Here is a 57,671-nt window from a genome sequence, read left to right as displayed (position 1 = left end):
CCAACTTTATTCGATGGAAAGACAGCAACGATTAAATCGTTAACAAACTCTAAATATGCTATCGTTGAAAATAATGTAACTTTCCCTGATGTGACTAGCAAAGAGTGGGCTAAATCATACATTGAAACTTTAGCTTCTAAATACATCGTTAAAGGTCATGACACTGGCAAGTTCGCTCCGAATGGAACAACTACTCGTGCAGAATTCGCCGTGTTATTAGTTCGTGCACTGGGCTTACCAGGTGAGAAGTATGACAACCGTTTCTCTGATGTGAAGGGAACTGAATGGTTCAACCAAAACGGTGAATTAGCTGCAGCTGTAAAACACGGTATTATTGAAGGATATGATACTGGTAAATTTAATCCTAATGGTAAAGTTTCTCGTGCTGAAGCAGCAGCGATGATTGCTCGTGCGATTGAATTAGACTTCTTAAACTTTGACAAGTCAAAATTTGATTCTTCTAAGCAATTAACGAAGTTCAAGGATGCTAACAAAGTACCAGCTTGGGCAAAAGAAGAGTTAACTGCTGTTTTACAAGCAGGAATCATGTCTGGTCATGAGAACAATACAATTGATGCAAATGGTTCTACTACAAGAAACCAAATTGCAAAAATTGTGGCTGAACTCTTAATTAAGTCTAACTTAATGAATGACACAATCAATAAATAAGTAATAACTAGGGAAACCGGCGCCTTTTCGGAGGAATGCCGGTTTTTCTATTTGAAAAAGGCAGCTCCGATCTGCACCCCACACCCACAAAAAAAAGGAACCGAAGTCGGTTCCCCCATAGAATCTAGGATTAGAATGTCATCTGGATTTGCTCCATTGATGAATTCAAAGGATTGAATATTTTCAGCACCGCGAATTTCTTTCACATGGCTACCATCTATAATCACTTTATTAACATTGATCCCGCTAAAGTCGATAACAGCATCAGGCTCGTTTGGTTGCAGGGTCACTTTTGTCTTTGCAAATCCTACACCATTAAATTCTGCATATTTTCCTGTGAAAAAGATCCCCTCTGCAATGCTCGATTGTTCATCAAGCTGAACGGCTACACTCGGTTGGGTAATTGTGAGTCGTTTGGCCTTAAATTTCTTCAAATCGTATTTTTTGTCTACTTTGCTCGGTGGCTCTTCTTTAGTCCTCAAGTCGATTTGTACCATAACAGGATCGTGATCGCTCGCACGGCCTGCCATGTCGGTAAAGTCCGCGTTAATGTGAAGTACATCGACCTTTGTTTGCTTGGCCAAATGATTGGAGACAAGGATATGGTCAAGTACCTGTGAATTACCTTGGTATAGGTATGTGTACCGATCATGGGATTCTAGCTTGTTAATCATGTTGGTCATGAGTTCTCCCTCATGTATTTTGAGAGCCCTTGAAAATGGATAATCATTGAAATCTCCAAGGGAGACAACATTTGCCTTCGGATTCTCTTCCTTAATTTCCTTTACAAACTTGTAGACAATTTTGGCAATCTCTTGGCGCTGGGCTTCACTTTCATAGACTGGTGGCTGCTTAGAACCGAACAAGGGGGTATCACCAGTTTTTGAATTCCAATGGTTTGCGATGACAATCAGGCTTTCTCCTTGGAACTCAAATTGCGCCGCCAATGGTTTACGACTGCTGTTAAATGCATTATTTGTAGGGTCGATTCGACCTGGATTAAGAGTAAGCTTACCGTTTTGATATTTCACTGCTGTCGTAGCGTCTCCATGAGGAATTCCTTCTGTCAGGCTTACTCGTGCTGGATTATATAGGAATCCAACGCGAATATTTGCATTCGGTTGACCGCCATCCTGATTATTAACAGGATCAATATTTACGTATTTATATTCGACTCCGCCAGCTGTTTTGATGGCCTGGATTAATCGCTCATAGCTTTGGTTTGCTCGGGAATCGCCTGCATCGGGACCGTTGTTATCCTGAACTTCCGTTACACCAATAATATCTGGATTTTGCATGTCCTGGACAAATGCCCTCGCTAGTTTACGTGCTTTATCATTCGTCGTTGACGTAGAATTGTTGGAGAAATTTTCAAGATTGTATGACGCAATCGTTAATTTGTCCTCAGCTTTCACAATATTCGTTTTTTCTGGAGTAGCATTTCCTTTGACATGTTTGGCTTTCATCTCATTTAAAGAGGTATAAATTTTGTAATTTTGATAGGAATACCCAACAACACCCTCAATCGGCCCTTCAAAAGAATCTCCCGTGGCCACCTCAAATTCTCGGGCAGGTCCATTTGGTTCTAATCGGAATTGGATCCGATCAGGGTTTGGATTATTCTCTTCAAAAAGAACGCCACCATGTAAGGTATTGGTTTCTCTGTTCTCAAGAACTGTAATTAAATCACCATGTTCCTGTGGGGCTACAGCTTTAACATGGCCAACCTCGACACGCATTCCCTCAAGGCTTTCCCAGAAATCAATGGCGTCGACATCTGGATTAAAGACTTCCAGATGATCACTATCAATATGTTCCCTTGGTAAATTCTTTTCGTCAATTTTGATTGCTTTTGGGAGCTCTACATTACGTTGAACGACCTCTACCTTGCCACCTTGATCATCGCGAACATTAATTTGTGTTACCTTCATATCCGTTTGTTGACGATCATCATATCCATCAATTGCATATTCACTTACTTTTCCTGCTACAGAGACGAGATCACCGACCTGAATCGGCCATCCATTTCTCCCACTGTATAGAACAATGCCTTCAGATGTCTTTGGATCTTCATCGATTCGATTATCGGGAGTCTGAATATGGTAATACTTTGAGCCGCTTAATTCAAAGATATAAGTGACAATCCCCTCGATACCATCTACAGTTTGGCCATCATAAGGAGAGGTATGGGAGGCACCCTGTAAATCGTGAATTTCGAGTTTATCCGTAATAACATAAGTGAAAGTGGTAACAGGACTAAGTCCGAGCTCGGCTGATTTTGTGACGGCCTTTATCGTTGTATCCTTATCTATGATAATTGGAGCCACGTATTTCGTGCTTTTGTCAGATGGATCGGTTCCATCTAATGTATAAAAAATTTCCGCATTGGCCGTTTTCGTTGATAATTGAACAGTTGTACTTCCGATAAAAGTTCCACTTCCTGGATTCGCTACAGGAGGATGCAAAATGGAGCTATCCTCGATGATGTCTAGTGTGGAGCGGGGGATAATTTGATAGGCTGTGTCAAATTGTTGAACAATTCCAATAATTGATTCATATGTGGTTCCAACCTGTAAACCTAAGGAATTGTTCTCGTCACGAATGATAAATTCTGCCTCTCCATCGGTAGCCCTGTAGTTATTATTTGCATCTACACTTAGTAGAGTTACTGAATTCGCCTGAACTAAAAAGGATTCGTGTTCCTCGTTCACTTCCGCTCCAGTGACGACTTTCGGTGTGACAACTTTTCCACTTTCCTTTTTCTCGACGACGGTTGTTCCATCAAGTTGCATGAGGCCACGAAACTCAGCCAATTTCCCCGTTAAAACTACTTCATCGCCTACCTTGATCGGGAGGGAAGTGGGGCGAACGGCTAGACCCGCTGTCTCATCCTGAACGGAAATTGAATTCTTAAGATTAGCAGCAACCATTCCCTTTATTGTGACGGTTGCCCCGTTCCCCTTTTTGCGTGCCTCAGCTATTGGGATAACTTCTGGATCTTCAGGCTCCTCAGGTTCAGAGCCAGAATCTACGAAATTGTATTCTTTAACACTTTTTAAACCAGGAACAGAGAAGTAGCCCTCAAGATTTCCTGTTAACTGTACTTTTTTTCCTAAGTTTTCTGGATGATCGACCAGGTTCAATGCATTGCGTACATTGCCAGTAGGGAGCTGTACAGGTAATATTTTGCTAACATTTGTTTCACTAGCTGAATCGGCAATGGCAATATTTGTATTAACGGTAAAAGGTCCTTGATGTTGATATTTCGGACCATTATTGGTAATGCCGACAATGTACCCCTCAACTGTGGCAGCCCCACTATTATTGGCAATCGCCTCGGTAACTGTGATTGTGCCTGCAGCGCTAGCAGGGGCGATAGGGGATAGGAGGCTAAGTAATAGAACAAGGATTATCCCAAGGTTTATTTTTTTCCTTTGTTTCCAAATCGTAGTCAATGGCGTTCGCTCCATTCTTATTTTTCATTAATACCGGAAAGGCCTTCTCTTCTTATAGCTTAAAAAATGCTTTCCCCATCTACTTGGATGTCCTCAAAGTCAAACTCCGTCCCAAGAAGCTGAGATAAATCTAGATTGCCTTTGACAGTGATTTTTCGGAATGCAGCATCCTTTTCTAATTGGCCCTTTAACATTAAATTTCCAAGAACTGTCACATGCTCGAAAACGGATGTGCCAGTCACATTGACGATGACGTTGCCGTTATATACCTTCGGAGCTGCTGCTGTTCCGGAGAATTCTGCTCCATCCATTTCTAGGGTTGTCCTGCCTGCAACATCAATGATTCGGCCTTCCATTTGTGGATTAACTGTAGTAAGGGTTCTCAGGTGTTCAGCGAAATTTTCCCAATCGGAAAGACCAAGATCGATTACGCGTCCTTCCTCATAGATCTTCTTGAACACGTCAAAGCCATCTCCGCCCTTTGCCGTAAAAGCATTGGTTGCGATCGTATAGGTCTCTTCATCCTGTATGTCGACAAATGAGTCTCCGTCGTGATATTTGATGGATACAATCCGCTCACCTACGGGCTTAGATGAATCAAACTCCACCTTAGAGCCAGAAACATGTAAGAATCCACCATTTTCAAGTGGGTAATTACTGACGCTTTTTTCAAAGGCTTGCTTTAACTCAGCACCAGTTAATTCCATTAATGCTAAGGTGTTGCCGAATGGGAGAACCTCTATGACTTCCCCGACTGTAATCGGCCCTTTATCAATCGCTGCTCGAATACCGCCTCCATTTTGAAGCGCCATAATAACATTGGCATTATGTTGTCTAGCCCTTGCAAGCATGCCATCGGTAATCACATTTCCAAGTGGTGTTTCATTTTTACGGACACTTGGCTTTGTATTATCTCCACCAGTACGTGGATTTTCTAATGCTATTTCAGCTGTTGCTCCCGTTGGTGTTGTTTTGATTTCGGCTATACGCTCAGAATACTTCTTCAATAAGTCCTTCGCTTCTGGGTCATCAGCAAGGTCACCAATCTTAATTAGTTGACCATTATGCTTTGTCACGACTCCATTTTTGTCAAAGGTAACATCGAGTGTACCGAGGTAATCTGCATATTGGTATGCTTGTACAATAATCGTTGATGACGTCTTTTTATCAATCACAACAGGCTCTTTTAACTCGGTGTGGCTATGTCCGCCAACGATGACATCGATTCCTTCGACGGCCTTGGCAAGTTCCAAATCATTATCAACGGCAGGGTTATCATCAAAGCCAATATGAGTAATAGCAACAATTTTGTTAATACCCATCTTTTCAAATTCAGCAACCATTTTCTTTGCATCTTCAATATAGTTAGAGAAGGTGATTTCCCCAGGAGATGAAATATCCTTTGTATCGGCTGTTGTTAAACCGAAAATACCAATTTTTTCACCCTTTACCTCTTTCACAATGCCTGTATAGATATTGCCCTTCTCAGGTTTTGTCGATATTTTTGTATTAAAGAGGCCTGTAAATTTTTCATCCTTGGAAAAATCAACATTGGCTGATACAAACGGGAAGTTGGCTCCTCTAATAAAATCAACTAATGCTTGATGGCCCTCTGGTGTTGAACCGAGGTCAAACTCATGGTTTCCAAAAGTCATTGCATCAACCTTCATGAGATTCATAAATTCAAGATCAGCTTGTCCTTGAAACTCATTGAAGTAAAGTGTCCCCGAAAAAACATCTCCGGCATCAAGTAGGAGGGCATCGGGCTTTTTCGCACGAACTTCCTTAACGGCAGTTACTCTTTTTGCCGCATTGTCCAAGTGGGCATGGGTGTCATTGAAATGCATAATATTAAGCTCAAATTCTTTTGGTGTTTCTCCACCTGATGAAGGGGGCTGGACTGGTGGTGTTTCTGGTTTCTTTTCGACTGCTACTTCGGTTCGAACGACAAAAGAAGCAATTTGTCCTCTTGTGACAGAATCGGAAGGTGAGAAGGTCGTTGCTGAGGTCCCTTTTGTAATACCATGCTTAAATAATGTGTTGATATAACTAGCAAAGGCATCAGTACTTTTGACATCCTGGAACGGGTGATCTTTTGAGGTGGATTCTTGAAGCTTGTACCCTAAGGTAAGTATTTTTGCCATTTCGGCGCGAGTTAATTTGTCGTTTGGCCTGAACGTTTTATCCGGAAAACCATTTAGAATTCCAGCTTCTGCTAGGGCCGCAATGGAACCGTAAAATTCGTTGTCCGTAGTGAGATCAGAAAAGCCAGGGTTTTTAACTGATTTAGTATCAAGTTTAAGTGAGGCTGCTAGAATTTTTGCAGCTTGTCCTCGTGTAACAAAGGATTCTGGCTTGTATGTGCCATCTGGAAATCCGTTAATAATTCCACGGGCTGCGAGCTGTAAGACAGCATCATAATAATCCTTTTTTGGATCTAAATCTGAGAAGGCCTGCCCTTTTGTGGATGCTCCCACTGGAGAAGCAGTCGCCACAATGGTTCCAGTAATCATGGATGCACTGATGACGGCCTTGAACATGCTTTGATACGATTTACTAGATTTAAACATTTCCATTCCCCCGTAATATTTTTTTGCTTTTTCGCAAAGAAAAAAATGAATGACGCCAGCAACACCCCTTTTTGAGCTAGATTTAAGCATAGCAAGGTCTTAATGATGGTTTCGCTTAAATAATAGCAATCTACTATATGTTTATTGTTGAGCCAGCGTAAATATTCTATTAATTAGGAGGGAAGTGGGAACGACGAGTATGGAAGGACAAAAAAAGACAAAGTCCATTCGGTTTAGGCAAACCGTCATAAGAGAAGACTTTGTCTTTGTTTTGCAGATGGAGTTATTTTAGTTTGTAATTTTTGATGTGAACATTACCCCTGCACAACCTCCACCGACCAGCGCGTTAAATCTGGCTCCTTCTTCTGCACTAAGCTTGCAGGGAAGTGGAACGTCCATGGTTTTGTTGTGTTGGCTTTGACTTCGAAATTCTCAAGGGCAAAGCCTCCTGTAGCCACAATTTCTCCTGTTGCATCTTTTACGGCTAGAGGCAGCTTTTCAAAGCGAATATCTTTGTTTGAACCATTTCGGATGAATACGGAAACAGACAAATCTCCCTTATCATTCAGAGAGGTTTGGAAGCCCATAAAGTTGACTTCGCCTTCTTTAGGAGGAGTAATTTTATCAAAAAGTTCTTGCAGCATCATTTTTTGTTCCTCTGGTAAGGCTTGCTCCCAGCTTTCATGCAGGTCTAGCTTATGCTTCGCCTTCAGTTCAAAAGCAAGTGTCCAGCCTTCGCGTGAGAAGCTGTCCTGGTGAAAAGAGCTACTTGGGAATGCAAAGGCCCATGGACGGCTGCTCTTGGCAGGAATTTCACCAAGTTCACCAAGGTCAAATGGGTGCCTAGCAAGAATTTGCTTATCTTGATCAAGCAAAAGGAGTGTTACCTCGCCAATTTTTATTCCTTTGTCTAAGCTGTTTCTGACAAAGGCTGTTACTTCAACCCCATCAGAAAGATTGTTGATTTCAATTCCTGAAAGGGATATTTGATTTGGTTTAAGAGGTGCTAGTTCGTTATTTAGGAACCTTAATACATATTGCTGCTCGGTTGTTAAATTCCAAGATGGATGGACCGATAAGGTGGTCTCTACCTCAGTCTGATCGGTGGTTTCTCCAGTCTCGTTAAGTAATTCCTCAGAGGAAATATGAGATTCCTTCCCGCTTTTTTTTACTTTTTGGTCTTTCTTTCTATTAAAAATGGATAGCATTCGTCAAATTCCTTCTTTCTACTGATTCGATAAATTTTATCAATAGGGGAGGCTCATTCCGAAATCGGAAGAATCCCCTGTAAATATCTTGCTGTTGCAATAGAAATTTCCTTTTCAATCTTGTAGTAAGAATTCGTGAAGAGTTCGAGTGCATCCTGTTGATATAAACGCATCGGATCCTCCTGCTGATAAGAGCGGAGGCCGACCCCTTCTTTTAAACGATTCATTAGTTCAATATGGTGTATCCAATTTCCATCTAAAATGGATAGCATTACATTTTTGATTATCTCTTGAGCTTCCGGATTACCTGACTCTTTGAGTGCTTCAATCTCGCCGAGGTACTTGTCTAGTGTTGGTTGTATGGTTTCTTGAAGAAGCCTTTTATCCTCGAGGGATTCGGTAAGATCAAACTCTTGGTTCGGGAACAAGGCCTGCAGGAATCCCTGAAGGTGTGAACTTCCTTTACGTACTACTCCCTCGTCCTCGATAAATAAAGCTGAAATTTCATGTTCCACACTGGATGTTAACATGGATTGAAGAAGGCCAAATAAATCCTTTTCCTCTAATATAGTGTTTCTTAATTGGTATATAATATTTCGTTGCTCGTTAATAATGTCGTCAAGCTTCAGATTGTATTCCCGCATGGAGAAGTTGGCGCCTTCTACAATGCGCTGGATGCGGTCAACAAATTCAGGGATTTTCTTGTTCTCAATCAGTCCATTTTCTCCGACAACAAGGCTTTTGTTGAATTTTTCGAGATCGTCCTTTGCGAAACGAACAAACATATCATCCTCAAGGGAGATAAAAAATTGAGATGAGCCTGGGTCGCCTTGTCGACCAGAACGTCCTCTTAATTGATTATCAATACGGCGGCTCTCATGCTTTTCGGTACCAAGTACGTGGAGACCACCTAATTGATCGACCCCTTCGCCTAAAAGAATATCTGTGCCACGACCTGCCATGTTCGTGGCAATCGTGATATGTCCTCTTTGACCAGCATCCGAAATCATGCGAACCTCCTGCTCAACGCTTTTTGCATTCAGGATTTCATAAGGAAGCCCTTCCTTGTCAAAGTACTTTGCTATGGCCTCTGATTGTAAAATGGAGGTCGTTCCCACAAGAACTGGCTGCCCCTTAGCATGTCGTTCGGCGACTTCCTTCGTGACGGCTGTGTATTTTTGTTCAATTGTTTGATACACACGGTCAGGCATGTCCTCACGAATTTTTGGACGGTTTGTAGGGATTTGAACAACTTGCATGCCATAGACCTGTTCAAATTCTTTCTCCTCCGTTTTTGCTGTTCCGGTCATACCAGAAAGGAGTGGGTACATTCTGAAATAGTTCTGAATCGTAATGGATGCCTGAGTCTTATTTTCTTCCGTAATTTCAAGATTTTCTTTTGCCTCGATGGCCTGATGCAGCCCGTCACTTAGTGTTCTTCCCTCCATAATTCTTCCGGTGAACATATCAACGAGCATAATTTTTCCATCCTGGACAATGTAATCGACATCACGCTTGAACATGACGTGAGCCCGAACGGATTGAATGACATAATGGTATAAAGTTTGATGCTCTAAATCATATAGGTTATCCACATCAAATGCCTTTTCAACCGCTTCAATTCCTTCATCTGTTAAGCTGGTTGCTTTTGTTTCATCATCAAAGGTGTAGTGTGTATCCTTCACAAATCGTTTGGCGAGGCGAGAGGCGATATAGTGAAGCTCGTCACTTGACTTCATTTTTCCTGCGATAATCAGTGGTGTCTTTGCTTCATCAATTAGGACACTGTCTACCTCGTCTATAATTGCAAAATGATAGGGACGCTGAACCTTTTCCTCGATGCTTGTGACCATATTATCTCTCAAAAAGTCAAAGCCAAACTCCGTGCCGACCCCGTAAGTAATATCAGCCTGATAGGCAAGCTTTTTTTCCTCAGGGGACATCATCGGTAAGTTAAGGCCAACGGTTAATCCAAGAAATTCATGGATGTGTCCGATATTGTCTCTATCGCGCTTTGCAAGATAATCATTGACGGTTATCACGTGAACGCCTTTTCCTTCTAAAGCTCGCAGGTAGCTTGGAAGGGAGGCGACAAGCGTTTTACCCTCACCAGTGGCCATTTCGGCAATATTTGCTTCGGTTAGAACTAAGCCTCCAATCAGCTGGACGTCAAAATGGCGCATGTTAAGAACCCGCTTCGAGGCTTCTCGTACGGTTGCAAAGGCTTCTACCTTAATATCATCAATGGTTTTTCCAGATTGAAGAAGGCTTTTGAATTTGTCCGTTTGCGCTTTGAGCTGTTCATCTGAATATTTGGAAAGTGTATCTTCAAGTTGATTTATTTGCTCGACTATTTTATAGTAGCGTTTTAGTCGTTTTTCATTTGAATTTCCTAACGTATTTTTAAGAAACGTTATCATCAAAGGGTACGCTCCTTCTAGCATGGTTTATACTTATCATTTAATAATCTTATCAAATACCTAAAAAAATTACTACAAAGATAAGAAACTAGTAAAAATATGCAACTTTAATGTGGAACTTACGTCAAATAGAGTGTATTCTGTGAAAGCTTGTTGTCCCTCTGAAAAATTGCATTCCCTTCTATTGATATAGATGATATAATCATAGAAGTGTTTGATGTCCATCTAGTTAAGGTTAGCTAACACAAGATGATCTTAAAATTGACATGTTATTTCAATTATGTATTGGTTAAGCTACGTATAAGGAGGTATTCCATGGTTTATGTAACCTTATTCCTTTGCTTCATTGCTTCCGTTTTGATTACACCTTTGGTAAAAAAACTGGCGATTGCGATTGGAGCGACTGATAAACCAAATGCGCGAAAAGTTCACCAGAAAATTATGCCCCGACTTGGTGGGTTAGCAATATATATCAGTTTTATCATTGGTTTTCTCATTTTGAGACCTACGGATGATTCCATTTCTGCCGTCCCAATTATTATTGGCAGTTTTATCATTATTATCACAGGTGTTCTGGATGATCGATTTGAATTATCTGCAAAAGTGAAGTTAATTGGTCAATTATTAGCAGCTGGGGTTGTTGTATTAGGCGGAATTCAGTTGGAGTTCATCAACATGCCATTTGGTGGCGAGCTCCAATTTGGTATTTTTAGTATTCCATTGACCATTCTTTGGATTGTAGGGATTACGAATGCCATAAACCTCATTGACGGTCTCGATGGATTAGCGGCCGGGGTGTCATCGATTGCCCTAATAACCATTTCTGGAATGGCGATTCTTATGGGCGATATGTTTGTTATGAGTGTAGGATTGATTTTATTAGGAAGCACCCTAGGGTTTCTTGTTTATAACTTCCACCCAGCCAAGATTTTTATGGGAGACACGGGTGCATTGTTCTTAGGGTTTATGATCTCTGTTTTGGCCCTTTTAGGGTTCAAAAATATTACGATTTTTTCATTAATCGTCCCGATTATTATTCTTGGTGTTCCCATTTCTGATACATTTTTTGCGATCATTAGACGATTTGTAAATAAGCAGCCGTTATCGGCACCAGATAAATCACATTTGCACCATTGTTTGTTACGCTTGGGCTATTCCCATAGACAAACGGTCCTTATTATTTACGGAATTGCAGCCATGTTTGGATTAGCAGCTGTTATTTTCTCACAGGCTACATTATGGGGTGCATTACTTGTTATGGGTGTTCTTCTCATCGCCATTGAAGTATTTGTTGAAAAAATTGGCCTTATTGGCAAAGACTACAAACCATTGCTTAAATTTTTGAGCCAAAGAAAATTTGGATAATACATCAAGCTGCTTTCCGTTTGGAGGGCAGTTTTTTTTCTTCTTGGAATTTTGGGGGAGAGAGATGAATATGTTAATGGTACTTGGGTATTTTAATTATAAAGAAAAAACGCCTTTCCGGTTGGAAAAGCGTTTTTAGTATTTATGAATTTGCATCATCCGCATATTGTTTCTCTGATGTCGTTAAGGTGCCGAGATGAGACTTTAATACCCGTTTTGTGAGGTCTAGTCCATCTTCATCTAGCTGGTAGTAGTAAACCCCACCGATATAAGAATCGTCACCCTTAAGTGTTAAGGTTTCAATTTGAAGTGAAGTTCCTGCGGTCGCATAATCAAAAAGAGATTTCATATCATTGAAGGTTAGGTCTGTTGTAAGGTTATCGCCAACTGCTTCAATGACGTCTGCATATTTTGTAAATCCTTTTGCTGAAATGGCTTTGTTAATAATGGCTTTCAATATTTCCTGCTGTCTTTTTCCACGTTCAATATCACTGTCTTTTTTACGCGTTCTTGCCAGTGCCAAAGCCTCTTCTCCATCCAGCTCCTGTAGCCCCTTTTTAAGGTTGATGGCATGTGCTCTATCTTTTGAATCCATTTCACTTAAGTTATACGGGACATCCACTTCAATGCCGCCTAAAGCATCCACCACATCAATGAAGGCATTGAAATTCATCTTTACATAATAATCGACTGGAATGTCGAAAAGTTCTTCCACCGTTTCAATTGTTGCAGCCGGTCCCCCATAAGCATGGGCATGGGTGATTTTATCCTCTTTCCTAATTTCAGGGATATACACATAAGCATCACGTGGAATACTTAATAGTTTAATAGATTTGGCTTTCTCATTGAATGTAGCCAACATGAGAGCGTCTGAGCGGGATCCGCTTTTAAAATCTCGTGTATCACTGTCATCTACCCCGATAAAAAGGATAGAGGTGTTATCGACTTTTGGATCGGCCTTCGCTACGTTTTTCGCTTTCTCTCTTTCGATAGGGTGGTATGAATCGTTTATAACTGAATGTGCCTTATTGTATAAGAATGCACCATACGTAGTAGCACCCAATATAAGAACAAGAAAGGGGGTCAAAATCCAAAGCGTTATTTTCTTACGACGTTTTTTTCTTTTAGTAGCTTTATATTTTTGTCTATTAATAGACATAGATTTTCTCCTTTTTATTAGCGTTTTTAAGATATTATTGAAATGCAACTAAATGACTATTATTTCCACATTTCATTCTACAATCTTTTTCCCCATTCGTAAATTGAAATTTAGATGACATCCTCTTCCAAATACAATTTTTGCCCTTCACGGACCTCGCATTGCCCGTTCGTTAGCTCGATCATCCAATTCGTAAAAGCTTCCGTTTGACCTTTTTCGACAAAGACTTCAATTTCGACATTTTCGAGGTAGTGGATTTCTTTGACTTTGTAGATGGAGGAGCGCAGTTCATTCTCGAGCTTGCCAAGCCAGGTGTAATCGACTTTCGTATGCATGATAGTCATCAGTTTTCTTTCGACAATCCCAGTTGCGTTAAGTCCCTCAGAGGTTGCTTTCCCGTATGCGCGAATGAGTCCGCCTGCGCCTAGCTTGATGCCGCCAAAGTACCGGGTCACAACGACAACGGTATCCTTTACATGTCGTTTCTTGAGCACTTCGAGGATTGGGACCCCGGCCGTTCCGCTCGGTTCTCCGTCATCATTGGCTTTTTGAATTTGGTCGTTTTCGCCGATGAGGTAGGCGGAGCAGTTATGAGTGGCATTCCAATGCTGCTTTTTAATCAATTGAATAAACTCCTGGGCTTCCTCTTCTGTCTCAGCCCTTGTCACATGAGCAATAAAGCGTGATTTTTCAATGACAATTTCATTTTCGCCGTAGCCCTTTACCGTATGATAGTATGGGAGCACATGATCACTCCTTAGATTTTTTAGACACAATGTTCAATAGTTCGAAAAATGTCGGGTTTCGTCTATTCTATTATAATTCGACAAGACTATCAGTTCAAATTAACATGCGCTTGTAATATAACTTTAACATGACTGTCTTTTTGTCATGGTATACTTATGGAAGTGATATAGTAAAATAGTTTTTAATAGGAATTTAGACTTGGGTTTATAGGTTAAATGGCATGGATGAGAAAAAATAGTCTCGTTCTTTTTGATGATTTTTAGTGTGAATACTATTATTTCCAAGTTAGAAAGATAGTATATTTTGTAAATTCAAGGTAAAATATTTCTGAGAGGAAAAGGTTTTTTGATTCCCTTGGAGGAATAAGTATATGATAAAAAAATTCGATACGAAAACTCTTGATGTGATCTTGGATAAAATGGTTGAGACCGTAGGAAATAGTAAGGATGAAATCTTTCGCATTGGTGAACAGTGCCGACAGGATTATGAAGGCCTGACCGCTGAGTTGAAGGAAGTCCGAGCAATGGTTTCTCAAATCATTCAAGAGGGGGATAAGCTTGACAATCGATCCCGCTTGGCAAGGAAGCGGCTATCAGAGGTCAGTATGCACTTCAAGAAATACACTGAGGCTGAGGTCCGGGAGGCATATGAAAGAGCTCATCAATTTCAAATGGAACTGACGATGAATCGCCAGATGGAAAAGCAGCTACGTCAACGAAGAGATGATATTGAGCGGCGACTTCTGGGGCTTTCTGAAACGATTGAGAAAGCCGAGCACCTTGTTTCACAGATTTCGGTCGTCATGAATTACTTGACGAGTGATTTGAAGCAGGTGGGAGAGGTTCTTGAGGATGCGAAGCTGAAGCAGGATTTCGGGCTGAAAATCATTGAGGCACAGGAGGAAGAACGGAAACGTCTTTCTCGTGAAATTCACGACGGGCCTGCGCAAATGATGGCAAATGTTATGATGAGGTCGGACTTAATTGAAAAGGTCTACAAAGAATACGGTGCCAATGAGGCTTTGTGTGAGGTTAAAAATCTGAAAAAGATGGTTCGCAATGCCTTGTATGAGGTTCGGCGCATTATTTATGACCTGCGTCCGATGGCACTTGATGATTTAGGATTAGCCCCGACCCTCAGAAAATACCTACAAACGATCGAAGAATATCATAGTAAGACTAGAATTAGCTATAGGAATATTGGTGAGGAAAAAAGACTTCCGTCGAAGTATGAGGTGGCATTGTTCCGGCTTGTACAGGAATCGGTTCAGAATGCCCTCAAGCATGCGAATGCAAAAGAAATAAGTGTTAAATTAGAGATGACAAGAGAATATGTTACTGTTTTGATTAAGGATGATGGACAAGGCTTTGATATAAATGAGAAAAAAGCTGAGTCTTTTGGGATTATTGGCATGAAAGAAAGAGTGGATCTCCTCGATGGAGAGATGTCCATAGATTCCAAAATTGGAGAAGGGACGATTGTGCTCATTCGGGTCCCATTGGATAGTTAGATAGACGAAAGTCTGATTGTTAAGTGAAATGGATTTTTTTATGATGAAAAAATTTTAGAGAAGGCATAGGGAGGCGAAATTATGACTACCAAGATTATCATAATAGATGACCATCAATTGTTCCGTGAAGGGGTTAAGAGAATATTAGACTTCGAAAAGTCCTTTGAGGTGGTGGCCGAGGGGGATGATGGTAGTGAAGCAGTCGCATTAGTGGAAAAGTTCCATCCAGATGTTGTGATTATGGATATTAATATGCCAACTGTCAACGGTGTGGAAGCGACTCGCCAGCTAGTAGAAAAATTTCCGCAGACGCAGGTTATTATTTTATCGATCCATGATGATGAGAACTATGTGCAGCATGCCCTTAAGACTGGAGCAGCTGGATATTTATTGAAGGAAATGGATGCGGATGCATTGATCGAGGCTGTGAAGGTTGTAGCCGATGGAGGTGCGTACTTGCATCCAAAGGTTACTCATAATCTCGTGAAGGAATATCGTCGTCTAGCACTGGAGGAAGTAAATGTTAGCGGTGGCTATGTGCAGCAGGTTGAAATTCGCCGCCCACTCCATTTGCTCACTCGTCGGGAATGTGAGGTTCTCCAGTTGCTAGCAGATGGAAAGAGCAACCGTGGCATTGGCGAAGCACTATTTATCAGTGAAAAAACCGTCAAAAACCACGTCAGCAATATCCTCCAAAAAATGAATGTAAATGACCGGACTCAAGCAGTTGTCGTCGCAATTAAAAACGGCTGGGTCGAGGTAAGATAACCGAAACGCTGCATGGGTGAATCGTGCTCCGATTGTTTAATAACATCTAACAATCGGAGTTCCGTTCAACCTATCAGCGTTTTTTTTTTGCCTTTTTGACAGAGCGGATGGTGGCTGGCAGGTATTGAGTGTCCACCTCAGAAAGACAATTTTGGGAAAATGTCCATGGATGGTACCAGGTACCGCCAGCCGGGCGGTACCTGGTACCTACTAATCGGATATTAATGATGGAAAGTGGAGAGTCTATGGATTAAAATCATAGAGGGAGAGGTTAAGAATGTTTCCTACAATCTATCAATGAATGGGGGGCATTTTGCATTGAACGCTATTTTTAGGAGTGAAATTATGTTTCAGCTTTTGAAGGAATATGTCCGGTACGGAGTTTTTACATTACTGTGGTTTTTTAAACTATACTATTTTGCTAAGACACTTGGGCTTAAATTTGTAACGCTGCCGTTCTATATGGTGAGTGGGGGAAGCATATTATTGCTTAGTTTTTGGATTCTTTTATTAAAAAAGAAGAAAAAAGGTCTGATTATCCTAGATATTATTCTTACGATTATTATTTTAGGGGATATCGTGTATTTCCGCTATTTTGGGGATTTTCTAAGCCTGTCCCTTATTCAGCAGGCTGGACAAATGGGAGATATCAAGGATAGTATTGCGGCCTTATTTAGATGGAGTGACCTGTGGCTGTTTGGAACTTTTCTACTTTATTTTATCCCGTTTAAAGAAGCCGAATTTGATTGGAAATGGAGAACAGGCTTTTCAATTGGAACATTATTGATTGGACTTTTTATGTTTTTGCAGCCTGTCAATCAATACATTAACACGAACGGTAAAGCTCTTTTTCTCAATAACTGGTGGAATGTCAGCATCTATAACATTGTGGGACTTCCAGGCTTTCATGGTTATGACGCCTATCAAACGATTCAGGAATGGATGAACAGGAGAGAGCTTACGAGTGAAGAAATTGATGAACTGAACCAGTATTTAGATAAAAAACAAAAGGAACCCGCCTTGGAATTCGGCAAGTACAAAGGGAAAAATGTGATTGTATTGCAGCTCGAAGCGATACAAAGTTTTCTGATAGGGAAGTCCATTAACGGACAAGAAATTACTCCGAACATGAATCAGTTTATCAACGAAATGTATTACTTCCCAAATGCTTATCATCAAGCCTTCCAAGGTCGTACGAGTGATGCTGAATTTGTGACAAATACTTCATTATATCCAGTTACGAAGGGTGTCGTTTATAAGAGATATGGAACCCACAAATATCCTTCGATTGCTAGTTCTTTGAAAAAGAAAGACTATCATACCTTCGCTTTTCATGCTTGGGAAAAGAGCTTCTGGAATCGGGCTCAAGTCTATAAAAATTATCCTTTTGACACGTTCTATGGGATAGAGGATTTCAAAAGCAAGGAACAGGTCGGTTGGAGTGTCGGGGATGAGCCGATGCTAGTTGAAATGGTAGATGTTCTGAAAGAGTCACAGCCTTTTTATGGCTTTGGAATTACGCTTTCAAGCCACCATCCTTATACCATTGATGGAAAATACTATGAGTTGAATGTAGAGGGTATTGAGGATAATTTGTTAAGGCATTATATCCACGCGGCTCATTATGTAGACAGGGCCCTTGGAACCTTTAAGAAAAAAATGGAGGCAGAAGGTCTTTGGGATAACACAATTGTGTTTATATACGGTGATCATGATGCCGGTATTACCTTAACTGATCATGATAGAAGTGTGTTGGATATGGGAAATAATAACTTTACCGATTGGAATATGAAAAAGGGTATTGTTTATTTTGCCCATGCACCTGGTCAAAAAGAGGGCATGACCATTGAACATCCTGTTGGCCAAGCAGACACTGCTCCAACTATTCTTTCTTGGCTTGGAATTGAGAAACCTAGAGGAATGCTAGGACAACATATTTTAGAAGACGAGAAAAATGTCTTTTTCCGCGATGGTTCATTTGTAACGAATACAAACATCTATCAGGCCTCAATTGACGGCATCTTTGAAAAAGGCATTTGCATTGATTTGGCTTCCCACCAAGATGTTGATGTGAACAGCTGTAAGAAGCCATATTCTAAAGGACTGGAAGCTTTAAAGTTTTCCGATCGAATCGTAGAGTATAACTTCTTCGGGAAAAAATAAGAGCGGTATTAGAAGTATAAATCAAAAATTATAATAAAAAATCTGTCCAAGCTCTCATTTAGATTAGATTTCCTAAATGAGAGCTTCTTTTTAGTGTAAGTGTCCACCCCAGAAAGACAAAATACAGAAAATGTCCACGGATGGTACCAGGTACCGCCTGGGGCGGCGGTACCTGGTACCAATAAAATGTGATTTGTGTCACAAAAATGTCAAGGGAATTTGAAATTATAGTGACAATGGAGTGGAAGGTATTTACAAATTATGTCGAAAAAGGTATTAATGTGATATAAGATACAGGCCTAAAGGAGGAGATTAAGATAACTTCTTTAATATCCCTATCCGATACCCAACTGGTTGATGTTTTCAGTAGAGCCATAGAGTGTGGCTTAGAAGAAGAGTTTATCCAGATACTAGACGAGGAATTGAAAAGGCGGGGTCTTGAGATTAAAAGAATAAGCTAGTAAAGAACCAACTAGATAGAAGGAAGGTAACAAACATAAGAGGTGCTGTGATTTTTTCATGGCGCCTTTTTTCAGGATTTTCTAAAAAATAAGGGGGTCAGTCCTTGATTTATCTGATAATCTTATTCGTGATGGCTGCTTGCGTTGTTCAGCTGCCGGTCTTTAAGGAGTATGCCAAGGGAGGAAGAGTCCGCCATTTTCTGAAGACGTTAAATTCAGATGAAAATTATATTGTTCTTCATGATCTCATCCTTGCGACTCCTAACGGGAAAATGACTCATATCGACCATCTTGTTCTCTCAATCTACGGCGTATTTGTCATTGAAACGAATAATTATAAGGGACGAATAGGTGGAGAGGAAAAGAAAAAGTATTGGACACAGAGCCTTTTTGGGAGAGAGAAGAAATTTTACAGCCCGATTTTCCAAACCTACATACATATTCATACATTGGAACAATTAATAGGCTGCAAGCCATACGTTTCGATCATTACCTTTCGTCCCCGGGTGACCATAGACCAAATTCATGTGACACAAGACTGGCTGTACATCACTCATGATAAACAGATTCTCAAGATAATCAAGCAATACAAGGAACGGCTTATTTCTCAGGATGAATTAATAAGGATGGAAAATGTGATTTTAAAGAACCTGGTGATTGACAAGAATGCCATAAATAAAAAGAACCTTGTTGAACATAGTGAAAAGAGTGTATTCGCAAAAGCAAGGTCCTGTCCAAAGTGTGGAGGAAAGCTGGTTGTAGGGAAGGGAAGATACAATGCTGTTTCCAGCTGTTCCAATTTTCCAGCCTGCCGGTTTGTCGACAAATCGGGATGATACGTGACATATATTTGAAACTTTCTTCCGCATGAATAATGCATTTTCGAGTGTTTTCATATAAAATGGATACTAAACATATAGTATAAGGAAAATTTAAGAAAAAAGTGTCTGTATTCGTTTGGTGAATGGTGCGGGAATGAGATTCTTTGCTTTTATCACTATTATCGTATATTGATTAATACACCGTACGGTAGCCATGAATTGGATGGGCATGCAGAAAAAAATAAGGATGGTAAACCATTTATGAAAACAGCTGTTGTCACGGATAGTACAGCGTACATCCCGAAAGAAGTGCGAGATAAGTTAAATATTCATATGATTCCTCTAAGTGTTATTTTTGGAAATGAGACGTATAAAGAAGAAATCGAAATTCAAGCAGAAGAATTTTATGAAGAGGTCAAAACGAAGGAATTACCAACTACGTCACAACCCTCTACAGGGGAGTTCGTTACTCTCTTTGAAAATCTAGCAAAAGACTATGATGCGGTGATCAGCATTCATTTATCAAGTGGAATTAGTGGTACATATCAGGGGGCTGTCACAGCTGGAGAAATGGTAGAAGGAATTGAGGTCTACCCATTTGACTCCGAAATTAGCTGTATGGTCCAAGGTTTCTATGTCCTAGAGGCTGCTGAAATGGCACAGGCTGGAAAAGCCCCAGAGGAAATTCTTGTTCGTCTAGATGAAATGAAAAAATCTGTGCGTGCCTATTTCATGGTCGATGATTTAGCTCATCTACAGCGCGGTGGGAGACTTTCAAGTGCGCAAGCGATCATTGGAAGCCTGCTACAAGTAAAGCCGCTTCTACACTTTGAAAATAAAAAAATTGTTCCATTTGAAAAAATTCGTACCCGCAAAAAAGCGATGAAACGTATCGTCGATCTGCTCGAGGAAGATGCTAAAAGCGGGGAAGCCTACCAGGCTGTCATCATCCATGCCAATCAAAAAGCGGAGGCTGAGGAATGGAAGGCGGAGCTTGAAGCCAAGCTACCTAATGTGGAATTTTCTGTCAGCTATTTCGGAGCCGTAATTGGAAGCCATCTTGGTGAAGGCTCCATGGGACTTGGCTGGGTGAAAAAATAAGGTTATTTTCGTACGGATTGCGGTTTTGATCATGCTTGAGATAAGAGCCAAACATAATGTCTAAAACGTCACTCGATTGGGTGGCGTTTTTTAAATTCTAATATGTTATAATGACGGAAAAGAAGGAGGTAATCAGTATATGTGAGTAATGACTCATCTAACCAAATTTCTAACAATAATCGAGGTGTTCCTATTGAGATTTGCCTTAATAGATAACAAACTAGTTCCAGAACCCCTTCTAGTAGAATCCACACCTACCAAACCAATAACCCAGCACGACGTGATTCCACAACCACCTCAGAATCCAAGCTATTCCTTCAATCACGACCTACAAGATCTTCTAACAGGTAAGCAGCTTCTCCTAGATGACATTCCAAACTCCATCCAAGAAATTCAAGCTCATTATGAAAATGGCTATCTTCTGTTACGGAAGGGGATCACTTTTCGTAAAAACAAACCAAAATGTGAACGGTGTGGAAATGAAGCCCCAAGCTGGTTCGCTGTGTTTCCATGCTCAAGATGTCGGGAATCCTGCATTTATTGCCGCAAATGCATCATGATGGGCAGGGTGAGCTCGTGCACGCTCCTGTATAGCTGGATAGAAAATGAACATATAGACGCTCAGCCCTTCGAATCGCCGCTCCTTTCCTGGACCGGCACCCTCTCCCCAGGACAACAGACCGCATCTGCTCAAGTGGTTGAAGCGATCCAGGGCAATAAGGAGTACCTGGTCTGGGCAGTCTGCGGAGCAGGAAAAACGGAAGTCCTTTTTGAAGGCATTCACTACGCTCTTCTTCAGGGAAAAAGGGTCTGCATCGCCACTCCACGAACCGACGTCGTCCTTGAATTAACGCCCCGTCTTCAAGCCGTATTTCCTACCATCCAAGTCGCTTCACTTTACGGCGGCTCAGAGGATCGCCATAAAAATGCCCAGCTCACGATCACAACCACCCACCAACTCCTTCGTTTCTATCACGCCTTTGATACGATGATCCTTGATGAAGTTGATGCCTTTCCATATTCCGTGGAGGAAGCCCTGCAGCATGCGGTCAAACAGGCCCGGAAAACAACCTCTTCTATGATCTATCTGACCGCAACACCAAATTCTCAATGGCAAAAGGAATGCCGCCTCGGAAAAAGAGATTTCGTGACAATTCCAGCTCGTTACCATCGACATCCCCTTCCTGTTCCACATTTTGTCTGGTGCGGCAATTGGCACAAATCACTAAAGCAGAATAGGCTCCCACGCAATGTCATGCAGTGGCTCCAAGAGCGTACCGAATCAAACAAGCAAGCCCTCTTTTTTATCCCAAAAATCGATTTGATCCCGAAAATTCTTCCGATTCTAAAGCAGCTCCATCCCAATATTGAAGCCGTACATGCAGAGGACCCTCGTCGTAAGGAAAAGGTTCAAGCGATGCGGAACAAGGAGCTTCTCATTCTAATGACGACCACTATTTTAGAAAGGGGAGTGACCTTCCCGAATCTTGATGTAGCCATACTCGGTTCAGAGGATCGTATTTTCACGGAGAGTGCCCTTGTGCAAATCGCTGGAAGGGTAGGGAGGAGCGCTCAGTTTCCATCAGGGGATATTACTTTTTTCCATTTCGGAAAGACCGAAGCCATGATCAAAGCGAGAAACCAGATTACCGCGATGAACAAAGAGGCGCTCGAGAAGGGACTGATTGATGTTGAGTGAACATTGCCTATTTTGTCATGGTGAAATGGGTGCTCGAGTCAGCTGGGCCTGCTTTTTTGAAGAAGCCGAGGAATCCTTTCTTTGTCCATCATGTGAAGCACAATTAACCGAGATTCAAGGCGAAACATGCCAAATCTGCTGCCGGCCCCTTGAAAAATTAGACCCTCAATACATTCATGGTGATCTCTGCTATGACTGCCTACGTTGGGAGGAGGACCCGGAATGGAAAGGGTTCTTGCGAAAAAATGATTCTCTCTATCTATACAATGATTTTCTTAAAGAATTGATAAGCCAATATAAATTCCGTGGCGATTACATTCTAGCGAAGGCTTTTTCAAGAAAGATTAATGAAAAACTGCGGAGGATTGAGTACGATTACATCGTTCCGATCCCACTCAGCACGAAGCGGCAATTCGAACGGGGCTTTAACCAATCTGAGGCACTCATTCGAGAGGCGGGACTTTCACCTGCTTATCTCCTGCAACGAACCCACAGTGAAAAGCAATCGAAAAAATCACGATCGGAGAGAATCCATATTCCTCAGGTGTTTGAGCTGAAGGCAGAGTCGGGGATTAAGGACAAGAAAATTCTCCTTATCGACGATATCTACACCACAGGTTCAACCTTGAGACATGCAGCAAAAATTATGATGCAAGCAGGGGCCAAATCCGTCATGTCCTTCACTCTCGCACGTGGCTAGCAATGAGGACCGACTGCTAGCAGCTGCTATTTTTCTGCTATTTATCTGCTAGCAAAGTGATAGCATTTCTTAGTAGACTATATTTTCCATAAAGATTTCATATTCTTCCAGCCCTCTTCACGTTATAATGGAGGCAAGGAATGTTTCGTGGAAAGGAGATTCAGACAATGGATGAACTGACAAATTGCCCGAAATGTGGAGATATTTTTGTCAAAAATAAGTTTCGCGATATATGTCAGAAATGCTGGAAGGAAGAAGAAGAGGCCTACGAAAAGGTCTATCAATTCATTCGCAAACGTGAAAATCGTGCGGCTACCATCCAGCAGGTTGAAGAAGCAACCAGAGTAGAAGAAGAATTAATCCTAAAATTTATTAAAACCGGCCGTCTCAAGCTCACCCAGTTTCCTAATCTTGGCTACCCATGCGACAAGTGCGGGAAGATTATCCAAAAGGGGAAAATTTGTAGCTCCTGCGCCGAAAAACTAAGAAAAGAACTTGAAATACATAAAGCTGAAGAAGAACGCAAAAAGGAAATTGAAAGAAGAGAAAGGCAAGCTACCTACTTTGCAGTTGATGAGAAGTATCGTGGCGGCAACTAAATCCGTGTGCTGAGGCATGCGGGTTTTTTGGATAAGAAAGCATAAGATTATGGAATCTGCCACGGTCACCTGGATTGTAACGGGTTGTCTTCTGGGGGACAAAAATAACATATGTAATAACAATAAATTAGCAAAGAAAGACTGCGTTTTTATATAAAAATCGCAGTTTTTTTTCGTTATTTATCCATGTTTGAAAAATAAACGGAAAAATTCCTTTTAAATTGGGAAATACCCATATTTCCCGAAATATAAGGGGAGGTTTTCCGTTTATCTTATCCAAATCTTTGGATTTTGTCTTATTTAGAGCAGTTTATCGGAATTTCTCCGCTTATATCTGCTTCTTAAGCCTCCCTTTTATGCATTAGCCGGAAATTCTCCGCCTATGAATTCTCATACCTACACGAAAATCAAAAATGAAAAATAATAGAGCCACAGATATAAAAAATGAACATAAAATTCGTAATCAAAATTGCAGAAAAATAGCATTGTACAACAGCTAATGTACAAGGTTAATTTACTGCTAAATCGAGTGCGGTTTTTATAATAAATATGCTATAAATGGCCTAATATCAAAAAAAGCACATACACAAACAATGGGAGTAAGTGCGATTTACTTATTTTGTCCCCTTCAAGAGAACCCGTTAGTGGTTTTTGCCTGGTTTTCTTTTATGCGGGTAATAAACAATTCTTCAACAGACAAAACAAATCATTCCAATTAAGATGTTCTCTGTTCAACCGATAATAAGAATAGAAGTTTCGTACGGGGAGTGTCATGTATGCAAATCACCAATCATGTCGCAAACAAGCCAATCACGACAGAAATACCATTTGAAATAAAGAATGATGAAATATACTCGGCCGGGATTAAGGAACGCCTTTCAGATAGGGAAGCTATCCTGCAAATAAGGGGCAAGGAAGTAGTTGCTCAGTTTGAGGACAAGGTTCCATCTGGTGACCGTGCAACCGTTCAAATAACCGGACAGCAAGAGCAAAAGGTGAACGTAAAGGAGATATCAGTTGCTTCAACCACGGTTAACAAGAAGTCAACTGACATATCCCAAGTCTTACAAAAGGTCGGTCTTACTGGCAGAGAAACACCTGAACTAAAGGAAGCTGTCAAACTACTTTTTGAAAAGGGTGCACCGCTTTCGAAAGAAATCGTCAGCGAGCTGAAGACCTTTTTCGAAAAAGCGGAGGGTACCCCTGAAGCCAAAAGCGATACGGTAAAAGCATTAGTCAACAAAGGATTGGAAGTCACGCAAACGCATTTACGGGCGATTCATGAGGCGTTGCACGGCAAACCGCTTAATGAGGTTTTGACTAATATTGCCAAAGAATTAAATCTCGATTTATCCATTAAGGAAAAACCGACCGTTGCCCAACAACCAACATCCAAACCAATAGCATCCGAAACTACATCTCAACTAAGTCCATCTGTCAAACAGATCCCAATGCAAACAGGTGCGGCAGAAGTCATCAGCACAATTCGAAACATACTAGAAAAAGAACCCGATTTGCAAAAAGCAATTCAGGCGGTAAAGGAAGTTATTACAAATAATCCAAAAATAGACAAGGAAATGGCCCGGCAAATTGAAAAAGTTGCTGCAGATGCGGAAAAGCTGCAGTCAATCGGAAAAGATCGAATTATCCAAGCGTTAAAGAATGCAGAAGTCCAGCTTCAGGTAAAAGAGCAACAGCCTGTCGAATCGAAAGCGGTAGTCCCGAGTGATCAGGCAAGCAAAGACTTAGGTTCAATCGTCAAGGAACTAAAAAGTGAAGTCCGCACAAATCCGAATCTACAACGTTCTATCGATAGAGTTGTAACAGAGGTTATAAAAAATGAGCAGCTACCGAAAGAATTTGCTGCAAAAGTCGAAAAGGCGGTAAGTGAAGCAAGCACCCTTTTAAGACAAGGGCGGATAACAGCTGGTCGGGAAGTGCTCGCAAATGCGTTAGCAAGCTTAGAAACTGAAGTTGAAGCGGCAACAACACCACGCCAGCCAGTCGATTCACGCCCGGCGGATACAAATTCCCGCCAACCTATTGAGTCTCGTCAGCCGATTGAAACACGCTCAAGTGAACCGCAGCGCCAACTAGTTGATACTAGAGCGTCCGAAGTAATTAGACAAGTAAAAGAAGCAGTCCAGCAAGAACCGAAACTACAAAAAGCAGTAGAACAGGTTCGGGACCAGCTCATCAATAACCCAAAAATAGATAGAGAAGTAGCTCAAAAGATAGAAAGGGCAGTCCAAGAAGCGGTAAAGCTTCAAAAGCTAGGCCACGGGTCGGCAGGTCGGGAAAGATTGGTTCAAGCGCTGGCTAATGCTGAGACGGAAATGATAGAGGTAGAAACTAGCAGGGGTGAAACAGCACTGCGCCAGCCGGTCGAGTCACGCCACCCAGCTGAAACTCGTGTAAGTGAACCGCAACGCCAATCTGTCGAACAACCGAGAGCCTCTGAAGTTATTAAACAAGTAAAAGAGGCAGTCCAGCAAGAATCGAAACTACAAAAAGCAGTAGAACAAGTTCGGGACCAGCTCATCAATAACCCAAAAATAGATAGAGAAGTAGCTCAAAAGGTAGAAAGGGCAGTCCAAGAAGCAACCCAACTACAAAAGCTAGGCCATGAAGGAGCAGGACGGGAAAGATTGGTTCAAGCGCTGGCCAATGCCGAAGTGGAAATGATAGAAGCAGAAACTCGAAGGGGTGAAACAGCACTGCGCCAGCCGGTCGAGTCACGCCACCCAGCTGAAACTCGTGTAAGTGAACCGCGACGCCAATCTGTCGAACAACCGAGAGCCTCTGAGGTCATTAAACAAGTAAAAGAAGCAGTCCAACAAGAACCTAGACTACAAAAAGCAGTAGAACAGGTTCGGGACCAGCTTATCAATAACCCCAAAATCGATAGAGAAGTAGCTCAAAAGATAGAAAAAGCTGTTCAAGAAGCAACCCAGCTTCAAAAGTTAGGCCGTGAGTCAGCTGGTCGGGAAAGATTGGTTCAAGCGCTAGCTAATGCTGAAACAGAAATGGTGGAGGCAGAAACTCGTAGGAGTGAATCTGCTCCGCGCCAGCCAGTTGAATCCCGCCCAGCCGAAACAAATGTAAGAGCACAGACTGAACCACCGAAAGCATCTGAGGTCATCAAACAAGTAAAAGAAGCAGTCCAACAAGAACCGAGGCTACAAAAAGCAGTAGAACAGGTCCGAGATCAACTCATCAATAACCCAAAAATAGATAGAGAAGTAGCTCAAAAGATAGAAAAAGCTGTTCAAGAAGCGACCCAGCTGCAAAAGTTAGGCCGTGAGTCAGCTGGTCGGGAAAGATTGGTTCAAGCGCTAGCAAATGCTGAAGTGGAAATGATAGAGGCAGAAACTCGAAGGGGTGAAACAGCGCCGCGTCAGCCAGTTGAATCCCGCCCAGCCGAAACAAATGTAAGAGCACAGACTGAACCACCGAAAGCATCAGAAGTCATTAAACAAGTAAAAGAAACAATCCAGCAAGAACCAAGACTACAAAAAGCAGTAGAACAGGTTCGGGACCAGCTCATCAATAACCCTAAAATTGATAGGGAAGTAGCTCAAAAGATAGAAAAAGCTGTTCAAGAAGCGACCCAGCTTCAAAAGTTAGGCCGTGAGTCAGCTGGTCGGGAAAGATTGGTTCAAGCGCTAGCAAATGCTGAAGTGGAAATGATAGAGGCAGAAACTCGAAGGGGTGAAACAGCGCCGCGTCAGCCGGTCGAGTCACGCCAACCAGCAGAAACTCGTGTAAGTGAACCGCAACGTCAATCTTTCGAACAACCGAAAGCATCTGAGGTCATCAAACAAGTAAAAGAAGCAGTCCAACAAGAACCAAGACTACAAAAAGCAGTAGAACAGGTTCGGGACCAGCTTATCAATAACCCCAAAATCGATAGAGAAGTAGCTCAAAAGATAGAAAAAGCTGTTCTAGAAGCAACCCAGCTTCAAAAGTTAGGCCGTGAGTCAGCTGGTCGGGAAAGATTGGTTCAAGCACTGACTAATGCCGAAACGGAAATGATAGAAGCAGAAACTCGCAGGGGTGAAACAGCGCCACGCCAGCCTGCTGAGAATCGTCAATCAGCTGAAACCCGTCCAGTTGAGACATCACGCCAACCAACTGAAACTCGATCAGCAGATCTAAGTACTCAAAAACCAGTTGAATCCCGCCAGCAACCAGCATTATCAGCACAGGATGCGGCACTAAAAGATTCTATTAAGCAAATTCGTGAACAGCTTCAAACCGAACCGGACATTAAAAAGGTATTACCAAAATTACAAGAGCAAGTAATTAATAATAAAAATATCGATCCTGAGGTTGCCCAAAATATTCAAAAAGCAGCTAATCAGGCAAATCAACTTAATGAAGCAGGTCGTGAACGGTTAATCAAGCTGCTTCAGCAAATCGAAACAACCCTAAAACAGTCAGAGACACAACAATCTATCAATAATAAAGATCTAGGAACTGAACAAGCTAATCAAGCTGGAAAGCAAAATGTGCAAACCCAAACACAGCAATTAGCGCAGCAAAGCAACTTAGACCAACTAACACAAGTACAAAAGTTGCCAAGTGAAACGATTCGACAAGCACTTAAATCTTTTCAATCCGAATCAGATGTCGACAAAGCCATCGACCTTGTTCGAAAAGAAGTGTCCAGTAATCCAAATATCGACATGACCAACATCTCAAAGATTGAAAAGACATTGGAAAACGCCCAACAACTAAGTGATAGAGGAAGAGAGATTGCGGCGCGACAACAGGTTGCAAAAGAATTAACCGAAATTCAGCAATCACTTGCCAAATCAGAATCAAAACTGAACTCCTCTCAATCAGCCAGCAATCAATATGACATTGATGAGCTTTTACAATCGATGCAAATACAATCGAAGGACATCCTAGTTACAAGGGTTACGCAAAAGCTCGCCGAAGCAACCCATCAATTCCGTGAGTTAAAAAGAGAGATTACGAGAACCTTAGATAGCGCTCAGCGGACGATTGACCTGTTCAAGAGCAGCTCCCATCCGCAAGCGAGCAAAATGCTAGAAACGGCAATCAGTAAGCTGGACAATGCTATTTTAAAAAGCGATATGATGCTGTTCACAGATATGAAGACGGAAAAGCAGCTTCTTCAAGCAAGCTCCCAATTAGCCGAAGCGAAAAAGCTCTTAGCAAAGGGGCAATTTTCAGAGGCGTCAAAAATTGTTGGGCAGGTCAAAGAACTGATAGACAAAATTAATTTCAAGCCATCCGACCAAAAAGTCATGCATTTCGTCGGAAAAGAAAGCTTAGCTTTGGAGCAGCGAAGTCACGTTTTAGAAACAGCGGCGAGAGGTTTCACAATGCAGGAGCCATCCGCAAGGCAAATGTATGAAACGGTTCGCTCCCTTGGATTGAACTATGACAGCGAGCTAGCTAATTCTTTAGTTTTCAAAAAAGAAGATCAAGCTCAACAGGAGCATCAGCAAAATATGAAGGCTGTGCTCATGAAGCTGCAGCAGGAGGAAGCCGGAACGCGAGTTGCTCAGCAAGCCGAGCAGGCACTGAACAACCTAACGGGTCAACAGCTCCTTAGCAAAGCGGACTCACCAGGATCGATGCAAAGCATGCTTTTTAACCTGCCTATGCTATTAGGTGGAAACCCAGAGAACCTGCAAGTATTTGTTAATTCCAAAAATGAGGGAAACCAGGTTGATTGGGAAAACTGCAACCTTTACTTTTTAATTGAAACGAAAAAGCTTGGGGACGTGGGAATTATGCTCTCGGCGACTGAGCGTAATCTAGCAATAACCATCAAGAATGACATGCCTAGCTTCAAGGGGAAAATGGAGCCGCTAGCAAGTCTTGCGAAGGAAAAATTAAACGAAATTGGCTACAACGTCAGTAGCCTTCAGTTTACAAGAATGACGGCAAAGAGTACGAATACCCATGTCGATCAAACGATTGATCAAGCACCGAAGAAACCAATTTTTACAGAGAAGGGGCTAGATTTCAAAATATGATGACAACTTCTTTTTACAATCAAAAAAAACGAAGAGAACTCAATGGCCCTTCTGCTGCAGTGATAAAATACGACGAAGGTTCTGGAAAATCTCCCATTGTTGTAGCACAAGGTAAGGGACATGTCGCACAGCAAATTATCGAGCTAGCAAAGAAGAATAATATTCACATGCAGGAGGATTCGACCCTTGTCGGAAACTTACTGGATATGGACCTAGGGGACAATATCCCCCCTCAGCTCTATTCCGTCATGGCAGAAATTTTACTTTTAATCGAGGAAATGGAGAAAAACTATTAAACACTTTTCGACTCTTTCCGATAAAAATAACAGATGGCTGTTTTGTAATCGAGAAACTGCCTTATTGATACTCATTTGGAGGTGCAGAGACTCGTGACTGAAATCTTTACAGAGTCGGCAATACACCAAAAATCACCACAAGAAATTACAGCGCTCCTCTATGAAGCCTGTATCACAAACCTAGAAGACGCAATAACCGATATTAACAATAAAGATTATGTACTCGCAAATCGAAAGCTTCAAAAAGCGAATGATATTCTACATCGTCTTGGAGCAGGTCTCAACTACGATGCTGGTATCATTGCAGACCAACTCGACGTGCTTTATAACTATATGGCGGACAAGCTTGTTGAAGCGAACCTTAAGAAAGATGTCACCATCATTCAAGAAGTCCTGCATTCACTTGAAGAAATCACAGCTGCCTGGAACAAAGCAATGAAGAATAAAGCAGTGGACTCAGGGGCAATGGTTAGAAAAAGAGCTTCCGCTTACGAAAAGAGTATTTTAACAGAAGAACAATAAATTCTGTCCATAAAGGAGAAGAAAAATGAAAATCAACCATAATATTCAAGCGTTAAACGCTTACCGAAACCTGTACCAAAACCAATTCAACACTTCCAAAAACCTAGAAAGACTTTCTTCAGGTCTCCGCATTAACCGTGCGGCCGACGATGCAGCAGGCCTAGCGATCTCTGAAAAAATGCGTTCTCAAATCCGTGGCTTAAAGCAAGCGGAAAGAAACTCACTAGACGGTGTTTCTTTAATGCAGGTAGCAGAAGGGGCAATGACTGAGGTTCACTCCATGCTTCAGCGTATGCGCGAACTAGCAGTACAGGCTGCGAATGATACGAATACGACGGAGGATCGTACGGCGATTCAGAAGGAGATTGACCAGTTAAGATTAGAAATCGATAGTATTGCATCAAAGACTGAATTCAATACACGTAAATTATTGGATGGTTCGAGTGCAGCGGACACACAATTTAGAGAAAATCAAATTGGTGGTACCAATATAAAGAGTGTTCCAGTTGTAACTGAGCCATCTATGAAAACGGGACTTTATCAAATTGGGGTAGAAAGTACTCCTGAAATAGTATACGCATTAAACCAACCAGGTGCTGGAGTTAGTACAGCTGATGTATTAAAAATTGGCAATGCCCAAATAAGCATAAACGGAGCGGGTATAAATAATATTAACGCTACAAATCTAGAAAATGCACAGCCGGGACAGTACAAACTAGAGTATACAAGCACTTCTAGCACTATAAAATCTACAACGACTGCGGGAGATATTAGCACTGCTACTATTGCCTCAACTGGAACAGATGATTTAGCTCCAGGGGAGTATACAATTAAAATTACTGGTTACGATAATAGTACCACGCCTGCTACAGCTAATATTACGTTATTAAAACCAGATGGAACTAACTTTTCTACTCCATTGACAGCACAAGATTTATCAGCTTTACCTATTACTGTAACAAATGGAAACGAAAAAATAGAATTAAGTTCATTATCTTTAACAGGCAATGGTACAATTAAAATAAAAGTAGAATCAGATGCTGGTACATTTGAAATTAAGGATTCTTCAAATAATGTAGTTGCTTCTAAATCCGTAAGTTATACAGATAACAAGCTTAAAGAAGAACAAATAGGTGACTTCAAAGTGAGCTTATCCCCTTCACAATTAATGAATGGTACAACTACTTTCGATGTTAAGGAAAGTGCTCTAGCATTGGGAGAGTATTCAATCGTTGTTTCTGATTATCAAATAGATAGTAACGGAAGACCTAATGCAACAATCGAAATATTTAATCCTGATGGTTTCTCAATTGGAAAATTAGCTTCTTTAATTGGAGATGCCAATGGGTCCATTCAAACAATTGGAACCGAGCCAGGAAAAACGATTCAAATTGATACAAGAAAGATTACACAAGCAGGTACAGCCAAAGTCCAAGTTGAAGCTAAAGTGGAAATTTCAGTTTCGATGGTCGATGATAAAAATACTACAAATACAAGTGATGATGACGTAACAGCTATAACATTCCCTAAAGAATTAAAAACAATGAATGGGAAAGTTACTCATGGTGGGTTGGAATTAGAATTTGGAGCAAATGTAAAAAAAGGTGAATCGAAATTTGATATTACCAATAAAGCATTAGCTTTCCAAATCGGCGCTAATACAAATCAAAACGTAATGATTGATGTTCCTGAATTAAGTACAGTAAAACTAGGTATTGAAGAAATCAATGTTCTAGATCATAAATCAGCAAATGATGCTATTTTCAAACTTGAAAAAGCAATCAACCAAATTTCGTCTACTCGTTCTAAACTCGGTGCAACGCAAAACCGCCTAGAACACACAATCAATAACCTACAAGTAACACATGAAAACTTAACATCAGCTGAATCTCGTATTCGTGATGCTGATATGGCTCTTGAAATGACTGAGTTCACGAAGAACAATATTCTTAACCAATCTGCTCAAGCCATGCTTGCTCAGGCAAACCAATTGCCACAAGGGGTTCTTCAATTACTACAAGGATAATTTTCACAGGAGAGGTAAGTCTATTTTCGGAGGACTTCCCTCTCTTTTTTTGGTAAAATAGCCATACGTACAATAATCAAAGGACGGAATCAAAATGGAAATCCAAAAGGTAGGCAAGGCAGGAATTGATAAGATAAAAGGAAAGAATAATATTCCAACAGAAAGTGTATCCTTCCAAGAAGTAATGGCAAAGGGGCGCACGCAAACGGTATTTGAAAAGCTTTCACAAATGGTTGTAGAAATTGAAGACCAAGGAAAAGTACTGGCCGAGAATCGCACCGTCGACGAGCTTAGGAAATATAAAAAAATGGTTAAGCAATTCATGGAGGAAGCGGTTCAGAATGGTCTTCAGCTCGAGGAGCAACGTGGCTTCAACCGTCGGGGTCGGACAAAAATTTATAAAATCGTCAAAGAGGTCGACAAAAAGCTGATTGACCTCGCTAACAACGTACTCGACAAAGAAAAAAACTCGCTTGACATTCTGAATACAGTCGGCGAAATCAAGGGGTTACTTATCAATATCTACACTTAGGCTACTAGAAACATTCTAGTAGCTTTTTTCAACACCAACTGTCCATCTGGGGTGGAAACTGTCCACGGACGGTACCTGGTACCAATTTGAGAAAGTGCTAACCGAATAAAAAGTGCATTTTTGCTATTTATGATTAGATTTTTTTGCCGATATAGATAATAGGTAATAAGCAAACGGAAAAAGCAATAAAGAGGTGAACAAATTTGAAAATTAATCATATCGGACGCCTAAATATAAATCCTTACAACAAACAGGCCGGAAAAATGGACCAAGTTCAAAAGGCTGGCAAAAAAGATAAAATTGAAATTTCTCCAGAAGCAAAAAATCTTCAGAAGATCGGCGATATTGAGTTGGAGAGACAAGAAAAAATCGAAGCGATCAAAAAAGATATTCAATCTGGTCAATATGAAATCAATACAAAAGAAATTGCAAAAAAGATGTATTCCTTCTGGGATGATATGAAATAGGGGTGAGAGCCGTTGTCTGCTCAAATGATTATTCAAGCGTTAAACAACATGACAAAACTCCATCGTAGCATGGTGGCTCTTGCAAAACAAAAAACAGAAATTATCAAGAAGGGAGATATCAACTCTCTTCAAAATTTACTTAAAGAGGAAAATAAGCATATTCAAGCGATACAGAGATTAGAAATGGGTCTTAAAAATGAGACGACATTATTTTTACAAAAAAACAGGATTGAAATGGAACAGCCGTCTTTATCAGCAGCAATCGAGATTGCGAATGAATTAGAAAAAGAAGCACTGTTACAAGGAAAACAGGAGCTCGAAAATAATATAAAAGAACTTTCCATACAGAATCAATTAAATCAGCAGCTTCTGGAACAATCCCTTCAATTTGTTAATATCTCACTGGATTTGCTACAGCCAGATATAGATTCCTATAATTACGACCGGTCTGAAAATGGAGCACAGGAAAATAGGCAGCAAAGCCGTTCGTTATTTGATTCAAAAGCTTAGTGGAGGAAAAAAACTATGACTTCAACTTTTTTTGGGTTGGAAACTGCCAAGAGGGCACTATCCGCTCAACAAGCTGCACTTTATACGACAGGGCATAACGTGGCGAATGCCAACACACCTGGTTATACGAGACAACGTGTTAATTTTGCCACAACATCACCGTATCCATCTCCAGCGTTAAACCGTCCGCAAATTCCTGGGCAGATGGGAACAGGGGTAAAGGCTGGCGATATCCAGAGGATTCGAGATAGCTTTACAGATATGCAATTCCGTACGGAAACGAGTAAGCTTGGATATTGGTCAGGAAAAGCAGAAATGCTTAGTCAAATGGAAGATGTGATGAATGAACCATCAGATATTGGTTTGTCGAAAACGATGGATCAATTTTGGAATGCTTTGCAAGACTTAGCAGTACAACCGCAAAATGATGGAGCGCGGAGAGTCGTTCGTGAGCGTGGAATAACATTAGCCAATACATTTAATTATATGTCGAATTCCTTAAAGGCGATCCAAAAGGACTATCGTAAAGAGATTGATACGAATCAAGATCGAATGAATTCGATTTTACGACAAGTTAATGCGATTAATAAACAAATCGGTTCAATTGAACCCCACGGTTATTTACCGAATGACTTATACGATGAGAGAGATAGATTACTAGATGAATTGTCTACAATGGTCAATATTAAAGTAGATTCTAAGCCGAGTGGTGGTCTAGCTTCTGCAAATGCTGAGGGCCTATTAGATGTTTATTTAGCGACACCACAAGGGGATATTTTGAAAGACTCTAACGGAAAGCCGATTAAGCTTATCGATTCATCCATGGGGACGGCAACTGGAATTCATATTCAATATGAAAACCGTTCAGAATTAGATAGCCCTGTTACGAGTATAAAATTTTTTCAGTTAAATGAAAATAAAGAGGGATTCGTCGGTCTCAGCAATAAAAATGAAGCTGATGATGCTACCTCTACTTACAAATTAGACGATCTGAGTGCTTTCAATTCAAATGGTCTGCTAAAAGGCTATATTGAAGGCTACGGCTATAAAACATCATCGGGCGAGGTCAAAGGTTCTTACAATGATATGCTCGCTGATCTCGATTTAATGGCTTATACGTTTGCAACCCAATTTAACCTTGTACATAACTCTGGATGGAGCCTAAACGAAATTCGAAAAGGAGAAAAGGATGATTCAAATAATTTCTTCTCCTTTAATGGTGTAGCTCCGACAGCGGACAATTATAAAGGTGCGGCTGCTAATCTAAAAATTGATGACAAAATTAAAGAGGACGTTCAAAATATTGCAGCGGCGGCCGAAGGAAATGTGCTAGCAGGGATGATGAATCGGAAAAGTGTAGATTCTGGTACGATTGGGAATCCAGGCTATAAGGGAATTTATGAGGCATCTAAGACAACAGGTTTGACTATTACATCAACAGGCTCTAGCACTACTTGGCCCGCATCAGTAGATAACATTGATGTATCTGTGAAGGTGGATACCTCTGTAACTCCTAATAAATGGACTTATACCTTTACAGCAAAAGGTAGTGATAATGAGACTTACACGGCTACCGCAACAACGAATGATGTAAAACCGTCCTTTTTTGGAATTGACTTTGATATGTCTACTATAAAATCACAAAAAAATAATGATGAATGGAATTTCTCTTTCAAAGCCGAAGGGATAAAAACGAGTGACCAGGCCTTCATTGGTAACGGTTCTAACGCTCTTGCTCTTGCGGATGTGAAAGATGCCATTATTAGTTTTGGTGGAAATATGACAAATGTTCAATCTTTTTATCAAGGAATGATTGGAAAGCTTGGCGACAACGCTTCAGAAGCAAATAGAATGTTGGGTACAGCAGCTACTTTAAGGGATTCCGTTGAAGAAAGACGGATGTCGATAAGTAGTGTTTCGCTAGATGAAGAAATGACGAATATGATTAAATTCCAACATGCTTATAATGCTGCAGCAAGAAATGTCACGATGATTGATGAAATGCTTGACAAAATTATTAATGGAATGGGCGTTGTAGGAAGATAGGGTAGGTGATATAAATGCGAGTTACACAATCAATGCTTTCTAATAGTAACTTGAGATATATTAGTCAAAGCTATAACCGATACGGGAAGCTACAGGATCAGCTTAATACTGGAAAAAAAATTACGCGACCATCAGATGATCCAGTTATCGCAATGAAAGGGATGCGTTATCGTAGCCAAGTCGTTGAAATTGACCAATATCGTCGTAATTTAAATGAGGGTTTTAACTGGATGGATAATTCTGACTCTGCGCTTGACGAAACGAACCAAGTATTACACAGAGTAAGAGAACTCGTTGTTCAAGCGTCCAATGATAGTTATAACGAAGAATCACGTAAGAATATTGAAAAAGAAATCAATCGTCTGCAGGAACATATTGTTGCAATGGCAAATTCACGAGTCGGAGAAAACTATATTTTTAATGGAACAGATACCGCAAAAGCACCGATAAATGGGAATTTGTTCAATGTAGATTTCAATAAAGTCTCTGGTGACTTAGCAGACCCTGATAAGGCAGGGAATTATGTAATTAGTTATAATGGACAAAACTACAAATTTGATAAAGTAGATGGTAACGTTGCAACTTTTACTGTCCAACCAGATATAGCATATAAAGTCATTGAAAATGGTGTTGAAGTAGAGAAAACAGGTCCTTCAGCGAGTCTATCTATTGATTTTTCTAATACTCCAGCAGTTATTAAACAAACTCAACTAGAGGAGCAAAAGGAACTTAATGGAGCAATGATCGCAACAACAAAGGAATTAACTTCGAGTGATTTAGTTGTTTCAGACAAAAGTGCGGTTTCGACAAACAGTCAAGACGTTGAAATAGAAGTCATGAAGGGTGTTAAGATTCGGATTAATACAAATCCACAGAATGCTTTTTCGATTGAGCTTTTTAGTGGGTTAGAATCGATTAAGAAGATGCTAACCAATCCAGCAACAAAAGGAACTGAAATTACCAAAGCGCTTGATTCTATCGATGGATATATGGATGCCATCGTTTCGACAAGAGCAGAACTTGGAGCCCAGATTAATCGAGCAGAAATGGTCGACAGCCGCCTGCTAGACCAAAGAGTGGTTGCGAAGAAAACCGTTTCAGATAACGAAGATATTGATTTCGAAGAGGCGGTTATTAATCTGACGATCCAAGAAAGCGTTCATCGTGCATCCTTGGCAGTCGGTGCAAGAATTATTCAACCATCATTGATGGATTTTCTAAGATAAGCTATTCCTTTTGGGGTAGCTTCTTTCTATGATGAAAAGGAAAAGATATAGAAGTAAATATTCCCTAGCTAGAAGGGGAAGTGATTCTCCCTTTTAGCTAGGGAAAAAATTCGAATGAGATAAAATAATGGAGGCGTTCTATGGGGTCATTTAGCGATCAGTCTCTCAAGTCGATTGGTTTTTCTCTTGACTGATTCAACCTCAGTAAAAAGAAGATCGACATCGGAGCGGATTTCTTCTGTTGTGATCCGAAGATCTTTTCTAATTCCAGTAAAATTTTCCGTGAGAAGACTGGTGTTGTGTTTGATTGAAGCATTTAATTCTCTAATATCGGTTTGGAGTACCTTAATCTCCTGCGTAGTCTGGTCTTGTTTATCTTCCAGGCTTTGAATTTTCAGAGTCGTATTCTCTTGTTTCTCCTCGAGGCCTTGAATTCTTGCTTCAAGTCGCACTTGCCCGACATGCAGCTCTTTGACTTCTGAAGTAGTAATCTCTTGTTTTTCTTGTAGCCCTCTGATCTCTAGAGTTGTCTGTTCCTGTTTCTCCTCAAGGCTTTGTATTCTAGTTTCAAGTCTCTTCTGTCCATCATGCAACGGCTTCAGTTCATCCTTCAGTACCGAGCGCAATAAAGTTTCGAGTTCATTCGTCATTTTATTCACCTCCTTCATGTTATAACTATATCACAATCATCCCCATCTATCACTAGCATTAACGAGAACTGAAAAAGTAATGACAGACCAAAAAATACTCTGTAAAAAAGGGCCTTGAGTAGTTTAATTTGGATAGGAACTTAGCTAAAATAGAAATATGTACCATATAAAGAAAAATGCGAAGCGATTCATTCGATATCAACCATTCAAATAAGGAGGACAAGCGATGCAGCTACCTCGTCTGGAATTACATAACACATACGCACAACTTGATGTCCAAAAGAAAAATGCTTCTATCGAAATAAAACAGCCTAAAGCGGAATTGAATTACAATCAACCGCAACCTAGCATGGAAATTCAAAAATCGGCAAGCAAGCTGGAGATTGACCAGACCGAGGCATTCGCCGATGCCAACTTAAAGCACCCATTTCGAAATATTAAGGAATGGGCTGAAAAGGCCAAACAGAAAATTCTCCAAAGTCTCGCCGAGAAAGCAAACGAGGGCGATCGGTTAATGAAAATTGAAGATCGGTCCGAAAGCGTCATTCCCGAAATAGCAAGACAAAAGAGCGGAACACCGCCGAAGCAATTCAATATTGGCTTCATGCCCAGTTCAACAGATAAAGTAAAATTCTCTTACCAACCATCAGAAATAAAAATAATAATGAATACAGAGCCAATAAAACTTAATGCAAAGACGCATGGACCGACGATCAAATACCATCCCGGCGACTTTAACATTTATCTTAAGCAAAAGGCTTCATTAAAAATCCAAGCCGTCGGAGCAACACTCGATCAAAAAATCTAAGAATGTGGTGAAATAATGAAAATACAGACGAAGTATCACGGCGAAATTGAAATTGAACCATCAAAAGTCATCCATTTTGAACAGGGTATCCCAAGCTTCCTAGAAGAAAGGGAATTCTATATCCTACCTTTTGCAGATGAGGGACCATTTTTTATTATGCAGTCCGTTCAGACAGCAGGTCTTGCTTTCGTAGTAGTAAGCCCATTTGACTTCTTTTCCGATTATGAGGTCAAGCTTTCCGATCCTGTCATCGAAGCGCTCCAAATTGAGAGCCAAGAGGAAATTGTCATTTTCACAACCCTCACCATTCAGGAGCCATTCCAGAACACAACAACGAACCTACAGGGCCCCATCGTCATCAATGATAAGAAAAAACTCGGCAAACAAGTCATTCTAGCCGACTCACCTTATAAAACAAAGCATCTGCTCACAAGTCAACTAGCTCGTGCAGGCAAGGGGGAATAGAGCATGCTTGTACTTACTCGTAAACTAAATCAATCCATTCAGATCGGTGATGATATTGAAATCAAAATCCTAGCCGTCGAAGGTGAGCAAATTAAGGTTGGAATAGAAGCACCGAGGAATGTGGAAATACATCGGAAGGAAGTATACTTAGCAATTCAGGAAGAGAACAAGAAAGCGGTGAATACATCTATTGACCTATTACAACAATTCTCTCATCAAATAAAAAAATAATCTTTTACTAAAAATATGTCTAAACAACTCGTAATTTCCTCCGATATAAACCATGTAATTAAATAATCTAGTAGGGCGGCCGACCTATTAGATTATCTAACACAAAAAACCACATGGATGTGGGAACAAACCAATTTCAAGGAGGAAACAAACGATGATTATCAATCATAACTTACCAGCGATGAACGCTTATCGCCAATTAGGCTCTAACCAAGCGGGTGCTACAAAATCAATGGAAAAATTATCTTCAGGGCTTCGCATTAACCGTGCAGGGGATGACGCTGCTGGTCTAGCAATTTCTGAAAAAATGCGTGGACAAGTACGTGGTTTAAACCAAGCTCAACGAAACTCTCAAGATGCAATTTCTCTAATTCAAACAGCTGAAGGTGCATTAAACGAAACACATTCCATCCTTCAGCGTATGCGCGAGCTTGCTACTCAAGCATCAAACGATACAAATACAGATCAAGATCGTAACGAGCTTCAAAAAGAGCTTAACCAATTAACTTCTGAAATTAACCGTATTGGTAACAATACTGAGTTTAACCAAAAGAAATTATTAAATGGTTCTCAAAGTCTAGCTGCAGGTAAATATGTTGCTAGTGCAGGCTCAACAGCTGCGAGTGGTGGCGGTTTGAAAATGCAAATTGGCGCTAACTCTGCTCAAAACTTTACAGTAGATATTTTCGATATGCGTTCCGAGGCCTTGGGTATTGCAGGTAAATCAGCTGCAAGCGGAAACTTAGATAGAACTGCGGGATTGCAAGGTGCTAAGAATGCTTGGAAGGCTACAGCTAGTGGTACTTTCTATAATGAAAAAGGTTCTATAGCTAGTGGTAAAAATATCATGACAGAAAATGGAACTGTTATTGATCAAGAGTTAGTTTACAAATCAAAGAAAGCTGTGTTTGCAACAGGTTCAGGTAATGCACTAACTGATATCGGGAATAAAGCGGGTTCTGGAGTATTTGCTTTAGATATTCGCGGACATGAAAAGGCGACTGCAGCTATATCTGTTATCGACTCTGCTATCAATCAAGTATCTGCAGAACGTTCCAAACTTGGTGCATTCCAAAACCGTTTAGAACATACAATCAGTAACTTAGGTAACTCTTCTGAGAACCTACAGTCTGCTGAATCTCGTATCCGTGATGTAGATATGGCTAACGAGATGATGGCGTTCACTAAGAACAATATCCTTTCTCAAGCATCACAAGCAATGCTTGCACAAGCAAATCAACGTCCACAATCTGTATTACAATTACTTCAATAATATATCTAGAGAATCTGGATTTTATATCTGGGTTCTCTTTTTATTTGTAGCTATGACCAAAGTAGAACCTTCCACTACAAAAATCAGAGTTCACACCGATAATACATATATAACCTACATATTGGAGGATAATTCTATGAAAGTAACGGTTTTAAATGAAATAAAAATCTTTGATAATAAAAATAATGCGTTTGAGCATATTCAAGAGTTTATAAATAATTCATTAGGTGAGAGTCAAGAAGTGTATTTTAGTCATATGAATATCGATGGAATTGATATTTATCATGATTATGAGCTTTATATTGAAGAGCATTTGAACGATATAGACAGTATTAAAATAGTAGTAAAAACAGCAAATGAGTTTATAAATGATATTACTACCTCTATTTATCAATATGTTGAGAGGGCCTTGCCTGAGTTAAAACAATTATCGGATGATTTTTATCAATCTTCAAAAGCTAGTTTTTGGGACAAATTAAGCGATTTACTGGAAGGGATTCAATGGATTCATGAGTCAATCATGTTAATTGATAAGGAGAAATTAAGACCTGCCAATTGGGACAAGTATTTAATCACTGCTTCATCTTTTGAGAGTAATTTCCCAACTCTATTAGAGGCGCTTGAAGCTCAGGACAATATTTTAATTGCAGATATTCTTTCTTATGAAATAACTCCACTATTTCAAGATTTAAATAGAATAAAGAATGACGTAAACATGGGTAATGAGGAGAACATAGAACATGTTGAAGGAGAACGCTGATTTTATAAAAAAAATTGATCCAAAATTGTTTGAGCAATTAAACAAAGAGGGAATTGAAGAAGAAAAGGTAAAAGTGATTGAAACAAAACAAGGTCTACCAACATTACAAATAGTTAATGATAGGAGACCGATGCTGATCCATAGTAAATATAACCCTAGTCAAGAAGCTGATAGAATTATTGAACAGCTTGGGAATATAGAAGAATATGATCATGTGTTTTTTTATGGATTTGGCTTAGGCTATCACGCGGAAGTACTGTTAAAAAGATATCCTTCGAAAAAATTTTCGATATTTGAGCCTTTAAATGCAGTATTTCAAAAGTATATAGAGCAAAAGTTCATAAAAAATTTACCTGTTGAGCGATTAGCCTTTTTAAAGGTAGGTTTGTCAGAAGAGGAAACGAAATCTTTCATTGAGGAATTTTTTAATTTTGTTCAAGAAAAAACCCTCCTTGTTACATTGCCGAGCTATGAGCGATTAATCCCTGATAAATACGAACAATTTAGAATTGATTTTAAAAAGATTATCGAAGAAAAACGCCAAGGAATATCAGTAAACTATTCTTTCCAGAAAAGATGGACTTTAAATAGCTTAATAAATCTTCCTGAAACCTTAAAATCACCAAATATATTACACGATATCAACAAGAAAAAATTTGTAAACCAGCCTGCTATTATTGTTGCGGCAGGTCCCTCTTTAAATGAAGAGTTGGACAATCTAAAATATATAAAAGAAAAAGGACTAGCATATATTTTTACGGTCGGCTCAGCCATAAATACTTTAATTGAGAACGGGATTAATCCTGATGCGATGTGTACTTATGACCCAACAGTTTTAAATCAGAAGGTATTTGAAAAGGTAGTGAATAAAAAAATAAATTCAATTCCAATGATCTATGGTACAAGTGTTGGATTTGAAACACTAAAAAATTATTCTGGTCCAAAGCTACATATGGTAACAAATCAAGATACTATTTCGAATTTCTATCTGAAAAGAAATGATGAAAAGGATATTGTGAACGTACATGATGCGCCTTCCATAGCTGTAGTTACTCTAGAACTATTATACAAGCTAGGCTGTAATCCGATAATACTCGTTGGACAAAATCTAGCTTATAAAAATAAACAATCGTATTCAAAAGGGATAGATCATGTTTCAAATGAATTAACAGACGAGAATTTAAAAAGAGCGGTCAGCGTTAAAGGTGTCGATGGAAAAGAAGTATTAACAGACCATGGATATAATAGAATGCGTTCCCAAATAGAATATTATTTGTCAGAAGTAATTAAAGGGATTGAAGTGATCAATACAACTAAGGGCGGGGCTCATATTGAAGGTACGGTTTTTAAAGAGTTATCAACAGTCATTCAAGAGCAATTAAAGCATAGTGAAATAGATGGAGAATGGTTCCATTTAGAAAAAAATGATTACAATAAAAACTATCTAGAGAATCAACAAAAAAAAATGATTGAACAGGCAGAACTACTTAATGATTCATTAAGAAACATTAAAAGGTTATTTAGTAATATGGAGCAGCTAATTGTAGAACGGAAGGTTGTCAAATTAGAAAAAATGTTTAATAAGTTTGATGTTGAAATGAAAAAGTTTGTGCAAAATGATTTTTATTTGACCTTTTTACAACCAATGTCTCGAGTAGAGTTTGACTTGTTAACTAAAGATATAAATGCTCTGAAATTTGACAATGATACGATTTCCAAAGCAAAGAAAACTATAAAAAGCTTTAAACGATTTGTAAAAAGTTGTGAATTTGATCTAAATAATATGAAATCAATTTTTGATGAGGTAAATAAGGAGATAACGGAATTCCTAAATGAAAGTAAAGTAAAGGATGTCAACGATGAGAAATAAAAAGATTCTTGTAACTGGTGCTGATGGCTTTATCGGTTCGCATCTGACAGAGGAATTGGTCCAACAAGGGTATGATGTTAGGGCATTTGTTTTATATAACTCATTTAATTCATGGGGATGGCTCGATTCATCACCAGAATACATAAAGAAGGACCTTGAAGTTTTTGCAGGAGATGTTCGTGATCCCCATGGTGTGAAAGAAGCGATGAAGGGTTGCGATGCGATTCTTCATTTAGCTTCCCTTATAGCTATCCCTTATTCCTACCATTCTCCTGACACGTATGTGGATACAAATATTAAGGGTACCCTTAATGTTCTGCAGGCTGCTAGGGAATTAGGAATTTCAAAAGTAGTCCATACATCAACTAGCGAAGTATATGGAACTGCACAATATGTTCCTATTAATGAGGAACATCCTTTACAAGGACAATCACCTTACTCTGCTTCAAAGATTGGTGCGGATCAAATGGCTCTGTCTTTTTACAGATCATTTGAAACTCCAGTTGCTATCATAAGACCATTCAACACTTACGGACCAAGACAATCGGCTCGTGCGGTCATACCGACTATAATTACACAACTTGCATCAGGAAAGAAAAAGATAAAATTAGGGGCATTAAGCCCTACGCGTGATTTTAATTTTGTGAAGGACACTGTTAATGGATTTATTTCAGTTATGAATAGTGAGAAGTCCATTGGTGAAGTTATTAATATTGGAAGCAACTATGAAGTTTCAATCGAAGAAACAGCCAAACTTATCGCTGAAGTAATGGGTGTTGACATTGAAATTGAATCCGACGATATTCGGCTTAGACCTGAAAAGAGTGAAGTCGAAAGACTATGGGCTGATAATCAAAAGGCAAAACAATTATTAAAATGGGAACCTGTTTACGGGGGAAAAGAAGGTTTAAAAAAAGGTTTAAAAGAAACTGCTGATTGGTTTTTGGATAAGCAGAACTTATCTCAATATAAGGCAGATGTATATAATATATGAGCAATAACATTTGGGCAGAAATTGCAGAAAAAATAAAAGGACTTGTTCCTGAAAAGGAAATGCTGCCATTGCATGAACCTACATTTACAGGAAATGAGATAAACTATGTAACAGACTGTATCAAAACTGGTTGGGTCTCATCTGTTGGCAAATATGTTGATGAGTTTGAAAAAAAGTTAGCAGAGTTCACTGGAGTAAAGAGGGCAGTGGCGGTAGTCAATGGAACTGCTGCTCTTCATATTGCACTAAAAATTGCAGGAGTCCAAGAAAATGATGAAGTACTCATTCCGTCATTAACATTTGTAGCCACTGGTAATGCGGTAACATATTGTGGAGCAACTCCACATTTTGTCGATGTTTCAAGAACAACATTAGGTTTAGATCCCTTTAAACTTGAGGAATACCTTAAGGACATCGCGGAAATAAAAAATAATGAGTGCGTTAATAATGCCACTGGGAGAACAATAAGGGCGGTAGTCCCAATGCATACTTTCGGCCATCCAGTCGATATAGACCCATTATTAGATATATGTGATAGATATAATATTGTTGTTGTTGAAGATGCTGCTGAATCTTTAGGGTCCTATTATAAGGGAATTCATACGGGTAATTTCGGTAAGATCTCCGCAATGAGCTTTAACGGAAATAAAATCATTACCACTGGTGGCGGCGGAGCGATTCTCACTAATGATGAAAAATTAGCAGACTATGCTAAGCATCTTACTACCACTGCAAAAATTCCGCATAGATGGAAATATGAGCATGATGAAATAGGGTATAACTATAGAATGCCTAATCTTAATGCGGCTTTAGGATGTGCACAGTTAGAAAATCTTAATGACTTTATAGAAAAAAAGCGGAACATAGTTTTAAAATATGATGAGATAATAAAGGATTATAAAGGTTTAGAAATATTTTATGAACCTGAGTTTGCCAAAAGTAATTATTGGTTACAAACACTGATTATTAATAATGATGAACATAACATAGACCATGCTTTGCAAATTTTGAATGATTATGGTGTAATGTCCCGACCCATATGGAATCCATTACATCAATTACCCCCTTTTAGTAACTGTCCAAGGGCTGATTTAACTGAAACTTGTAAAGTTCAACAGCAGGTTGTAAATATTCCTAGTAGTTCATATATGAGTAGTTATAAACAAAAGGGTGTCCAATCACTGTAAAAGAGGGAAATAATAAGTAAGTTTGAGAATTTTTTGAAATAGGAGAACGGTATGGAACTGAAGAAATTGACAAAAGCAGAGTATATTGAAAAAATAAATGGGTTTGTTGATTTATTTCAAGTATGTTTCAATAAGGAAATTCCTGAAAATTTCCTGAAATGGAGATATATTGAGAATCCAGTTGATGATTTTTTTGTTTATGTAGCGATGGATAATAACAAAATAATCGCTAACTACTCTGTAAGCCCTATTATTTTATCAAGTAAAGATGGGGACATAAAATCTGCTCTATCTATGACTACCATGACACATCCTTCTTACAGTGGTAGAGGTCTCTTCACAAAGCTGGCTTCCTTATTATATGAAGATATGCAGAGACTAGGATATAAATTAGTCTGGGGTTTTCCCAATAGTAACTCGCATAGAGCTTTTGTTACAAAGCTAGAATGGAGAGATATATATGAGATTCCAACAATGAGAATAAATCTTAAAAATAGAACACAACTTCATAAAACTACGTCTATAGAAATTAATCAGGATAATGAGTTCGATTTAAATTATGGAATTAATAATTATAATGATCTTATTAGGGTAAAAAAAGATAACCTTTATTTGAAATGGCGGTATTTTAGTAACCCCTTAAATAACTATAAAAATATTGTTATTACTGATAATGGGGATGTTTCCTCATTCCTCATTTTTAAGTACTTCGGTGAAAATGAAATTGATATCGTAGATTTTTCGTTCAAAACCTTTGAAGAAGGGGAATGTTTACTAAGACAGATTATAATATGCAGTCAAGACGAGGAGATTGATTATATAAATTCATGGGCACCTAGACATTCTGTGAATCATACTCTTTTTGAAAAGTTTGGATTTATGAATCATATGCCAATCACTTATTTTGGAAAAAGAGATTTACTTTATTTAAATGAACGGATTTCTTCAGATTTCAGCAACTGGTTTATACAAATGGGGGATTCAGATGTCTTTTAAGAAAATATTAGCTTTTACTGGCATCAGATCGGATTATGATTTAATGAGTGGTCTTTATAGTAAAATTAATGAGCAGGAAGATTTTGAAATTTCTTTGATTGTTTCAGGAGCCCATTTATCAGATACATATGGTTACACTGTACAGAATATTAGGGAAGATAAGATTCCAATAATCGCCACTATTGAGAATCTTATTGATTCAAATTCAAAATCATCTAGAATAAAATCCATGTCGATTTTGCTACAGTCCTGTATTCATACTGTTGAAAATTATAAACCGGATCTAATATTATATCCAGGAGACCGCGAGGATGTAATGGTAGGTGCTTTACTAGGGGCTTACATGAATATTCCTACTGCACACTTCTTCGGGGGTGACCATGCAACAGATGGACATGTTGACAATATGATAAGGCATGCAACATCAAAACTTTCAACAATACACTTTGTTTCGAATGAGTATTCGCTTAAAAGATTAATAAAGATTGGGGAGGCAAGAGAACGAATATTTAATGTAGGAAGTCCATCTTTAGATAAATTTATCAGTACACCAATAATTAGTAAAAGGGATCTGCTAAATAAATTTAATAAAACTGAATGGGATGATTATGCCGTAGTAATTTTCCATCCAATGCCTGGTGAAGAAGAAATGGCATTGGAATATTTTAGGGAAATATTGATTGTGTTGGAAGAGGAGGGGATAAATGCATTTATTGGCTATCCCAATGTTGATAGTGGAAATCGAGATATTATAAGAATGATTGAAAAATATAATCAGGATGAGAATTTTGTTATTTATAAGAATCTCCCAAGAGATATTTTTGTAAATATCCTTAGAAGTGCAAAGTTTTTAATAGGGAATTCAAGTGCAGGGTTATATGAGGCACCTTCTATTCCACTTGGTGTTATTAACGTTGGAAATAGACAAAAGGGTAGGTTGGCTGCTGAAAATGTTATTTTCGTTAATCAGGGAATTGAAAATATTAGATGTGGAATAAGAAAAGTGACTAGTGATACATTTCAGCATAGATTAGTAAATGTAAAATCACCATATGGAGAAGGTGATTCCATAGAACAAATATTAAGCATTTTAAGGAAGATTGATTTAAGGAAATTAGAAAAGAAAACAGAGGATCCATTAGGAGATTGGTTTTATGAATAATATAATAATCCTAACACCACATCCAGACGATGAAACATTAGGATGTGGTGGGACAATTTTGCGACATAAGCAGTCAGGGGATAAAGTGTGCTGGTTAATCGTAACAAAAATGGGGAAAAAATTTGATAGTCTTAAAAAGGAAAAGAGAAGTAAAGAGATTACCCAAGTTAAAAATATGTATGGTTTTGATGAAGTCTACCAATTGGATTTTGAAGCTGGAAATTTAGATGTTCTTCCTCTGGGTAGTATTATTAATGAAATTAGTGACGTATTTAATCGTTTTGAACCTAATATAGTCTATTTACCATACAGAAGTGATATTCATAGTGATCATCGAATCGTTTTTGATGCTACAGTAGCTTGTACAAAATGGTTTCGATACCCTTTTGTTAAAAGGGTGCTAGTTTATGAAACATTATCAGAAACTGATTTTACAATTAATCCAGATGCGAATTATTTTCATCCAAATGTTTTTGTTGATATCTCATCATTTATAGAAAAGAAAATTGAAATTATGAGTATTTATGAATCCGAACTAGCAGATCATCCATTTCCACGTAGTATAAGGGCAATTAAATCATTAGCATATCTACGGGGATCGGCTTCGGGTTATGAAGCAGCGGAAGCTTTTATGCTTTTAAAAGAGAGGTTTTAGTTATGAAAGGTACCTTTATCATCGCTGAAGCGGGAGTTAATCATAACGGTTCATTAGACTTAGCATTTCAATTAGTAGATGCTGCTATAGAAGCTGGGGCTGATGCAATTAAGTTTCAAACTTTTAAAACAGAAAATTTAGTGACTAAAAGTGCTAGACAAGCTGATTATCAAGAGAAGAATATTGGCAAATCATCAAGTCAATTTGAAATGTTGAAAAGATTAGAATTGAGTTTTGGGGATTTTAAAAAATTAAAATGCTACTGTGATGACAAAAATATTATGTTTTTATCTACACCATTTGATTTAGAGAGTGTAGATTTTTTAATTGACGAGCTAAGACTTCGATTAATTAAAATTCCTTCTGGAGAAATAACCAATGCGCCTTATTTGTATAAAATTGCATCTTACGGGGTAGATATGATTCTTTCTACAGGAATGGCAACTGTAAAGGAAATTCAATATGCATTAGCTTTCATAGCACATGGACTTGCTAAGAAAACTGAAGTTACTTTTGATCAGGTTAATGGGTTTTATTCAACTAACGAGGCAAAAAAACTTTTAAAGGAAAAAGTAAGCATTCTACATTGTACGACAGAATATCCTACACCCTATGATGAAATCAACTTAAATGCGATGGATACAATCAGAGCTGAATTCGAGCTCAACGTGGGACTGTCAGACCACTCTGAAGGAATCTTCGTTCCCATTGCTGCTGTAGCTAAAGGAGCTTCCATTATAGAAAAACACTTTACTTTAGATAAAACGTTGCCTGGGCCTGATCATAAAGCTTCATTAAATCCTACTGAATTAAAAGAAATGATACAATCGATAAGAGTGACCGAAAAGGTCATGGGTGAAAAAGTGAAAGAGCCTACGCTTTCGGAAATAAAAAATAAAAGTGTTGCAAGAAAAAGTTTAGTAGCAGCTAAATGCATAAAAAAAGGTGAGAGATTCTCAGTTGAAAACCTTACAGTTAAACGCCCAGGCACCGGAATAGAGCCATACTACTATTGGGATTATATTGGCAAGGCTGCTGAGAAAGATTATGAGGAAGATGAGGTCATTTAAGGATGAGGGATAAACCTGTTATCATTATTGGAAATGGCGGACATTCAAGAGTTCTAATTGATACTCTTCTTCTACATGAAAGGAGAATAATTGGTTATACGGCGCCTGTGGAAGAAGAGAATCCTTATAACCTTGCTTATATCGGAAATGATCAAGTTATTTTAAGATTCTCCCCAGAAGAAGTTGAGTTGGTCAATGCAATCGGTTCAATTTCAGATACAAGCCTTCGAGAAAAACTTTTTACTGAGTTCAAGTCTCAAGGCTATTTTTTTTCATCTGTTATTCATCCATCTGCCATTATTGCTTCTACAGTAAAGCTAGGAGAGGGTATCCAGATATTAGCAGGAGTTGTTATTCAACCATTTGTGAAAGTTGACGATAATACTATTGTGAATACATCAGCCACTATTGATCATGATTGTTATATAGGTAAACATTGTCATATCGCACCTGGCTGCATATTATCGGGTAGCGTTAACATTGATGAAGGAACTCATATTGGTACAGGATCGACGATTATCCAAAATATTCGTATTGGAAAGAAAGTATTAATCGGAGCGGGTTCCTTAGTCATAAAAGATGTATTAGACAATAAAGTTGTTTACGGTACTCCTGCGAAGGAAGTGATGAAATGAAAAGCTGGAGAGACTTACTCGTTTCTTCTGATACCACAATTTTAGAAACAATGAAAAATATTGACCGTACAGCATCGCAAATTGCACTAGTGGTAGATGGGGAAAATAGACTTCAAGGAACTGTAACCGATGGAGATATTCGAAGAGGGATATTAAAGGGGATCTCTTTAAATGACCCCGTTTCAACTATTATGAACCAAAATCCAATTACCGTTTTCCATAAATCATCAAAACAATCAATAAGAAAAATATTACAGGAGAAGAAGTTACGTCAAATACCTGTTGTCAACAACGATAACCGAGTGATAGATATTATTTTTTCTGACATATTACTAGATTCTAGAGCTTTTGATAATTGGGTAGTGTTAATGGCGGGTGGATTAGGGACACGTTTACGCCCCTTAACAGAGAATGTACCTAAACCAATGCTAAATATCGGGTCAAAACCAATTTTACATACAATTTTAGAAAATTTTATAGATTACGGATTTCATCAGTTTTATTTTTCTGTCAATTATAAAAGAGAACTGATAAAACAATATTTTGGTAATGGAATTCAATGGGGAATAAGCATCGACTATTTAGATGAAAATCAAAGGTTAGGTACCGCGGGGGCCCTTTCCCTTTTCCGAGAAAAACCAACAAAGCCGATTATTGTGATGAATGGAGATATTTTAACAAAAGTGAACTTTCAACAGTTGTTAGAATTTCATGAAAGCCATAGTTCTATGGCAACAATGTGTGTTAGAGAATATCATTACCAAATTCCTTATGGGGTGGTCAGAACAGATGGAGCCACCCTATGTTCTATAGAAGAAAAACCGACGGAAAGACATTTTGTTAATGCAGGAATATATGTGCTTAATCCTGAGGCTTTGGATTTAATTCCAGAAGAAAAATTTTATGATATGCCAACACTTTTTGAAACCTTAATTGCTAAAAATAAAAAAACCTGCGTTTTTCCGATTCGTGAGTATTGGATTGATATTGGAAGAATGAATGATTTTGAAAAGGCAAATATAGAGTTTTCGGAGGTGTTTGAATGATTAATGGCAAAAAGGTTCTTGCGATTATTCCTGCTCGCGGAGGATCAAAAGGGATTCCAAAAAAAAATTTAAAGCTCCTCAAAGGAAAACCGTTAATCGCTTGGACAATAGATGAGGCTAAGCAATCTCAATATATTGATAAATTGATAGTCTCCTCTGATGATGATGAAATTATAAAGGTTTCTAAAGAATGGGGAGCAGATGTGCCCTTTAAAAGACCGCCTCAGCTTGCCCAGGACGATACTCCGGGGATTGCACCTGTTTTACATGCAGTCGAGCAATTTCCAGATTATGATTATGTGGTATTGCTACAACCTACTTCTCCTTTAAGAATCGTTGAAGACATAGATGGAGCGATCGCATTATGTGAAGCGAGGGAAGTTAACTCATGTGTTTCTGTAACCCAATCGTCTACTCCTCCGCAATGGATGTATGAGATTGATGAAAATGGTTTTATGAAATCAATATTACCGCAAATGAATTTACCCTATCAACGACAAAAGGCTCCAACCACCTATGAGTTAAATGGAGCGGTTTATGTGGCGACTAAGAAATCTTTAATTTTAAAGAAGGCATTTCTTCAAGAGGGCACCCTACCATATATTATGCCGCAAAATAGATCGGTTGATATTGATACCTATGAAGATTTTATTTATTGTCAGGTTTTATTAGAACATCAATAATCCGTTTGTTCAAACTGAATTAGAAGGTGAGTTCATGAACATTTTACTAAATATATTTACCGATGACCTTCAAGAGAAAGATTTCCTTGACTTTTCCGAACCATTTGAAACGGAAGGTTACACAGTTTTTAATTTTCAGTACCCTCTTTCGGGATATTATTTGGATATGGTAAGTACACTATTAAATTATCTTTCAAATGAACATGGTGTTACAGCATATGAAACAAGAATTGTTGTACAGTCTAATATAGGAAATTTATTAATTGCTTGGTATCGTGTCTATAATGATGTAATTGATGACTTTATCATAGTAGATAGAAAAATAACCTCTTTTCAATCAGAAGACGAAGGTGAAAGAATACTTATTGAGCAACTGGCTTCACTAGCTGCTATTGAAAAGGATATATGCCATGATCGGTTATATTATCGAAGTAGTCAACCAATATCTCTTGCGTTGTTGCAACCATTTATGAAATGTGGAAAATATAATTTGTTAAAGCCTTTCGAAGAAATAAATTCACAAAGGGTTTTTCCAAAAAGGAAAATTGAGAAGGAATATTATTTTAAGAATTGGAGTTTTAAAAGGAATACCGAAAAAGTGGATGAAAGGATTGATTTAACTCAAAAAGGATTATCTCTATCTAGCATTAATTTAAATGAAATCACTACTCCTTATGGTTTTTATTTTGTTTTTCACCATATATTGAATCTACCAATAGGTGATCTAGAAAAAGCAAAGGCTGCGATGTTATTAAATCAGCATATGAACATCCAAGCTAAAAAGAAAGTGACTGACTATATTATAAATTACCTAACTGTTACAGAAGAAAAACTTTCTTTTAAACAGGTAATTAATTTTTATTCTTTTTTAACTATGTTAGGGACAGACACTAATATTTTAAAAAAACTGCTAGATTACATCAGAAAAGACGAAAACCAATTAGATAAACACTATGCTGTTTTTACAAATGTTTTGTTCTACATTACAAAGGCAAATCAAAAGGAATATGAACGCTATTTTCTAGATCGGATAGAAATAATGCGGAAATTAAAGCGATACTACAAACATTGGCTAAACATAAACCATCAGCGCTCTGAAAATCGTTTAGTCATAGTTACTGGTCAATTATTGAGTTATAACCACGCACCAACCAAAATAGCAATAGATTATGCAAATAATATAATTAAATATTTCCCAAATCTAAAAATTAAAATTGTGGTCGAGGATATGTTTAATTATTCGCCAAATGAGCTCTTTTTTGTTCATCAGTTTTCATCAATTAGTTCAAGAATGCTTAGCAATGAGCATAGAAAATTATTAAATCCATCCATAGAGGTTTATTATTCTGACAACAATTTATCTCGTATCCAACGGTTACAGCAAGATACAGGCGCAATCACTGATTTTAAACCACAGTGGATTTTGAAAATTGGTGCGCCTGATAGTTTGGTTGTTGATCAGTTATTTGATTACTATCCTGTTTTAAGTTTTTCTATGGGGGGGGCAGAGTATTCTGAATTTGTCGATTTACCTTTTGGGGGAAGAACAAGAAATGAAGTATTAATTGAAAGAGAGCAAAAGGGTCTTTCAAATCAAAATTACAACTATAATCAGTTTATAATTGGACTTGATTTTCAAGAGGAAAAAGAAAAGCTTGAAAGAAGTGAATTAGGTTTTTGCGATGAAGACTTTGTTATTGTTACAGTGGGAAATAGACTAGAAAGTGAAATAACAAATGATTTTGTCGATGGAATAAATAAGATTCTTCGGGAAAATGGAAATGTAAAATGGCTAATTGTCGGAACAGATTCGTTATTAGAGGTTTCTAACAAAATGCAGGATCTACTTGGAAACAGTATTAAGTTTATTAGTTATGCCCCAGAGCTAATGAGCATGTATAAGATTTGTGATTTGTATGTAAATCCATTTAGAGTAGGTGGGGGAATAAGCGTTGCAATGGCAATGTTTGCTGGATTGCCTGTTGCAAGCATAAAAGGGGAAACGGATGCAAATATATATGTTTCGCATGAGAAATCACTTAGTAAAAAAGAATATTTTAAGTACATTGTAGATTTAATAGAAGACACTGGTAAGTATAATTATGAAAGAGACTATTTCAAACAAAGAATAGAAACAAAATTTAGTATGAAAAGTTCAATAAATCAAATTCAAAAGTTTTTTTTAGATGCAGAAAACTTATTTTTAAATAGATCAAAAGCATCTTTAATTTAAATGGTGAGTTTTTATGGAAAAATTTATTATGCTTACCCCTTGGGATGAAAAAATTTTTGGAATAAAAACGTATGAGATTATAGAATACAATGAAAAGAGTTTGGAGCAGATAATAAATTTAAAGGGTCATTTTACAATCAAATCACCCCCACTTTCTAATAAATCATTATTGCACAAATATGGATTTTATTATGTAGATACATTATTGGAGCCATTTTGTAAACAACAAAATTTAATAAAATTTGAAGATTCTAATATTCAAATTTCAAAAGAGGTAAATCTTGAAGATATTCTACCAATATGTAATGGAGCATTTGTATATGGGAGATTTCATAAAGATTTTAATTTGCCAGATAACCTTTGTGATAACCGATATAATACATGGTTAAGAGAAATGTATTATGAAGATAATGTTTTTGGAATTTATTATAATGGTGATATTGCGGGTTTTTTTGGATATCGTGAGGATAAAATTCTTTTACATGCATTAAGTGACGAATATAGAGGAAAGGGATTAGGTAAATATTTTTGGTATGCTGCGTATGATTATCTTTTTAATAAAGGCTATAAAGTTTTAAGTAGCTCTGTTTCGGCGTCCAATCTTGCAATTGTTAATTTATATATAAGCTTAGGGTTTAAATTTAGAAACCCTCTGGAAGTTTATCATAAATACGTAGAATAGTCAGTACTCTGTTGTGTAAATAAAGCATTTTTTCTTCTATCAAATAATTAATTCCGGTTGAGAATGTGAAATGAATACTGCATATAATAAGAAAGGATGCTATCATGATTCCTTTTAATATACCACTACATGTCGATAAGGAACTAATATATTTGCAACAAGTTATTAACAATAGAAAAGTATCTGGTGACGGAGAATTTACAAAAAAATGCAATTCATGGATTGAAACCAATTTTAACGTAAAAAAAGCGTTGCTAACTACCTCATGTACACATGCTCTAGAAATGGCAGCAATTCTCCTTGATATTCAAGAGGGTGATGAGGTAATCGTGCCCTCTTATACTTTTGTTTCAACCGCAAATGCTTTTGTTCTACGTGGAGCGAAAATTGTTTTTGTAGATATTAGACCAGATACAATGAACATTGATGAAACAAAAATTGAAGTAGCTATAACCAGTAAAACTAAGGTGATTGTTCCGGTTCATTATGCAGGAGTGTCTTGTGAAATGGATACAATTATGGGATTGGCAGATAAATATAATTTATTTGTAGTAGAAGATTCCGCTCAAGGGGTTATGAGTAAATATAAAGGAAAATCGTTAGGTTCTATTGGCCATTTAGGTACATATAGCTTTCACGAGACGAAAAATTATTCGTGTGGTGAAGGTGGAGCATTGTTAATAAATGATGAAAGATTTATTGAACGTGCAGAAATAATACGAGAAAAGGGAACAAATCGTTCTAGGTTTTTTCGTGGACAAGTAGATAAGTATTCTTGGGTGGATATCGGATCATCGTATTTACCATCTGAATTAAATGCAGCTATGCTATTGGCACAATTAGAGGATACTAAAGTGATAAATAATTATCGAAATAAATTATGGAACATTTATTATAATCATTTATCAAATCTATCTCATATTGAAGTTCCTGCTGTTCCTCAAAATTGCGATCATAATGCACATATGTTTTACATTAAGACCAAAGACTTGAATGAAAGAACAGAATTAATAGAATTTTTAAAGCAGAACGGAGTATTAGCAGTATTTCACTATGTTCCTTTACACAGTTCTGAAGCAGGTTTAAAGTTTGGTGTGTTTTCAGGAATTGATAAGTATACTACAAGGGAAAGTGAAAGATTAATACGGCTGCCTATGTACTATTCTCTTAAGGAGCAGGAAGTATTAAAAATATGTGAACTTATTCACTTTTTTTATGGGGAGACAATGTAGATGAAAGGAATAATTCTCGCCGGTGGAAGTGGTACAAGGCTATATCCACTAACTCAAGTAATGTCTAAACAGTTACTTCCTGTCTATAATAAACCAATGATTTATTATCCTTTATCCGTTCTTATGTTAGCAGGGATTAGGGATATATTAATCATTTCGACACCTATAGACATAAGTCGTTTCAAACAATTGTTTAAGGATGGTTCTCATTTTGGATTAAGAATCTCATATGAAGTTCAAGAAGAACCTAAGGGTTTAGCTGAGGCATTTATAATTGGTGAGGAGTTTATTAATCAAGAGCCAGTTGCACTTATTTTAGGAGACAACATATTTCATGGTCATGGATTAACTACTTTAGTAGAGGAAGCAGCACAATTAAAAGAAGGAGCTATCATTTTTGCATATGCTGTTAAAGATCCTCAACGTTTTGGCGTAGTGAATTTGAACGATAGTGGATTACCGACTTCAATTGAAGAAAAGCCTGAGCAGCCATTATCTAATCTTGCCGTAACGGGGTTGTATTTTTATGACTCAAGTGTTGTCGAAATAGCAAAAAGTTTGCAACCATCAGAACGGAATGAACTTGAAATTACAGATATTAATAAAACTTATTTAGAGCAAGGGGAATTACGGGTTAAACAGTTAGGGCGAGGTTATGCGTGGCTAGATGCAGGGACACACGAATCGTTATTACAAGCATCTACTTTTATTGAAGCAATTGAAAACCGCCAAAGCTTAATGGTAGGTTGTATAGAGGAGATCGCTTGGAGAAAAGGATATATTTCTAATCAGCAGCTAGAGGGGTTAGCCAAGGAATATAAAAATAGCCATTATGGGGAATATTTATTAGGTTTAATAAAGAGTACTTATTGAGGAGATTTTAAATGAACTTGCTAATAACAGGTGGAGCAGGGTTTATAGGCTCGAATTTTATCCCATTTCTATTAGAACGTTATTCAAATGCTCATGTTGTAAACTTGGATAAGCTGACATATGCAGGTAATCTTGACAATCTTAAAGAAGTAGAGAACCATCCGAGATATACGTTTGTTCAAGGAGATATTTGCAACAGCCAACTGGTTCAACACCTTTTTGAACAATATGAATTTAACGGAGTCATTCATTTTGCTGCTGAATCCCATGTGGACAATTCAATTAAAAATCCAGCGGCATTTGTAAAAACAAATGTACTCGGCACATTCACATTATTAGAAGTTGCTCGAGACTATTGGATGGAAGGCTCAAATAAATATAAGACAAAATTTGGAAATGCTAGATTCCATCATATTTCAACTGATGAAGTGTTTGGAACCCTAGGACATGTGGAATATTTTACTGAAACATCACAATATGCACCAAATAGTCCTTATTCTGCAAGTAAAGCATCTTCCGATATGCTAGTACGTAGTTATTTCCACACTTATGGGATGAATGTAGTTACAACGAATTGCTCCAATAACTATGGCCCGAAGCAACATGAAGAAAAATTAATCCCTACGATCATACGAAAGGCTATCGCCTTAGAAGATATTCCGATTTATGGAAATGGTAAGAATATAAGAGACTGGTTATATGTGACAGACCATTGTCGAGGAATTGAGAGAGTATTTTATGAGGGAAAACCTGGAGAAATTTATTTGATTGGCGGGCATAATGAGAAAACGAATATTGAGATTGCAGAAACAATTTGTTCGATCCTAGATAAGGTTAGACCTCTTCATGAAAATAAAAAAGGTATTACAAGCTATAAGCAGTTGATTAAATTTGTTCAAGATCGACCAGGACATGATTTCAGATATGCGATTAATCCTAAAAAGATTGAAACCGAATTAAGTTGGAAACCAGAGTTTTCATTTCAAAATGGGATTAAGGAGACTGTTATGTGGTATTTGTATAGTGCAAAATAAAAGTACAGAGTTATGCAAAGTAAAAGTACATAACCTTGCACTTTTATTTTTATAGAAAAAAAAGACTTGCCAGCTATC

General features: G+C 38.5%; 47 protein-coding genes (1 of these 47 running past the window's edge). 40 read left to right on the top strand and 7 right to left on the bottom strand.

Going from position 1 to position 57,671, the window contains the following annotated elements; translation table 11 throughout:
- A protein-coding gene (locus J2S07_RS16095) for an S-layer homology domain-containing protein (protein WP_307151434.1) crosses the window boundary here: on the top strand, positions 1-669 show its 3' end. The gene continues 1,377 nt to the left of window position 1, outside the view; the window shows 669 of its 2,046 coding nt (coding positions 1,378-2,046); its start codon lies beyond the left edge, outside the window; its stop codon occupies positions 667-669.
- Positions 670-716: 47 nt separating this feature from the next.
- Here the strand turns inward: J2S07_RS16095 and J2S07_RS16090 are convergent, their stop codons facing one another.
- From J2S07_RS16090 to secA2, 4 genes are all read right to left on the bottom strand, one after another.
- Positions 717-4,124 carry a DUF6359 domain-containing protein gene (locus tag J2S07_RS16090; RefSeq protein WP_307151433.1) on the bottom strand — a complete coding sequence of 1,136 codons (3,408 nt, stop codon included), beginning with the start codon at positions 4,122-4,124 and terminating at the stop codon, positions 717-719.
- 59 nt (positions 4,125-4,183) lie between these two features.
- Positions 4,184-6,694 (bottom strand): 5'-nucleotidase C-terminal domain-containing protein, encoded by a 2,511-nt coding sequence (locus J2S07_RS16085; RefSeq protein WP_307151432.1) that lies wholly within the window; start codon positions 6,692-6,694, stop codon positions 4,184-4,186.
- A gap of 314 nt (positions 6,695-7,008) precedes the next feature.
- Complete coding sequence (locus J2S07_RS16080) at positions 7,009-7,902, bottom strand: accessory Sec system S-layer assembly protein (RefSeq protein WP_307151431.1); 894 nt, start codon at positions 7,900-7,902, stop codon at positions 7,009-7,011.
- 53 nt (positions 7,903-7,955) lie between these two features.
- The gene (gene secA2 / locus J2S07_RS16075; RefSeq protein WP_307151442.1) at positions 7,956-10,322 is read right to left on the bottom strand and encodes an accessory Sec system translocase SecA2; all 2,367 of its coding nucleotides are present in this window, start codon (positions 10,320-10,322) and stop codon (positions 7,956-7,958) included.
- 315 nt (positions 10,323-10,637) lie between these two features.
- On the opposite strand from secA2, the gene J2S07_RS16070 reads away from it, so the two are divergent.
- Positions 10,638-11,687, top strand: a complete 1,050-nt coding sequence (locus J2S07_RS16070; protein ID WP_307151430.1) for a glycosyltransferase family 4 protein — start codon at positions 10,638-10,640, stop codon at positions 11,685-11,687.
- A 142-nt stretch (positions 11,688-11,829) separates the two neighbouring features.
- On the opposite strand, the gene J2S07_RS16065 is transcribed toward J2S07_RS16070, so the two are convergent.
- Positions 11,830-12,846 (bottom strand): LCP family protein, encoded by a 1,017-nt coding sequence (locus tag J2S07_RS16065; protein ID WP_307151429.1) that lies wholly within the window; start codon positions 12,844-12,846, stop codon positions 11,830-11,832.
- A 110-nt stretch (positions 12,847-12,956) separates the two neighbouring features.
- Complete coding sequence (locus tag J2S07_RS16060; RefSeq protein WP_307151428.1) at positions 12,957-13,592, bottom strand: YigZ family protein; 636 nt, start codon at positions 13,590-13,592, stop codon at positions 12,957-12,959.
- A gap of 371 nt (positions 13,593-13,963) precedes the next feature.
- Between J2S07_RS16060 and J2S07_RS16055 the strand changes: the two genes are divergently transcribed.
- From J2S07_RS16055 to flgL, 18 genes are all read left to right on the top strand, one after another.
- Positions 13,964-15,103 carry a sensor histidine kinase gene (locus tag J2S07_RS16055; RefSeq protein ID WP_307151427.1) on the top strand — a complete coding sequence of 380 codons (1,140 nt, stop codon included), beginning with the start codon at positions 13,964-13,966 and terminating at the stop codon, positions 15,101-15,103.
- Positions 15,104-15,184: 81 nt separating this feature from the next.
- Entirely contained in the window at positions 15,185-15,871 is a 687-nt protein-coding gene (locus tag J2S07_RS16050; protein WP_307151426.1) for a response regulator, read from the top strand.
- Positions 15,872-16,216: 345 nt separating this feature from the next.
- Positions 16,217-18,034: an LTA synthase family protein gene (locus J2S07_RS16045; RefSeq protein ID WP_307151425.1), complete on the top strand. Its 1,818-nt coding sequence runs from the start codon at positions 16,217-16,219 to the stop codon at positions 18,032-18,034.
- Positions 18,035-18,345: 311 nt separating this feature from the next.
- Complete coding sequence (sda, locus tag J2S07_RS21975; protein ID WP_370872854.1) at positions 18,346-18,495, top strand: sporulation histidine kinase inhibitor Sda; 150 nt, start codon at positions 18,346-18,348, stop codon at positions 18,493-18,495.
- Between the two features lie 104 nt (positions 18,496-18,599).
- On the top strand, positions 18,600-19,331 hold the full coding sequence (locus J2S07_RS16040; protein WP_307151424.1) for an NERD domain-containing protein: 732 nt from the start codon (positions 18,600-18,602) through the stop codon (positions 19,329-19,331).
- A gap of 246 nt (positions 19,332-19,577) precedes the next feature.
- Positions 19,578-20,417 carry a fatty acid kinase binding subunit FakB gene (gene fakB, locus J2S07_RS16035; RefSeq protein ID WP_307151423.1) on the top strand — a complete coding sequence of 280 codons (840 nt, stop codon included), beginning with the start codon at positions 19,578-19,580 and terminating at the stop codon, positions 20,415-20,417.
- Between the two features lie 193 nt (positions 20,418-20,610).
- Complete coding sequence (locus J2S07_RS16030; protein WP_307151422.1) at positions 20,611-22,116, top strand: ATP-dependent helicase ComFA; 1,506 nt, start codon at positions 20,611-20,613, stop codon at positions 22,114-22,116.
- Positions 22,106-22,816 carry a ComFC family protein gene (locus J2S07_RS16025; RefSeq protein WP_307151421.1) on the top strand — a complete coding sequence of 237 codons (711 nt, stop codon included), beginning with the start codon at positions 22,106-22,108 and terminating at the stop codon, positions 22,814-22,816. Before J2S07_RS16030 ends, J2S07_RS16025 begins: the two co-directional genes overlap by 11 nt.
- Before the next feature lie 167 nt (positions 22,817-22,983).
- Positions 22,984-23,415 (top strand): TIGR03826 family flagellar region protein, encoded by a 432-nt coding sequence (locus J2S07_RS16020; RefSeq protein WP_307151441.1) that lies wholly within the window; start codon positions 22,984-22,986, stop codon positions 23,413-23,415.
- Positions 23,416-24,191: 776 nt separating this feature from the next.
- A complete protein-coding gene (locus J2S07_RS16015; RefSeq protein WP_307151420.1) occupies positions 24,192-29,429 on the top strand; it encodes a hypothetical protein in 5,238 nt (1,745 codons plus the stop codon).
- The gene (locus J2S07_RS16010) at positions 29,426-29,725 is read left to right on the top strand and encodes an EscU/YscU/HrcU family type III secretion system export apparatus switch protein (protein WP_307151419.1); all 300 of its coding nucleotides are present in this window, start codon (positions 29,426-29,428) and stop codon (positions 29,723-29,725) included. The genes J2S07_RS16015 and J2S07_RS16010 overlap by 4 nt, the downstream gene beginning before the upstream one ends.
- Positions 29,726-29,818: 93 nt before the next feature.
- The gene (gene fliS, locus J2S07_RS16005; RefSeq protein ID WP_307151418.1) at positions 29,819-30,247 is read left to right on the top strand and encodes a flagellar export chaperone FliS; all 429 of its coding nucleotides are present in this window, start codon (positions 29,819-29,821) and stop codon (positions 30,245-30,247) included.
- A gap of 25 nt (positions 30,248-30,272) precedes the next feature.
- On the top strand, positions 30,273-32,273 hold the full coding sequence (locus tag J2S07_RS16000; RefSeq protein ID WP_307151417.1) for a flagellin N-terminal helical domain-containing protein: 2,001 nt from the start codon (positions 30,273-30,275) through the stop codon (positions 32,271-32,273).
- Positions 32,274-32,367: 94 nt separating this feature from the next.
- Positions 32,368-32,805, top strand: coding sequence for a YaaR family protein (locus J2S07_RS15995; RefSeq protein WP_307151416.1), 438 nt, complete (start codon positions 32,368-32,370; stop codon positions 32,803-32,805).
- Between the two features lie 203 nt (positions 32,806-33,008).
- Entirely contained in the window at positions 33,009-33,272 is a 264-nt protein-coding gene (flgM, locus tag J2S07_RS15990) for a flagellar biosynthesis anti-sigma factor FlgM (RefSeq protein WP_307151415.1), read from the top strand.
- Between the two features lie 12 nt (positions 33,273-33,284).
- Entirely contained in the window at positions 33,285-33,782 is a 498-nt protein-coding gene (locus tag J2S07_RS15985; RefSeq protein ID WP_307151414.1) for a flagellar protein FlgN, read from the top strand.
- 15 nt (positions 33,783-33,797) lie between these two features.
- Positions 33,798-35,828, top strand: coding sequence for a flagellar hook-associated protein FlgK (gene flgK, locus J2S07_RS15980; protein WP_307151413.1), 2,031 nt, complete (start codon positions 33,798-33,800; stop codon positions 35,826-35,828).
- Positions 35,829-35,842: 14 nt separating this feature from the next.
- On the top strand, positions 35,843-37,054 hold the full coding sequence (gene flgL, locus J2S07_RS15975) for a flagellar hook-associated protein FlgL (RefSeq protein WP_307151412.1): 1,212 nt from the start codon (positions 35,843-35,845) through the stop codon (positions 37,052-37,054).
- A gap of 146 nt (positions 37,055-37,200) precedes the next feature.
- Here the strand turns inward: flgL and J2S07_RS15970 are convergent, their stop codons facing one another.
- A complete protein-coding gene (locus J2S07_RS15970) occupies positions 37,201-37,704 on the bottom strand; it encodes a hypothetical protein (protein ID WP_307151411.1) in 504 nt (167 codons plus the stop codon).
- 226 nt (positions 37,705-37,930) lie between these two features.
- On the opposite strand from J2S07_RS15970, the gene J2S07_RS15965 reads away from it, so the two are divergent.
- From J2S07_RS15965 to rfbB, 20 genes are all read left to right on the top strand, one after another.
- Complete coding sequence (locus J2S07_RS15965; RefSeq protein ID WP_307151410.1) at positions 37,931-38,512, top strand: DUF6470 family protein; 582 nt, start codon at positions 37,931-37,933, stop codon at positions 38,510-38,512.
- 15 nt (positions 38,513-38,527) lie between these two features.
- The gene (gene fliW, locus J2S07_RS15960; RefSeq protein WP_307151409.1) at positions 38,528-38,977 is read left to right on the top strand and encodes a flagellar assembly protein FliW; all 450 of its coding nucleotides are present in this window, start codon (positions 38,528-38,530) and stop codon (positions 38,975-38,977) included.
- A 3-nt stretch (positions 38,978-38,980) separates the two neighbouring features.
- A complete protein-coding gene (gene csrA / locus J2S07_RS15955) occupies positions 38,981-39,208 on the top strand; it encodes a carbon storage regulator CsrA (protein WP_307151408.1) in 228 nt (75 codons plus the stop codon).
- 154 nt (positions 39,209-39,362) lie between these two features.
- Positions 39,363-40,481, top strand: a complete 1,119-nt coding sequence (locus J2S07_RS15950) for a flagellin N-terminal helical domain-containing protein (protein ID WP_307151407.1) — start codon at positions 39,363-39,365, stop codon at positions 40,479-40,481.
- Between the two features lie 136 nt (positions 40,482-40,617).
- Positions 40,618-41,241, top strand: coding sequence for a DUF8042 domain-containing protein (locus J2S07_RS15945; protein ID WP_307151406.1), 624 nt, complete (start codon positions 40,618-40,620; stop codon positions 41,239-41,241).
- Positions 41,222-43,111: a motility associated factor glycosyltransferase family protein gene (locus J2S07_RS15940; RefSeq protein WP_307151405.1), complete on the top strand. Its 1,890-nt coding sequence runs from the start codon at positions 41,222-41,224 to the stop codon at positions 43,109-43,111. The genes J2S07_RS15945 and J2S07_RS15940 overlap by 20 nt, the downstream gene beginning before the upstream one ends.
- Positions 43,101-44,105: an NAD-dependent 4,6-dehydratase LegB gene (locus J2S07_RS15935; RefSeq protein WP_307151404.1), complete on the top strand. Its 1,005-nt coding sequence runs from the start codon at positions 43,101-43,103 to the stop codon at positions 44,103-44,105. Before J2S07_RS15940 ends, J2S07_RS15935 begins: the two co-directional genes overlap by 11 nt.
- On the top strand, positions 44,102-45,292 hold the full coding sequence (locus J2S07_RS15930) for a LegC family aminotransferase (RefSeq protein WP_307151403.1): 1,191 nt from the start codon (positions 44,102-44,104) through the stop codon (positions 45,290-45,292). Before J2S07_RS15935 ends, J2S07_RS15930 begins: the two co-directional genes overlap by 4 nt.
- A 51-nt stretch (positions 45,293-45,343) precedes the next feature.
- Positions 45,344-46,288, top strand: coding sequence for a GNAT family N-acetyltransferase (locus J2S07_RS15925; protein WP_307151402.1), 945 nt, complete (start codon positions 45,344-45,346; stop codon positions 46,286-46,288).
- A complete protein-coding gene (gene neuC / locus J2S07_RS15920; RefSeq protein ID WP_307151401.1) occupies positions 46,278-47,450 on the top strand; it encodes a UDP-N-acetylglucosamine 2-epimerase in 1,173 nt (390 codons plus the stop codon). Before J2S07_RS15925 ends, neuC begins: the two co-directional genes overlap by 11 nt.
- Positions 47,443-48,105: a PIG-L deacetylase family protein gene (locus J2S07_RS15915; RefSeq protein WP_307151400.1), complete on the top strand. Its 663-nt coding sequence runs from the start codon at positions 47,443-47,445 to the stop codon at positions 48,103-48,105. The genes neuC and J2S07_RS15915 overlap by 8 nt, the downstream gene beginning before the upstream one ends.
- 2 nt (positions 48,106-48,107) lie before the next feature.
- On the top strand, positions 48,108-49,175 hold the full coding sequence (neuB, locus tag J2S07_RS15910; RefSeq protein ID WP_307151399.1) for an N-acetylneuraminate synthase: 1,068 nt from the start codon (positions 48,108-48,110) through the stop codon (positions 49,173-49,175).
- 2 nt (positions 49,176-49,177) lie between these two features.
- The gene (locus J2S07_RS15905) at positions 49,178-49,810 is read left to right on the top strand and encodes an acetyltransferase (protein ID WP_307151398.1); all 633 of its coding nucleotides are present in this window, start codon (positions 49,178-49,180) and stop codon (positions 49,808-49,810) included.
- Positions 49,807-50,856 carry a nucleotidyltransferase family protein gene (locus tag J2S07_RS15900; protein WP_307151397.1) on the top strand — a complete coding sequence of 350 codons (1,050 nt, stop codon included), beginning with the start codon at positions 49,807-49,809 and terminating at the stop codon, positions 50,854-50,856. Before J2S07_RS15905 ends, J2S07_RS15900 begins: the two co-directional genes overlap by 4 nt.
- Positions 50,853-51,539 (top strand): acylneuraminate cytidylyltransferase family protein, encoded by a 687-nt coding sequence (locus J2S07_RS15895; RefSeq protein ID WP_307151396.1) that lies wholly within the window; start codon positions 50,853-50,855, stop codon positions 51,537-51,539. Before J2S07_RS15900 ends, J2S07_RS15895 begins: the two co-directional genes overlap by 4 nt.
- A gap of 34 nt (positions 51,540-51,573) precedes the next feature.
- On the top strand, positions 51,574-53,772 hold the full coding sequence (locus J2S07_RS15890; RefSeq protein ID WP_307151395.1) for a glycosyltransferase: 2,199 nt from the start codon (positions 51,574-51,576) through the stop codon (positions 53,770-53,772).
- Between the two features lie 13 nt (positions 53,773-53,785).
- A complete protein-coding gene (locus tag J2S07_RS15885) occupies positions 53,786-54,454 on the top strand; it encodes a GNAT family N-acetyltransferase (RefSeq protein ID WP_307151394.1) in 669 nt (222 codons plus the stop codon).
- Between the two features lie 104 nt (positions 54,455-54,558).
- Complete coding sequence (gene rffA / locus J2S07_RS15880; protein WP_307151393.1) at positions 54,559-55,686, top strand: dTDP-4-amino-4,6-dideoxygalactose transaminase; 1,128 nt, start codon at positions 54,559-54,561, stop codon at positions 55,684-55,686.
- Complete coding sequence (rfbA, locus tag J2S07_RS15875; RefSeq protein ID WP_307151392.1) at positions 55,687-56,559, top strand: glucose-1-phosphate thymidylyltransferase RfbA; 873 nt, start codon at positions 55,687-55,689, stop codon at positions 56,557-56,559.
- An 11-nt stretch (positions 56,560-56,570) separates the two neighbouring features.
- Entirely contained in the window at positions 56,571-57,593 is a 1,023-nt protein-coding gene (rfbB, locus tag J2S07_RS15870; protein ID WP_307151391.1) for a dTDP-glucose 4,6-dehydratase, read from the top strand.
- Positions 57,594-57,671 lie beyond the last annotated feature (78 nt).

The sequence above is a fragment of the Anoxybacillus andreesenii genome (genome assembly GCF_030813005.1).
Classification (GTDB): domain Bacteria; phylum Bacillota; class Bacilli; order Bacillales; family Cytobacillaceae; genus Robertmurraya; species Robertmurraya andreesenii.
Note: the sequence above shows the minus strand (reverse complement) of the source record. Positions and strands in the feature narration are given on the sequence as shown.

Excerpts from the sequence above, each read along its gene's own strand:
- flgK (WP_307151413.1), top strand. The coding sequence starts at position 33,798 with ATGACTTCAACTTTTTTTGGGTTGGAAACTGCCAAGAGGGCACTATCC.
- J2S07_RS16015 (WP_307151420.1), top strand. The coding sequence starts at position 24,192 with ATGCAAATCACCAATCATGTCGCAAACAAGCCAATCACGACAGAAATA.
- J2S07_RS16025 (WP_307151421.1), top strand. The coding sequence starts at position 22,106 with ATGTTGAGTGAACATTGCCTATTTTGTCATGGTGAAATGGGTGCTCGA.
- flgL (WP_307151412.1), top strand. The coding sequence starts at position 35,843 with ATGCGAGTTACACAATCAATGCTTTCTAATAGTAACTTGAGATATATT.
- J2S07_RS16065 (WP_307151429.1), bottom strand. The coding sequence starts at position 12,846 with ATGTCTATTAATAGACAAAAATATAAAGCTACTAAAAGAAAAAAACGT.
- J2S07_RS16055 (WP_307151427.1), top strand. The coding sequence starts at position 13,964 with ATGATAAAAAAATTCGATACGAAAACTCTTGATGTGATCTTGGATAAA.
- J2S07_RS15925 (WP_307151402.1), top strand. The coding sequence starts at position 45,344 with ATGGAACTGAAGAAATTGACAAAAGCAGAGTATATTGAAAAAATAAAT.
- fliW (WP_307151409.1), top strand. The coding sequence starts at position 38,528 with ATGAAAATACAGACGAAGTATCACGGCGAAATTGAAATTGAACCATCA.
- J2S07_RS16020 (WP_307151441.1), top strand. The coding sequence starts at position 22,984 with ATGGATGAACTGACAAATTGCCCGAAATGTGGAGATATTTTTGTCAAA.
- rffA (WP_307151393.1), top strand. The coding sequence starts at position 54,559 with ATGATTCCTTTTAATATACCACTACATGTCGATAAGGAACTAATATAT.
- csrA (WP_307151408.1), top strand. The coding sequence starts at position 38,981 with ATGCTTGTACTTACTCGTAAACTAAATCAATCCATTCAGATCGGTGAT.
- J2S07_RS16070 (WP_307151430.1), top strand. The coding sequence starts at position 10,638 with ATGGTTTATGTAACCTTATTCCTTTGCTTCATTGCTTCCGTTTTGATT.
- J2S07_RS15895 (WP_307151396.1), top strand. The coding sequence starts at position 50,853 with ATGATTAATGGCAAAAAGGTTCTTGCGATTATTCCTGCTCGCGGAGGA.
- secA2 (WP_307151442.1), bottom strand. The coding sequence starts at position 10,322 with ATGATAACGTTTCTTAAAAATACGTTAGGAAATTCAAATGAAAAACGA.
- J2S07_RS15970 (WP_307151411.1), bottom strand. The coding sequence starts at position 37,704 with ATGACGAATGAACTCGAAACTTTATTGCGCTCGGTACTGAAGGATGAA.
- J2S07_RS15885 (WP_307151394.1), top strand. The coding sequence starts at position 53,786 with ATGGAAAAATTTATTATGCTTACCCCTTGGGATGAAAAAATTTTTGGA.
- J2S07_RS15930 (WP_307151403.1), top strand. The coding sequence starts at position 44,102 with ATGAGCAATAACATTTGGGCAGAAATTGCAGAAAAAATAAAAGGACTT.
- J2S07_RS16045 (WP_307151425.1), top strand. The coding sequence starts at position 16,217 with ATGTTTCAGCTTTTGAAGGAATATGTCCGGTACGGAGTTTTTACATTA.
- J2S07_RS15995 (WP_307151416.1), top strand. The coding sequence starts at position 32,368 with ATGGAAATCCAAAAGGTAGGCAAGGCAGGAATTGATAAGATAAAAGGA.
- fakB (WP_307151423.1), top strand. The coding sequence starts at position 19,578 with ATGAAAACAGCTGTTGTCACGGATAGTACAGCGTACATCCCGAAAGAA.
- J2S07_RS15965 (WP_307151410.1), top strand. The coding sequence starts at position 37,931 with ATGCAGCTACCTCGTCTGGAATTACATAACACATACGCACAACTTGAT.
- J2S07_RS15940 (WP_307151405.1), top strand. The coding sequence starts at position 41,222 with ATGTTGAAGGAGAACGCTGATTTTATAAAAAAAATTGATCCAAAATTG.
- J2S07_RS15915 (WP_307151400.1), top strand. The coding sequence starts at position 47,443 with ATGAATAATATAATAATCCTAACACCACATCCAGACGATGAAACATTA.
- J2S07_RS15900 (WP_307151397.1), top strand. The coding sequence starts at position 49,807 with ATGAAAAGCTGGAGAGACTTACTCGTTTCTTCTGATACCACAATTTTA.
- neuB (WP_307151399.1), top strand. The coding sequence starts at position 48,108 with ATGAAAGGTACCTTTATCATCGCTGAAGCGGGAGTTAATCATAACGGT.
- J2S07_RS16050 (WP_307151426.1), top strand. The coding sequence starts at position 15,185 with ATGACTACCAAGATTATCATAATAGATGACCATCAATTGTTCCGTGAA.
- J2S07_RS15905 (WP_307151398.1), top strand. The coding sequence starts at position 49,178 with ATGAGGGATAAACCTGTTATCATTATTGGAAATGGCGGACATTCAAGA.
- J2S07_RS16080 (WP_307151431.1), bottom strand. The coding sequence starts at position 7,902 with ATGCTATCCATTTTTAATAGAAAGAAAGACCAAAAAGTAAAAAAAAGC.
- neuC (WP_307151401.1), top strand. The coding sequence starts at position 46,278 with ATGTCTTTTAAGAAAATATTAGCTTTTACTGGCATCAGATCGGATTAT.
- J2S07_RS15950 (WP_307151407.1), top strand. The coding sequence starts at position 39,363 with ATGATTATCAATCATAACTTACCAGCGATGAACGCTTATCGCCAATTA.
- J2S07_RS15945 (WP_307151406.1), top strand. The coding sequence starts at position 40,618 with ATGAAAGTAACGGTTTTAAATGAAATAAAAATCTTTGATAATAAAAAT.
- J2S07_RS16000 (WP_307151417.1), top strand. The coding sequence starts at position 30,273 with ATGAAAATCAACCATAATATTCAAGCGTTAAACGCTTACCGAAACCTG.
- J2S07_RS15890 (WP_307151395.1), top strand. The coding sequence starts at position 51,574 with ATGAACATTTTACTAAATATATTTACCGATGACCTTCAAGAGAAAGAT.
- rfbA (WP_307151392.1), top strand. The coding sequence starts at position 55,687 with ATGAAAGGAATAATTCTCGCCGGTGGAAGTGGTACAAGGCTATATCCA.
- rfbB (WP_307151391.1), top strand. The coding sequence starts at position 56,571 with ATGAACTTGCTAATAACAGGTGGAGCAGGGTTTATAGGCTCGAATTTT.
- J2S07_RS16085 (WP_307151432.1), bottom strand. The coding sequence starts at position 6,694 with ATGTTTAAATCTAGTAAATCGTATCAAAGCATGTTCAAGGCCGTCATC.
- J2S07_RS16010 (WP_307151419.1), top strand. The coding sequence starts at position 29,426 with ATGATGACAACTTCTTTTTACAATCAAAAAAAACGAAGAGAACTCAAT.
- J2S07_RS15935 (WP_307151404.1), top strand. The coding sequence starts at position 43,101 with ATGAGAAATAAAAAGATTCTTGTAACTGGTGCTGATGGCTTTATCGGT.